This window comes from Fusibacillus kribbianus (genome assembly GCF_030053595.1).
GTDB classification, from domain to species: domain Bacteria; phylum Bacillota; class Clostridia; order Lachnospirales; family Lachnospiraceae; genus Lientehia; species Lientehia kribbiana.
On record NZ_JASGBQ010000009.1, the window covers coordinates 1 to 57,671 of the forward strand.

Here is a 57,671-nt window from a genome sequence, read left to right on the forward strand (position 1 = left end):
TGACGCATAGTATAATTAGTACTGGTATTGTTATTTAGTAGCATAATTAATTATACCAAAAAATCGCTCAGACCTCACGGTCTGGGCGATTTTTCTGTCAGGGGAGTTTTTTTACAGCCCCTTCTTTTCACCGTTTTCACGGTTTTCATACATCTATTATTTAATGATCGTAAGCTCCTTGGGAAGCTGGTGAAGCACTCTTGTCGTTCCATCCTCCTCAATCAGCACCTGATCCTCAATGCGGACACCGAACTCACCCGGCAGATAAATGCCAGGCTCACAGGAGAAGGCCATTCCTGGTCTGATCAGAGTTGTCTCGCCTGCTCCGGCCGAAGGACCCTCATGACAATCAATGCCGATGCCGTGTCCGGTTCTGTGGATGAAATAATCACCGTAACCGGCCTTCTCGATCACTTTTCTTGCTGCAATGTCCACATCCTGAAGCTGATTGCCAACCTTAGCTGCCTCTTCACCGGCCAGATTTGCTTCAAGAACTACATGATACACTTCTTTGAACTTGTCACTGGGCTCGCCGAAATGATACGTTCTTGTCATATCCGTACAGTAATTTTTATAGGATCCGCCGAAATCAATGAGCAGACATTTTCCCATTTCAATGACAGTGTCACCGGTATTGTGATGGGGAACTGCTGCATTGGCTCCAACAGCCACGCAGGCACCAGGAGCAGTCAGCCCAAGGCAGGTCATCTCGTAAGCCAGCTCGGCAAGGAAATCCGACTCAGTCTTTCCTACCCAGTAGGTTCCCTTATCCATGCAGCGTTTCAGAGCAATGTCTGCTTTTGCGGTGGATTCGATCATACGATCCATTTCCTGACGGTCCTTATAAACACGCAGAGGCTGTACCAGGGGACTTCCGTTCACAAAACGGGCATCCGGGTAAAGCGCATTCAGCTGCAGAGTAAACAGAGCCGGCATTGCTGCATCCACCGCAATGGTTTTCGGCCGGATCCCGCGTTTTTCAAGCTCTGTTTTTAAAAGAGAAAAGGGATCCTCTCCGTCAAACCAGTAAGTAAATTCTGTCACCGGTGTCTCCGTCACCTGGAGCTCATACAGAATATTGGCGATGATAAAAGGCTCATGGTCCGGTGCCAGCACCAGGGCAAGAAACCGCTCATCTCCTTTGATGGAATACCCGCACAGATATTTCATATCAGAAGAAGGAGTCACAAGAAAGCAGTCGATCCCTTCCTGTTTCAGAATTTCATTGATCTTTCCCACACGGGAAGCAAATGCAGAATCCTTCATGACTTTTACCTCTTTTTCATTTTATTTTGCTGAACCGCATTCATGGCAAGGGCAACAAAGATGATACCGTATGCCAGGAATACACGGAAATACTCTCCGATCTGGCTGTCAGCAAACAGTGCTGTACCGACCTGAGGAGATACTGCAAAAATAGCATGGAACAAAATTACACCGATGATCGCGTTCTTGTTGCCAGCCTTCACAACAGAAGCACCGCCCACCAGAAGAGCTGCTACGGCCAGCAGAGCGATCTGCTCATGGGCTGAATAGGTATTCATGGTGCCGATATCCTGAAGGCGGATGATCTGTCCCCAGGCAGCAAATACAGTAGAGAAGATCAGTGCAATGATACGTGTCCGGTCCACATTGATACCGGCTACAGTTGCCACCTGCTGATTCATGCCGACAGCCCGGAAGTCGTGTCCCAGCTTTGTCTTAAAGATCCAGCCGTTGAACAGACACAAAAGCAGTACGCACACAAGGGCAGACACCGGGAAGGTAACAAACCGAAGTGTAAACTGTGCTTTTTCATTGAACAGAGAAAGACAGATGAGTATAACACAAAGCACTGTCAGAATTCCGCTTCCCAAAAGGAGGGATGGTTTGATCGGAGTTCCCTTCTGTTTCTTTCTTACAACAGCAAGCACAAGGCGGACAACGACCAGCAGAATCACCACAACACCTGCGATCAATATAAAATTGGCCAGATTGGTATTCCAGACATTGGTCAGGGAATATTTAAAATTATCCGCAAAGCCCAGGGAACTCTTGATGCCCACACCGTTGTCGTTCATCATCGCTGCATCGGGGAACGGAATCACCGTACCGATCAGATACAGGTAGACAAACTGGTAAACACCGTTTGCCAGATAACCGAGGATCATGGAGGTGATCATCTCGTTTCCTTTTGTCTTGTTGAGGACCTTACCCACAAGAAATCCAAAGAGCACAGCCAGAGGCGTACTTAAAAGAATGCTCACGAGGAAGGAAGGGAATCCAGTGATTCCCCAGGAAACCGTATGAATGATCGCCATCTGTCCGGCCATTGCTCCGATTACGATACTGAAGTTCAGACCAAGTCCTGCAATGACAGGGATGATCAGTGCCAGCACCAGGAATGCGTTCCGACAGAACCGGGAAGCGATCTCCTGAAGAAATACGGTAGGTGCCACACCGGATACAAAGTAAGCAGCCACCGCAAGAATGATAAAGAAAATCACCACGTTGTATTGTTTCAGTCCGACTCCCATTGTTTTCAAACGGGATTTCATTGTTTTGTGCATACTTACACCTCCCGCTTGATTTTTGTCAGTGCGTAAACGATAATTCCGTTGCTGACAATGATGCGGACGATCTCAGCCAGGTTGCTGTCCGGAGCCAGTGCATTGGCTACCGGAGTCGAGGTGGCGAGAATTCCGTTGAACAAAAGGCTGCCGAGAATAACGTTGCCAATGGATGCCCGCCTTGTGGTGGCTCCGCCGATCAGCACTGCTGCCACTGCAAGGAAGCTCATCTTAAGAGGCGCTGTATAAAGCTGTAAGAATCCGTAGCTTTGTGCATAAAACAGGATACCAATCGCACTCAGCACGGTGGAAAGTACCGTTCCGAGGATCCGGTACCGGTTGACGCTGATGTCAAGAGCCTGTGCGAATTTTGGATTCTCACCGGCCACCTGCATCATTTTTCCGGTACGGCTGTTGAGGAACAGCTTAAGAACAACGCAGAAGGCCGCACATACAAGCATAAAGCCAACCGGAATCGTGATTCCACCCACTGTCACGGTCAGGAAATCATTGAGGAGATGTCCGAAGGTAGCAGACAGCTCCACATTGAGACGAACACCGCCGCCCATAGCCAGTCGCAGCGTATCATTGGTGATCGGAAGGAAGATCCAGACGATACACATCAAAGAGACGAATGCAAATCCCACATAGGTGGCAATCATCATCTCAGATCCCTTAATATAGTTCAAAAGCTTTCCGTAAATCATGCCGATCACGAGAGCAAAAGCACAGCCTAAAATACATGCCATAATCAGGCTTATCACTCCGGTAAAGCCAAACTCGATGGACAATACGCCGCCCAAAAGTCCGCAGGAAATACCGAGTGTTGAAGCAAAGTTCAATCCACAGCCGGAAAGCACACTGGGCACCATGGCAAGTACCAGAACAAAATTCATGCACCAGCGGATCATTACGTCAGAAACTGTCGTCGTAAAAGACAGATCCAGCACGAAGGTGACCACGAGAAGTGCCACAAAAAACAGGGAAATGATCAGCCTTGCAGAGCCGAAGCGCTTCAGACTGCCAACGATTTTATCCTTCATGCTCTTCCACGCTCCTTCCCTTTTCTCTTGAATAATATCCCATCATTTGAAGACCGTATTCCTTGTCGGAAGCATCCGGTGCAAGGATTCCCTCCACTTTTCCATCAAAAATAATGGCAATTCTGTCGCAGACAGACCGAAGCTCCGCCAGCTCTGAGGAGGTAATGATGATCGTCATGCCCTTCTCCTGATTGAGCTTCACCAGATATTCCATCAGAAGCCGCTTTGCACCGATGTCAATGCCTCTGGTAGGCTCTGAAACCAGCAGAATATCCGGCTCCAGGCTGAGAGCCCTGGCAACGCACACCTTCTGTTGATTTCCTCCGGACAGACGTCTTGTGTACTGGGACGGCCCGGTACAGCGGATATCCAGCGTCTTGATCATCTCAAGGGCATGTTTTCTGATCCTGCCTTTATCGGCCTGCGTAAAGAGACCGAAATTCTTCAAATACTTTTTCTGGACCTTCATGGCTGCCACAGAAATATTCTCCTCAATGGAATTATCCAGGAGAAGGCCGGTCCCCTTTCTGTCCTCGGACACAAAGGCACAGCCCTTTTCCAGAATCTTCTGGGGTGTGATATGCTCAATCTGAGTACCATTTATATAAAGCTCACCTTCGGAAGGATAAATCCCCATGATTCCGTTGGCGATTGAGATCTTTCCCTGTCCTGCCAGACCTGCCAGACCAAAGATTTCCCCTTTTTTAACCTGGATGTTCACATTCTTCGTCCGTTCACCTGGCATATCCACACGGAAATTCCTAAGCTCCAGAGCAAAAGGAGCCTGATCGTCCCCTCCGGACTTTTCCTTTGCAAAAGGTTCGCCCATTTTGCGGCCGATCATCATTTCCGCGATCTGTTCCGTACTCGTCTCTCCGATGGGCATGCTTCCCACCAGTTCCCCGTCACGGAACACGGTAACCTGGTCCGCCACCTTCATCACCTCATCAAGACGGTGGGTAATAAAGATGATCGCGATTCCCGAAGCTGCCAGCTTCTTCATGATATCCAAAAGAACCTGTGCTTCGCTTTCTGTAAGAACTGCCGTCGGCTCATCGAATACCAGCAGCTTTACATTCTTTTTATCAATTTCTCTGGAAATCTCCACAAACTGCATATGTCCTACCGGGAGACTGTCCATCAGAGTGTTTTCATCCAAATCCATGCCGACCTGACCAAGGGCTTCTCTTGCGTCCCGTCCCATCTGGTCAAAATCAATAACCGATAAATATTTGCCTCCCAGCTTTCCGCTCAGAGACTTTTTCAAAGGCTCACGGTTCAATTTAATATTTTCCGCAATGGTAAATCCGGGAATCATCATAAATTCCTGGTGCACCATACCGATTCCTGCTTCCATGGCCTTCATGGGAGTGTCCAGCTGAACCGGCTTTCCCTCCCAGAGAATCTCTCCCTCAAAACCGCCGCTGTCGTAGATCACCGGCATACCGAACAAAATGTTCATAAGCGTCGATTTTCCTGCTCCGTTCTCTCCCAACAGAGCATGAATTTCATGGGGCTTTACATGAAGCTCCATGTCCTTGAGAACCGTATTCTCACCATATTTTTTCGTGATGTGCTTCATTTCAAGCAAATAGGTGTCCATGCGTCTCTCCTCCCCTTTTTCCATAAAAGTCATGCAACACAATCTGCCCGCAGATTGTGCTGCATGACTGCTCAGGGCCGGCTTTTAATTCCGGCTCTCTCTATTCAGAGATCTGTAATTACAGCATTGCCCACGGCCCAAGTACCAGTGCGAAATTGTCGTACTTCACGCCATTGACATCGTAAATATTGAAGCTGATACCCTCTTCCGTTCCGGAAGCCTTGATGAGTGCAGCCTTGAATGCATCCATATCAACCTTGCCGTTGGTCTCGCCGTTCATATATGCCAGAGCATATTCTACAGCAGTGTTCATTTCCATAACAACAGTAGGAATCATACGGGTGGAGAAACGTCCATTGTCGTTGGTCTCCTTAAGCTTTGCCTGGATGGCTTCGATCATCCACATGTAATCATTTGTCTTGTCCTCCGGTACGGAAAGACCGAGAGCCTCTGCATAACCGCAGAAAGGAGAAGACTGGCTGGGATTCATGTAGATACCGGCGCCGGCATCGTATAATGCCTTGATCACTGCGGGAGTGGACATGGTATTGGTATCAAAGAAAGCGGTTTTCTCACCGTACTTTTCAATTTCCTTGGGCACATCCTCGATTACGAACTGCTGAGTTCCGGCAGTACCTGCGTCAGACTGAGGATCAGGCATGGTCACACGTACAAACTCGATTCCCAGCTCCTTGCAGCGTGCTTCACACTGATTGCCGCAGTATGCAACCTTCTCATAGCCCTGATGACGGGGGAAGGAATAGTAGATCAGAGTCTCTGCTCCCATTTCCTTTGCTCTGTCTGCCATCTGTGCGCCTGCGGAATAGTTGTCGTAGTCGATGCAGAGATCTGCAGCGGTACAAGCTACGTCAGGATCCTCATTGGGGCCGCCGTTGATGTAAAGAATGTCAGGACGAACTTCCTTTGCCTTTGCAATTGCTGCAGATGCTCCGGGAACACCCTGTACAAAGATAACGACCTTGATATCCGGATCGGAAACCAGATTCAGCATATTGGAGATCGTGGTCTCCTCCTCACTCATGAAGTTGTCAGGATAAGTCTGGATCACAACCTTATCCTCACCAAGCTTATTTTTCCAAGCTTCTGCACTTCTGTACTCTTCCTCGCTGATAGCAACTGTACCGACCATCAAGCCGATCTTGCCTTCGATCTTTTCACCGGAGGCTGCCTGGGTCTCACCACCCTCAGCCTTCTTGGTCTCAGTGGCTTCAGCCTTCTTGGTCTCGCCGGAATCTTCCTTCTTGCTGCCGCAGCCAGCCAGAGAAAGAACCATCACAAGCACCAGGACCAGGGAAAGTAACTGTCTCATTTTTTTCATACTATACACCTTCCTTTTTTTATTTGGTGTTTAAAACACCAGAAGCCGTTTAAACGGCGTTCTTTCCACACTTTTTATATCCATGTATATACTAACATAAATCATCCAATTGCACAAGCTGTGAATTCAATCATCACGGTACTATTTGACATACATACCTGTCTTTTGTCTGTCTTTTGTCTGACTCTTTTCTTCCATTTCCGGATGAGTTAGAGATCATTCTTGTCCTTTTCCGTAATTTCGGCTGGGTAAAAGTAATTAAGTGAATATGTGTCTTCAGCATTGTGCATTTTTTATATATAACTACTTGTTTTTGGCCTAAATTCAGTATATCATACAATTATTCATAACAAAAATGAATATTTATCATAGCATCAATCACAATTACGAATGGATGAACAATTATGGATATGAATTTACAAAAATACCTGTCTTTTGTAAAGACCGTGGAATGCGGAAGCTTTACAAAGGCAGCGGAAATGATCAATTATACCCAGTCAGGAATCAGCCGTATGATCGCTGACCTGAAGGGTCTGCAGTCCGGCCTGATCCGGATCGGTACGATTTCCAGTGTTGCTACCCATTGGCTTCCCAACATCATCAAAGAATTTCAAAAGGATTATCCGAATATTGACTACGAACTTTTGCTTGGAGATTATACGGAAATTGAAGACTGGATCCAGACAGGAAAGGTCGACTGCGGCTTTTTGATCCTTCCCACACGCCCGGAATTTGAAACGATTTTTTTGATGAAAGATCGATTGATGGCTGTTATTCCGGAACTGATCTTAAAACGGATTCCATATCGGATCAGGGCAAAAGAGCTTGACATTCCCGCTTATCGAAACATTGCCTTTGCTCTTAAAAATTACAAAACCGCTTCCCTCGCCGTCAAACAGTTCATGAAATACCTGCACTACCGCCAGTCCAACACTAAGTCAGACAGTCAAATTCAATAATCTCATTTTCAGTGATATAATTGAGCAGGGCAGTTCGCTCCGATATTCGGAATGACTGCCCTGTCTCTTCTATCAATTCACTTTTTCTCTTTCAGATTCTCAAGCTCATTCAATAGAAATAAGCCCATTACTGCAATCGCAAAAATCGCACCTGCGCACGGCCAGTTAAGCAGACTGCCCACCACAGCATCAGCCAGATATCCGACCAGGACCGTGACAAAAAGTGCTAAAACATATTTTCCCATATGACTCCTATTTCACAGTTCTCATGGCAGCTTCTACCACATGGCCAACGAGAACAGATGTGGTAACAGCGCCTACGCCGCCAGGAACGGGAGTGATTGCCTCAACAATAGGCTCAACCTCGCTGTAAACAGCATCACCGGCGATGGCACCCTTGCCGCCCTTGCTGTTGGGCTTCTCTGCATCCCAGTTGATGGATACGTCGATTACCACCTGTCCGGGTCTAACATAATCCTTGGTCAGGCTGTTGAGCACACCGGCTGCAGATACAAGAATGTCTGCATTTTTTGCGATCTCTGCCGTATTAACAGTCTTCGTGTGGCAGATGGTAACGGTAGCATTCTTTGCCATCAGCATCATGGCTGCAGGCTTTCCGACTACCAGGCTTCTGCCGATGACAACTGCATTTTTGCCCTTGCAGTCAATTCCGTAATAATCCAGGATCTCCATGCAAGCCTGAGGTGTACAGGGAGGGAATCCAAGAGGTTTTCCGGTGAAAACACCAGACATGGAACCGTCTGTCATGCAGTCCACATCCTTTGCAGGATCCAGTGCGTTTTCAATTTCGCTCTGGTCAGCCTTCAGGTGCTTCGGAAGAGGTCTGAACAGCAGAACGCCATGGATGGAGGTATCCTTATTCACCTTATCAATCACTGCAAGAAGCTCTTCTTTGGTAACTTCCTCAGGGAGCAGGATCTTCTCCACTGCAACACCAAGGGTCTCACATCTCTTTGTTGCACCCTTCTCATAGGAAATATCGCTGGAGTTTTCACCAACTCTGATGATACAGAGCTTCGGCTCAATTCCCTTTTCTTTCAGTTCTGCTACCTGCCCCATGATCTTTTCATTTAAAGCGGCGGTAACTTCTTTTCCAAGCAGCTGCTTTGCCATTGATTCATCCTCCTGTTATTTCAGTCTTCCAAGTACGCTCTCAAATACTTCGTCAGCGATCTTTGTGTATTTTTCAAGCATTGCATCAGCCTTCTGATTCAGCTCTTCTGCATACTCCCGGTTTTTCATGGACTTGGTGTTAATGTATACATTCAGGCTGGCACCCTGAAGAGCTGCTTTGCAGAATACAGCGCCTACACCGGCATCGCTGATGGCCAGAGCAGAACCCTTTGCCGCAAATTCCACGATCAGATCCAGTGCTTCACAGCATTTCTCCATGATCTCCATGGGAACAGAGCAAGCTTCTTTCAGCACGATCTCCATAACGCGTGCCTTCTCCGCCTTTTCCTCCTCTGTTTCTCTGGGCATACCATATGCCCTGGAAAGGGGCTCAAACACTTCCGCATCTCTCTCGATCAGAGTCAGAAGCTCTTTCTGGAGCACATCTGCCTTTCCTTTCAATTCCCACATTTCCGCCTCAACATCGGCATATTTCTTCTTGCCGACGGTCAGAGAGCCTACCATATTTCCAAGAGCGGTTCCCACTGCGCCTACCAGAGCACTGGCGCCGCCGCCGCCCGGTACAGGAGCCTTAGAAGCAAGCACTTCTACAAATTCATTGCACGGTACAGTTGAAAAGCCCATTGTTTCATACCTCCGATGTCTTATTAAATGGGGGACAGCCCGGACGACTGTCCCCGTATGAATCTCATTTGAAATTTAGAACAGACCTGTGATTCTGCCGTTTTCGTCTACGTCGATCTTTTCAGCAGCCGGTACCTTGGGAAGGCCGGGCATGGTCATGATTTCACCGGTCAGCGCTACGATGAAGCCTGCGCCTGCAGAGATCTTCAGGTTCCTTACGGTTACCTCGAAGTCAGTAGGAGCACCAAGCTTGGTCTGATCGTCGGTCAGGCTGTACTGGGTCTTTGCCACGCAGATCGGGCAGTTTCCATAACCCATTGCCTCCAGCTGTTTTGCCTGCTTCTGAGCGTTTGCAGTCAGGACAGCTCTCTTGCCGCCATATATCTTCTGTACGATCTGGTTTAACTTATCCTCAATGCTGGTTCCTTCCAGTTCATAGGAGAAGGTGAAGTCATTGGGCTGCTCGCAGAGTCTTACGACCTCTTCTGCCAGAGCCTTGCCGCCCTCGCCGCCCTTTGCCCATACCTGGGAAAGAACTACGTTTACGCCCAGCTCCTTGCACTTTGCCTCTACCAGAGCAAGCTCTGCCTCGGTATCGGTGGGGAACTCATTGATGGCAACTACGCAGGGCAGCTTGTATACGTTGGTGATGTTGCTTACATGCTTCAGCAGGTTGGGAAGGCCCTTCTCCAGAGCTTCCAGGTTCTCATTGTTCAGGTCCGCCTTTGCTACGCCGCCGTTGTACTTGAGAGCTCTTACCGTTGCTACGATCACAACTGCGTTGGGCTTAAGGCCTGCCATACGGCACTTGATATCCAGGAACTTCTCTGCACCAAGGTCAGCACCGAAGCCTGCCTCGGTTACGGTGTAGTCTGCCAGCTTCAGAGCCATCTTCGTTGCAGTTACAGAGTTGCAGCCGTGAGCGATGTTTGCGAAGGGGCCGCCGTGTACGATGGCAGGAGTTCCTTCAAGAGTCTGAACCAGGTTGGGCTTCAGAGCATCCTTGAGGAGTGCCGTCATTGCACCTTCTGCGTGCAGGTCATGCGCGGTAACGGGCTTCTGCTCTGCTACCTTTCCGTAGGTATAACCGATGATGATGCGGCCGAGTCTTGCCTTCAGGTCGTTGATGTCGCTTGCCAGACACAGAACTGCCATGATCTCGGAAGCCACGGTGATGTCATAGCCGTCCTCACGGGGCATACCGTTGGTCTTTCCGCCAAGGCCGTCCACCACGTTACGCAGCTGTCTGTCGTTCATATCCACGCAGCGTCTCCAGGTGATCTTTCTGGGGTCGATGTTCAGCTCATTGCCCTGGAAGATATGGTTGTCGATCATGGCTGCCAGCAGGTTGTTTGCTGCACCGATGGCATGGAAATCGCCGGTGAAGTGAAGGTTGATGTCCTCCATGGGAACAACCTGTGCATAGCCGCCGCCTGCTGCGCCGCCCTTTACACCGAATACCGGTCCGAGGGAGGGCTCACGGAGAGCTACCATTACGTTTTTGCCGATCTTGGAAAGTCCGTCTGCCAGACCTACGCTGGTGGTCGTCTTGCCCTCACCTGCAGGGGTGGGGTTGATAGCTGTCACCAGGATCAGCTTGCCGTTCTCTTTATCTGTTTCCTTTAATAAGTTGTAGTCAATCTTTGCTTTGTACTTTCCGTACTGCTCCAGGTATTTGTCATCGATACCTGCCTTTTCAGCGATCTCAGTGATCGGAGCCATTGTGCATTCCTGAGCAATTTCAATGTCGCTTTTGAATCCCATTTTTTTACCCTCCTGTTAGAAAATAATAGTTTTCCTGCCCTTTTTTGCCGCCTTATCCGGAACCTTCCCAAGACTCGCCGGTCTTATCCGGATGGTAACAAAAAAGGGCAACATTCAGTAACTAAATGTTGCCCAGACGGTCGGCTTTTTATATGGTTCTGATTCCACTGTGGTACTCCACATTTATCCGTCAGTAATCAGAACTTTTCTTTGATGGCTTAATCATAACTCGTTGTTAAGGATTTGTCAAGCCTGTTTTTGCAAAACTTTTTTAATATGCCTTGCCCCAGTAAACAAGCTTCTTGGCCGGTCTTCCGCAGACAGGACATACATCCCCGAGCTGCTCCTGCTCAAAGGGCATGCAGCGGGAGGTTGCCGTCGTATCCTCTTTGATCTTCATTTCGCAGGCCTCATCCCCGCACCACATCATTTTTACAAAGCCCGGCTTATTTGCCACGATATCCTTAAACTCCTCATACGTATGTGCCTCGTAGGTATGGCTTTCCAGATGTGCTTTGGCTCTGGCCAGCATATCCTGCTGAATGCTCTCGAGGATCTCATTCGCCTTCTCACCAAGCTCATCCAGAGACACCACGATTTTTTCCCGATTGTCACGGCGCACGATCACAGCCTGATTCTGCTCCATATCCTTGGGGCCGATTTCCACACGGATCGGAATACCACGCATTTCCTGCTCGCTGAATTTCCAGCCCGGGCTCTTGTCGGAGCCGTCCAGCTTCGCCCGAATTCCTGCTGCGCCCAGTACGTCACGAAGCTCAGCTGCTTTTTCCATGACGCCTTCCTTCCTCTGGGAGATCGGGATCACCATGGCCTGAACAGGCGCGATCCTCGGCGGCAGCTTCAGCCCGCTGTCGTCGCCGTGTACCATGATCAGAGCGCCGATGATGCGGGTGGACATGCCCCAGGAGGTCTGGTGAACATACTGCAGCTGATTCTGATTGTCGGAATACTGAATACCAAAAGCCTTTGCAAAACCGTCGCCGAAGTTATGGCTGGTTCCCGACTGGAGCGCCTTGCCGTCATGCATCAGTGCCTCAATGGTATAGGTGGACTGAGCGCCCGCAAATTTCTCCTTGTCGGTCTTCTTTCCTTTTACCACAGGAATAGCCAGAACCTCCTCGCAGAAATCTGCATAGATATTCAGCATCTGAATAGTTCTTGCCTCAGCCTCCTCCTCAGTGGCATGGGCAGTATGACCCTCCTGCCACAAAAATTCTGCGGAACGGAGGAAGGGACGGGTCGTTTTCTCCCAGCGGACAACGGAGCACCACTGATTGTAGAGCTTCGGCAGATCCCGGTGGGACTGGATGATCCTGGAATAAAAATCGCAGAACAGGGTCTCAGAGGTGGGCCGCACACACAGACGCTCCTGCAGGGTCTCCAGACCGCCCTGGGTCACCCATGCCACCTCAGGGGCAAAGCCCTCCACATGATCTTTTTCCTTCTGGAGCAGGCTTTCCGGAATAAACATGGGCATATATACATTCTCCACGCCTGTTTCCTTAAACCGTCTGTCCAGCTCCTTCTGGATATTCTCCCAGATCGCATAACCATTGGGACGGATGATCATACATCCTTTTACATTGGAATATTCCACCAGCTCTGCTTTTTTCACCACATCTGTGTACCACTGGGCAAAATCTTCGCTCATGGAGGTGATGGACTCTACCAGTTTCTTTTCCTTTGCCATTTCTTTTCTCCTTTTTTATTTCCTGTGAATTTCCTTTTCGTTGTACCTTTGGCCTGTCGGTCGCGGGCTGGCGCGTTTCGCCTTCTACAAGCCGTGCGTACCTCCAGGCTTTCAGCCTGTCGGTCGCGGGCTGGCGCGTTTCGCCTTCTACAAGCCGTGCGTACCTCCAGGCTTTCAGCCTGTCGGTCGCGGGCTGGCGCCCTATACCTGCTCGCATCCGATAGCAGCTGCGTGTAAACACGCGCTGCTATCGGTTGTGAGCAGGTGCACGGCTTGTAGCTTTCGCGAAAGAAAATCCCTTGTTCCGCATGGAACAAGGGACCGAAGTTTCGGCGGTACCACCCTTATTAACCGGATGATCCGGTTCTCTCTTTTCCCCGATATCGCCGGGGCTGCGCCATATTTTCATATGGGGCTCCAAGGCAGGTTCAGCAGGCTGTATCAGAAGGGCTTTCCAGCTTCCGCCCTCTCTCTGGACTGACCGTGACCGCTTACTAATCCTCTTCATCGCCACGTTTTGGCGTATCAAAACGCCTGAACAGATATGGTTATTCTAGGACACTTGCAGAATTTTGTCAAGCAGCTCTTTCCTTCTCGAAAATCAATACAACTCCGTCCAGATCCATTTGCAGCTTTCCTGAGGTATTGATCGTAACCGGCTGAGGATCACCGTCCACGATCAGGTTATATTGGGACCCGTCCTGTCCGATCTTCTCCCAGGTTCCGTCTCCAATTTCTCCCAAAAGTTCCACATGGAGAGCCCCAGACGCCTGACAATTAAGAATCATCGACATTCCGCTCATTCCCGCATACTCCAGGAATTCATCGATTCCCATCTCATAGCCGTCAACGGAAACAAGTGTTGCATGCCATACGCCCACAATTGCTGCCTGGGCATTCTCCCGCTCGCTCTTTTCCAGCTGTGCCTGCACATATTCCTCCCGTTTCTCACGGAACACCTGCTCCACATCCGCATATTCTCCATTGAGCGTGCGGATGGCACTGTCCAGCACCAGGATCGCAGCCTCATAATTCTCATCCGTTCCCAGCGCCGTCTGAGCCTTCTCCAGAACATCCGCCTTGTATTTCTCACTGTAATCCTTGAGGGCTGCTGTCAGCTTCTCATCATCCGGATTCTCATAGAGCCCTTCCTGGATCGCAGCCATGGCCTCAAAATAACTCTTCTGTGACGCATATCTCTGTGCCTCATCCAGGGTCTCCTGGACCGCATAAGAAACCTTTGCCGCCTCAAGAGCCTCCAGACGGCTGGTGAGTTCTCCGTCTCCCGGAAGAAGCTTCAGTGCCTCCTCCACCGTTTTGATCGCCGAATCATAATCCTTGATCTCTTCATATGCCGCCGCATCGCTCAAGGATTTTTCTCTGTATTTTGCCTTTGCCGTCTCCAGATTCTCCTGAGCTTTCTCATAATTGGAATCTGATTTTACAACCTCGCCGTACAGGCGGATCGCTGCGTCATATTCTTCCCGCTGCATGCACTGCTCTGCACTCTCAAAGGCATCCCTGGAATCCTTCAGTTCCCGGATGTCCTCCAGCGCCTTATCAACGCATTCGTCATCCCAGAACTCATCGATGGCTTTTAAATGCCTCTTTACCGTGGAATAATCCATGGCCCCGGAGGTAAACTCCGACTTGAGGGATTCCACCTCCTTTTGCAGGATCTCATCAGCCTTTGCTTCCTTCTTTTCATCCCCAAGAAAGCTTTTCTCATACAATGCCTCAACCGTCGTCCAATCCCGGTCTCCGATAGCCTTTTTCAGTTTATTCACCGGGCTGGAAATCACAAAGGCAAATACTGCAAGTGCAATGATAAGGGCCGCCGCTGCGCAGGACAGCGTAATAATCAGCACCTTTTTCTTCTTGTTTTTTGCCGGATTTTTGCCTTCCTTCGGATCCTGTTCCCCGCCTCCATAAGGCGGATGTGCCTGGCCATAAGGATGAGGAGCCTGGCCGCTCTGCCCATAAGGCGGCGGTGTCTGGCTGCCCTGACCGTAAGGCGCCTGCTCTCCGTGGCCGGAGGCCGCTCTCTGCCCTGCTCCGTATGTACCGGCATAAAACTGCCCTGTTCCGGCCGCTTCCGGCATTTCCAGGATCAGCTCATCCTCCATATTTTTCATGATTTTCTTTTCCAGATTGGGGATCGTATCTCCGGTAACGCTGTCTGTCCCTTCCGGCACGGTACCTGCCGGCTCAGAAGTATCACCGGCTGACGCTGCAGGTGCAGAAACCGGAACCGCACCGCTCTCAGAAAAATCGGAAGCTTCCGAGGCAGAAACATGTTCCCCGTCACCGGGAATTACCGCTGCCGGTTCATCCCAACACACCGGACTCCCGCAGTACTCACAAAATTTATCATTGTCATCAATTTTCTTTCCGCAGTTACAGCAATACATATGGGGCTCCTTTCCGCCAAACGCTGCGATTCATTTATTACTCTCAGTATACCTTAGATTCTTTCCTGCTGTCAAACAGATTACACGCCGTTTCCGGCATCCGTGTACAGATCCACAAGCTCCCGGATCACCAGAAAACCGAAGGGGCCGAGAATAAAACCCGCCACGCCGAAAAGAGTCAGGCCGAGATACATGCTGATCAGCATTTCCAGCGGACCGATTCCCATATGACCTCCCATCATGCGGGCCTCCAGGATTTCCCGGAGAAAATAGCACAGGACGTAAATCACCAAAAGCTCCGTTGCATAAAAAAGCCTTCCCGTAAGTACGGAAATGATTACCCAGGGGACAAAAACAGTTCCGGTTCCGAAGACCGGCAGCATATCAAGAAGTCCGATGAGGACTCCCAAGAGGACGGCATACGGGTTTCCCATCAGGGAAAGCCCCAGGCTGCAGATCAGGCAGGTGAGCGTCATGATCAAAAGCTGGGTCCGGAAAAAAGCCCTGCCGATCCTGCTTAAGCAGCCGGCGACAGCCGCGATCTCCTGCCGGAACACGGAAGTATTTCTGTACCGCCGGATCCGGTCCATGGATGTCACCATCAGTACACTTCCGATGGACACTATGGCAAAAACGGCGCCGCCCCTGACCAGAATCTTTAAAAGTCCCATGGAATGATCCATGACAAAGGCTCCCGTCTGGTTTCCCGCACTGTCCATCACTTTTTGGGACTGGGTATAAAGGAACTCCATGGACGTGCCTCTGGAAAGGCCAAAGGAATCGTCGCATCTGCAGCACATGTCGTCCAGCCACCTGCAGAAGTAACGGATGTAGACAGGAAAGCGTTTCACCGCAAGAGCGAGCTGTTCCAAAAACAACTTTCCCAGGTAATAGACGCTTAACAACAGCACCGCAGACAGCAGCGTCACCAGAAGAGACGCCCAGATCCCCTCCCTCAGTCTCAGTCTTTTGTGAAGCCATTTTGAGGCCGGATGAACCAGAAGAGCCACCCAGTAAGCCAGCAAAAAAGGAATCAAAAGCGGCAGTATATATTTCAATGAAACATAAACCGCCGCCGTGATTCCTGCGATCAACAGAGCACTTTTCTGTTTTTCCGTAAGTTTTGCTTTCATATGACCCCTGCTTTCCTGCCGTACAGGAAAAGTATGCGCAGGGTCCGGGAATCTATACCGGTGATTCCTGTTTTATGGTGATTCTTCATTTTATCAATCTGAACAGCCGGCCAGAAACACCCTCCCCGCCAAAAACAGCTCGTTTCCACAATTACACGGCAGCCAGTACATTCAATCAGTACTGCCTCTCACCCCTCTATATAAGCAAATATTGAATGATACACTGCTCCAGCAGCTTTGTATTCAGCGGTCTTGTCTTCGTCTCATAAGTCAGAATCAGCTTGTCCCCCGGAAATATACCATTTTTCTGATATTGTTCCAGCTTCTGCACTGCAGCCGCCGCATAATCAGGCTGTTCCATCATGCCCAGATGCTCCCAGTAATACACTTTTCTCTGTTTGGCATTCAGCACAACAAAATCCGGATAAACAATCCCAAAGCCTTTGAGCGGCAGCGGCACCTCATACTTGTATGGAATTTTCATCGCATACAGCTTATCCGCAATAATTTTTTCTGATTTTGACCGAACACGTTCTCCGCGTTCCGTATAGATCTCAATGTCCGCAGCAGAAAACCCCTTTCCTGTGTAGGACTCAGCCTCCCAATGTTTTACAAACAGCTCATCCGGCTCAACAAAAGGCTGAATCAATGCTTTCCTTCCGGGATGAAGCGACTCATAAAGATTTTTCAGCTCATCCGGATCATAATTCTCCGCCACTTTACAAATCATTCGGTACTGCCGTTCTGTTTCTTCTCTCAATTTCCGCTCGTATTCATACTGCGCCAGCTGGACCGCAAGATGGCGGTCCTCTTTTTTTATATATTTCCCAAGATACCCCGGTTCTCCTGGTCTTTCTGCTGTTCTGTGATAATATATGTCTTTTCCCCTCCTGCGGGAAACACGTAATTTACCAACCGGCTGCGGACAATCGCTGTTATTCAATATTGTAATTAATTCTTCCAGTTCCTTCTGTTTTCTGTAAAGAGCAGCTTTTAAATAACTCATGTTCTTCCTCCCATATCAATACATATCATGATTATGCGATTTCTTAATCTTCTTCTGACAGATCAGATACCCGGGTTCGTTATCTTGTATAACGTCGTACTCTGTTCGTGGCAGACCAAATCGCTTTGCGTGCTTGTCTGTATAATTCTACGCGGTTTTACGGCAGACTAGATTGACTAGAAAAGCTTGCCTGTGCAACTTCCCACGGAATTTTGGCAGACATGGGAAACTATCGGACTTTTTTGTGTAACTAACTCTTTTATTAAATGGGGAATCGGACCGAAAAACAGCCATAGATCAGCTTGGTCCACTGGATTTATTAAAATAGATGAAAACAGATCAAATAATTCTAGAGCCGGCTGCCGCATAGCGCCGGCTGCGCTGCCTCTGCCGCATGGTTATCCTGTCGCCGCACAATACGACGGCTGGCAGCAGCATGCGGCAGCGTGCCGCCCTCTTTTTCCCATTCCTACATCTTAAACCGGTATCCGACGCCCCAGATCGTCTCGATATACTGGGGTTTTGCCGTATTATACTCGATTTTCTCACGGATCTTCTTGATATGGACCGTGACGGTGGCGATATCTCCCACCGATTCCATATCCCAGATCTCCCGGAACAGCTCGTCCTTGGTGAATACATGGTTGGGATTCTGCGCAAGGAAGGTCAGAAGATCAAATTCCTTGGTGGTAAAATTCTTCTCCTCCCCATTGATATAGACCCGTCTTGCCGTCTTGTCGATCTTCAGGCCCCGGATCTCGATGATCTCATTTTCCGGCATACCGCTTCCGATGAGACGCTCATATCTGGCCAGGTGAGCCTTGACCCTGGCGACCAGCTCGCTGGGGCTGAAGGGCTTCGTAATGTAATCGTCCGCGCCCAGGCCAAGCCCCCGGATCTTGTCAATGTCGTCCTTCTTGGCCGAAACCATCAGGATCGGTGTGTTCCGGACGGCACGGACCTGACGGCAAATCTCAAAGCCATCAGTGCCGGGAAGCATCAGATCAAGAATGAACAGATCAAATTCATCCTTGAGTGCCCGCTCAAGCCCCTTTGTCCCGTCGGTCTCTATCTCCACCTCAAAACCGGAAAGCTCCAGATAATCCTTTTCCAGCTCCGCAATACTTTCTTCGTCCTCAACAATCAAAATTCTACTCATGAACTACCTCCTGGTACTTTCTAAGAACAATGTGCATAACCGTTCCGATGGATTCCTTGCTGGTTGCCCAGATTCTTCCGCCGTGATCCTCCACGATCTTTCTGACAATGGACAGGCCGATACCGCTGCCGCCCTTGGAGGAATTTCTGGAGGAATCCGTCCGGTAAAACCGGTCGAAAATATTGGGCAGGTCCCTGGCTGCGATCCCCTTTCCGTTATCCTCGATCTCGATCTGCACAAAATCTCCTTCATCCTTTAAACGGATGTTGATGATGCCCCGCTTTTTATCCAGATATTTCACCGAATTGCTGATAATATTATTGATGACCCGCTTAAGCTGCTCCACATCAGCAATGACAGTTACCGGCTCCTCCGTATAATCAAAGAATCCCAGATCGATATTTCTCGATTCCAGCTCCAGGGAAAGCTCCTCCACACAGTCCTCAAAATAGGAATTGATATTGATCTTTGCAAAGGTATATGGAATCTTGTTGGTGTCGATCTTGGAGTAAAAGGTCAGCTCATCAATGAGCTTGTCCATATCGTTTGCCTTGTTGTAAATGGTCCGGATATATTTGTCCAGCTTTTCCGGCGAAGATGCCACACCGTCCATGATTCCCTCCACATAGCCCTTGATGGCCGTGATGGGCGTTTTCAGATCATGGGAAATATTCCGGATCAGCTCCTTATTCTCCTGTTCATACTGAAGCTTCTCCTCCGCATTGTCCTTGAGCCGCTGACGCATTTCCTCAAAATCCATGCAGAGCTGGCCGATCTCGTCCTTCTCCCGGATCTTTAACTCATAATCCAGATTCCCCTCTTTGATCTCGTTGGTCGCCTTTTTTAACTCACCGATGGGCCTGAGAATCGTTCGGTATATCCAGAGAGCCAGCATCATGGCAATGAGAATCAAAAGCACCAGCATGGCCGTGGTCACGCCCTGGAACATCTGCTTCACCTGAGGGATCAGCCCGCCTATGGAGGTCACAATAAAAATACTGCCCGGCTCCCCGTCAGAAAAAATCAGATCCTGCTGCTTGATCAGCCGGCTGCTGTCACTCATGAACACGCCCCCGGCTCCTTCACTGCCGCCCACAAAATCCGGAAGCTCTTTTATGACCTCTTCGGAATTTCCATCGTCAGAGCCGTCAAAAATGATCTCCGTTCCCTTTCGGATCAGCAGAAACGAGGATTTTCCGCTGAGCTTCCGGTTCAGAGACTCCTGATAAGACGCATCCTGGAACCGGTCCGGATCCTCAGCTGCCATCTGAGAAATATCCTGCTGAACGACCATGGTCATGGAATTAAACGCCTTAACCGCCACGCCGGAATACATATCGCCAACACCACGGATATCATAGTCGGACTTGAGCGTCCGGACCTGAAAATTCCCCAGCACGGTCAGGCAAAGATACAGCATTGCCATAGGGACGAGAATAACCGTAAAGAAGGTAATCAAAATTTTTGTTTTTAACTTCACGTACCTTCATCTCCCTTTTGTCGTAAGGCGGCTGCAGACATTTCACGCCTTCAGCCGCCCTCGTATCTCATCATAGCATATTCTCAGCCGAAACCGCTAATAAACTACTATAAAAAATCTAAACTTTTCATAAAGCGCCCTATTCCCAGAGCTTTTCCGGGTAAAGTCCCGCTGCCTTCCGCTCCTTTATCGCCGCCATGACAAAAGGCTTATCCTCCTTGTAGGTCACGCCGAACCACCGGTCGTGGGAATGAAGCACCTGCACAGTCGCTCTTCCCTCCTCAATGAGATCGCTGACCACCGTGGGAATAAAAAATTCCCCCTTCATGGGATTTTCCCGGAGTGCCTTGTTTAAAAAGGCCGGGAACCGTTCCGAAAGCTCGGTGAGAATTCCGCGACTGAAGCCCCAGAAATTCATGGACACAAGGGTCCCCTCCGGAATCTCCACCGGCGAAGCGCCCTCCTCCTCATATACGATCCGGTCATCGCGCCGCTCGATACTGGTCCGCTCAATGATAGACGCAAGCTGCCCCTGATCATCGATGCCGCAGACGCCCCTGGCCACGGAGCCGTTCTCTGTCAGGGTATTTTCCACCTGATAGCCCACCATGGCAAAGCGGTATTTCTCATCATCCTCATTGCTCACCAGGTAATCGTACATGACCCGGAAGGCCTCTCTTCCGTAATAATCGTCGGCATTGATGACGACAAAGGGTCCATCGATCTCGTCGATGCAGCTCAGGATGGCATGGCCGGTTCCCCAGGGCTTCACCCGGCCCGCCGGGACCTCAAAACCGGCCGGAATATTGTGAATATCCTGAAACACATAGGCCGTTTCCATCTGACCGGCGATCCTGTCCCCGATGGCCGCCTTAAAATCCCCTTCGTTCTCCTTCTTGATGATAAAAACCACCTTCTCAAAGCCCGCCTGCTTTGCGTCATATATGGAAAAATCCATGATAATATTTCCATATTTATCCACCGGATCGATCTGCTTGAGTCCCCCGTAACGGCTTCCCATCCCCGCTGCCATAATTACAAGTACTGGTTTCTTCATCGCTTTTGTTCTCCCTTTTCTTTATTATTTAAGTTCAATTCCCCGCATTGCCTGTGGACCGATCTGAATATACCTGCTGTCGGACAGGCAGATCAGCTTGTCGATGGTGCCCTCAAGGCTTCCCTGATATTTCAGGTTTCCCGCCGCGCTGTAGATCCTGCATTCCGTTTCCCGGTAAAGAAGCACATGGGAGCCGGACAGCTCCACATGGTCGTATTCTGTATCAAGCTCCTGGCTGAAGGATTCGCTTCCGTTCTTCCCGTAAAGAGTCATGGTGCGGCTGCCGCTCTCGTCCCTGACAACAGCACCGGCATAGCTGCTGGAATAAAAAATACTGGAAATCTCTCCGCTTATGTCGATCTGCTTCACAAGCTCGGGCTTCACCGTATTTTCCAGGGAATAGAAGCAGATCCTGTCCTCGGCAAAGGCGCAGGCATACGTGTCATCCAGGAAGCGTACCCTTGCGACCATCGAGCTTCCGTATTCCTTGAAGCCGCCCACAAGACGATCCTTTATATTCTGCCCTTCCTCATCGAAATTGTAAAAGACCACCTGGTTCTGCATCAGTCCCTCATCCAGATAAACGTAGGAGACCATCAGCATCATACCGTCCGGTGAAATGCTCAGATCAATAGGATAACCGTTTCCGGCCAGGGTCGTCTGCACTTCGATCTGCAGCTTCTTGCCCGCCTTGTCATAAAAGGCGATGATGTTGCTCTTCGTATCCTCCAGAATCGCCACTGTGATTCCGGTAGACGAAATCGCCACCCGGGAAATGGGCAGTGTCGTCGTCACCACGCCCTGACAGCCGTTCTTATCACATATATAAATAGAATAACCGTTTCTGTCGGCAATAGCCGCAAAATCTCCACTCACCTCGGCAAAGGGGGATTTCATCTCAAAGGCCTGGCTCCACACTGCTTCCCCTTTTTTATTGATGTAGGAAGCACCGTCCCTCGTATATTTGATCACATTATCCCCATAGGCTTCATATCCGGAAAAGCTGCCCCCGGAGATCTCCTTCTCCCAGGTGACCGTCACCTCCGAATATTTGTGGTGGGCACGGTAATAACGATAGCCCAGGACACCCGCTGCCGCAAAGGCAATAACCAGCACAATGACGATAGCCCTGGCCTGTCTGTGCTTTCTTCTGTTTTCACGGTAACGGGCAAGCTCTTCTTCATCCGGTACAAAGGTCTCGCTGTCGATCATCCGCTCCCTGAGCCTCTGCTTTTTATGTTCTCTGTCTCTTCTGTTTTCCATGCTGTATTTCCTTATTTCCATAATTCGCCGTTCCAGTGGCGCTTACAAACAGTATACACCAACTCACTCAAATTGGCACTACTTATTCTTATGTTTCGCAGAGATTCCCTTATTCTGTTTCCGGCAGCTTTAATACCTGGCCCACATAAATAAAATCTGCATTGTCCATCCCGTTGATACTGCAGATCTCAGAAAGGAGCTCTTTGCTTCCGCTCCCGTAAAAGGCCTTGCAGATGGTGTACAGCGTGTCCCCCTTTCTGACGGTGTATTCTTTATAGGAAATGGAAGCTGCCGCCCCTTCGCTTTCCGAAGGCGCTTCCGTTTCCGGGGCCGACTCCCTTTCTTCTCCGGCGGAGGATACCGTCTCCTCCCGGGATGAAGCCTGGGAAGCTGTTTCCTTCTGCCTCGCGGTCGTAGGATATACATCACCCGCAACCTCCTGAATAACAGCCTGTCCCGTTTCACCGAAAGCTCCGCTTCCTCCCGTTCCGTTTCCTGCGCTGTCTTGTTCCACGACTGCCGCTGTCCCGTCCTCTCCGGACAGAACGGAGACCACCTCTTTCACTCCTCTCATCCCGTCATGTCTGTACCATGCGGCCATCCCAAATCCTGCACCGCATAAAAGGGCCGCCACACTGACCGTCCTTAACATTTTCGATATGGTGTTTTTCCCCGAAGACCGTTTCCCCTTTTCCTGCTTTTCCTCCATCACAGACCGGAACTGCCTCATCGCCTGATCGGAAATTCCCCGCATGGCCGGAGCGATTGCAAACTCCACTGTTCTTTCCGGTTCCCGGGAAATCATATATTCCTGCATCTGTTCATTACGCTCGTAATATATGTAATAGCCCTTAAGCCGGTGCGCTCCCTGAGCATCAAACCGATAGACCATTTCTTCGTCCCGGTTTCCGTCATACAGAAACAGCACCTGATTCTGGCTGCGGAAATTTTCGCTATGGGTCTTCTGCAGATTATAAAGATCCACCATATTGCTGTCTCCGCTGCACAGAAACCACCCGCAGATCTCCACATCCTTAAAACATTTCTCCGCCCGCTCGTAAACCTCATTCCAGGCTGAGGCCGTCATAAAAATCCGGCCGTCCTCCACCTCATAATTCTCGGCCAGAACGGCCCCTCGGACAAACAGACAGGGGCTGTCCTGCTCCTTTGTCTGTCTGCCCAGCAGGATTCCGACGCATTCCCGGTTTTTCCTCCTCATCTTTTCGATGAAGGTCACCACATAATCCTCCAAATACAGGCTCAAGTCCCTGTCAATATCCCCAATCTGCCTGATATTTCTGGGTATTTCCATAGTCCACATCCCTTTCTGCGTCTGAAGCACAGCCAATTCCCGCACAAATACAGTCTGCCAGCTCCATAACCACAGAAAGACGGGTGTTCTGCAGCATCGGCTCGAAATTCCCGCCATACCCCACGATTCCCGTAATAAAGATGTCGCCCACGGACATCAGGTTCTTGCTGACTCCCAGCCCCGGCCGAATGGCTCCGCGCCCCAGTGTAATATATCCCACATGCTCATATCTGCCCACCGAAGCATCTACGGCCACAATGATGTAATCCCGATAATACTGTTTGATGATTTCCATGGTTTCCCTGAGATTCACTGCGTGGATCGGCTGCATCAATGTCCCGAATACCCGGTATTCTTCCCCTTTTGTTTTTTGCAGCTTATACCCTACCAGAGGGCCAAGGCTATCCCCGGTAGAGCGGTCGCTCCCTATGCAAAGAAATAAAATTCTTTCTTTTTTCGTGTTTTTCTTTACTTCAGCAACTAATTTGTTTAACTGGCCTCCGAATAAATCCGGTGAAAACCATTTCCCGGCTTTATGGTAATAAATCTGTCTGTTCATATGCTCACCATACTGCCCCCCGGAGGGCAGTTCCTTTTATCCGGAGTATTTCCCACTTTTTTCATTTTTAACCATGAAATCACACCGGGCCGCAATTACATCTGCAGGCTGCCGCACCAGAAACCGAAGCCCTCCTCCCGGCTTCCTGCCGCCCGCTTAAATTCAGGGAAGCCAAACATGGATGCCATAAACTTCTCCTGCGCCTTAAAAATTCCCGGCACGCCCAGTATATACTGAAACTCCGACCGGAACCGTTCCGAATTTTCCCTCCGTCTTCTGGCCAGGATCAGATAACGATACTGATAATATCCGTGAAGCACAAAACTGTTATTTCCATAAGACCAGTTCTCTCTGGGCAGCCTTCCGATATCCTGGATGTGGATCTGCAGGACCTCCCAGCCCGCTTCCGTCAAAACCAGTTTTCTGGGGAAGATCTTCCTCAGACAATCCCACAGCGGAAGCTCCGTGAAGCCCTCCCGGTAATAGAATTCATCCGGCATCCTGCCCCTGACCGCCCCTTCGTCCACGGGCTCTCTCTGCTCCAAAGCTTCCTGATGCTCCAAAGGCGCTTCGTGATCGGAGGGCGCTTCGTGATCGGAGGGTTCTTCGTGATCGGAAGGCTCTTCGTGATCGGAAGGCTCTTCATAATTTAAAGGCGCTGTTTGATCTGCAGTGATTCTCTGTATTGTTTCCATCTCCTGAACCATCGCAGCCTCCTGGACAGCAATGCTTTCCGGCTCAGCCTCCGCCGCCTGTAAAACCCTTCCCTCGCTTCCGGATACACGTTCCGGCCGCTGCTCTTCACCGGCCACTCTGGCCCTGCGCAGTGCTGTGATATGTATAATAGTATCATCCCAGGTAGTCAGATACGCCTTTCGCGCAGATGCACGGCTCTGCAGATATAAGCCCTTCACAAAGTTCAGGCCATAGCCGCTGCCCCCCAGATTGTCCTCCTGTTTTCCAAAAATTGCTTCTCCCACTCCGTTTTTCACAGGAATCTTCCCCAACGGTATCAACAGATACTCTCCGTTCTGATATCCGTAACTGTACAGGGAAAGTTCCTGTCCGCTGCATTCATAGGCTCCTTTGATACAGATGCTGATCCGGCACTGGCCGTTTCGTGCTTCGACCTTGGCAAAGCCCACATTTTTTGTCCTCATATCGCCTTCATAGGCATATATATATGAGATAAAACGTCTGTATTCTGCCAACATTCACCACTCCTTCCTCTCTATTGTATGCGGGAGAAAAAGAGATTAGAACAAATTGGGAAAAATAGTTTAAAAAAATGCTCCCTTCCGGGAGCACTGCTGTCCTTCTTTTTATTTATTTTTTTCCGCCAAGCCGGTTGGAAAGCTCGGCATACTGTGAAAGAGTCAGAGTCTCGCCGCGGACTGTCGGTGACAGGCCCATGGCGGCGATCGCTCCGGCGATCTCCTCCTTTGTAAAGGAAAGCTCCGGTGCGTTTCCGAGACCGTTTACAAGAGTCTTTCTCCTCTGGTTAAAGGACGCCCGGATCAGCCGGAACATGAGGGCTTCATCGTCCACCTGAACCGGCGGCTCGCTGTGTCGGGTCAGACGGATCACCGCTGAACCGACCTTGGGCCGGGGCATAAAACAGTTGGGCGGCACATTGGCGACAATATAGGGGTCCGCGTAATACTGGACTGCCAGCGACAGCGCCCCGTAATCCTTGCTGCCCGGACCGGTCTGCATCCGGTCGGCCACTTCCTTCTGCACCATGATCGTGATATTATCGATGGGCACATGGCTCTCGAAAAGTCCCATGATGATGGGTGTGGTGATATAGTAGGGCAGATTGGCCACCACTTTAATGGGCCGTCCGCCATTTTCCTCCCGGGCAAGTCGCTCCACATCCACCTTCAGAATATCCTCATTGATGACTGTTACATTATCATAACCGGCCAGAGTTTCCGCCAAAATCGGGATCAGATTCCGGTCAATCTCCACGGCACACACCTTCCCCGCGGCCTCAGCCAGATACTGAGTCATGGTGCCGATGCCAGGGCCGATCTCCAGAACAAAATCCTCCTTCGTTACGCCCGCCGCCCGGATGATCTTATCCAGCACATGGGTGTCAATAAGAAAATTCTGTCCGAATTTTTTCTGGAAATTGAACTCGTACTTCTGAATGATCTCGATGGTATTCTTGGGATTCCCCAGATTTGCCATTTCAACTCTCCTCTCCGGATATTCCGTAAAACCGGCAGGCATTTTCAAAGGTGGCCTGCTCCACCGTTTCCTCCGAAACTCCCTTTAGCTCCGCCACCATCCTCACCACATGAGGAAGATTCAGAGAAGAGTTCCTCCGGCCCCGGTTGGGCACCGGTGCCAGATAAGGGCAGTCCGTCTCCAGAAGCATCCTGTCAAGAGGCATATACTGTACCACTTCCTTGAGCTTCCGTCCGTTGGAAAAGGTAACGACACCGCCCACCCCGATATAATGGCCCATGTTCAGATATTCTCTGGCCATTTCCACTCCGTAGGAAAAGCAGTGGATCACGGCGCTCATATCTGCCGCACCGCAGGCGCGCATAATCTCAAGGGTGTCCTGAGCCGCTTCCCGACTGTGAATGACCACCGGCATACGCTTTTCCCTCGCCAGCATAAGCTGCCGTTCAAACCATTTTTTCTGAACCGGCCGCTCCGGCTCATCCCAATGGTAATCCAGGCCGATCTCCCCCACAGCAACGATTTTCGGCCGCCCAAGAGCTTCCACGACCTGCCGGAAATTCTCATCATTCAACTCTCCGGTGTCGCTGGGATGGACCCCGGCGGTACCGTACACAAAATCATACTGTTCTGTCAGCGCCACAGTCCTTCTGGTCGTTTCCAGACTGGAACCGATGTTTACAACTCGGCTGATGCCGTTTGCCGGAAGGGACGCAAGAAGCGTCCCCCGGTCCTCATCAAATGCCCTGTCATCATAATGGGCATGGCTGTCAAAAATCATGATGTACCTCAAACTGCAATGCAGGTCCTGATCTTATACGGTGATAATATCTCCCTTTAATCCGGGCCAGAACGGTTCGCCGCTGTCGGGATGGGTGATAACCCATTTGTTCTTCATGCACAGCAGCTTGTCCTCCTCAGTCTTCTGGATATTTTCCTTCTCGCTGGGATAATTGGTTCCCTGGGGAAGAACGATCACGCACTGGAATACGCCGTCCCCTACGCTGCAGGGAGCATAGTGGAGGGTGTCGCTGTACAGCATGATTGCTGTGCCGGCCGGCACGAAAAATGCCTCTGCATTGGCCAGATCAAAGGAGGTCAGAGAATCCATATCCTTGCGGCTTCCCAGCACCACGATCAGATCCGTTGCTGCAATATCAAGCTCTTCGCCTCTGTGATACTCCAGAGTATCGCACCTGTGGTTCTTACCGTTGCAGTATCCGATCTGAATGGGCATCTCCCCGTAAACCTGACGGGTAATGTCCTCACAGATGGGAAGTGCCTCCGCCTCTGCGATGGAAGGCTCGTATACGACACTGTCCGGTGCGGGCGTCGTTTTTGCCCATGCAAGCAGCTCGGAAAAATCCATTCCTTCAATGACTGCACCGTACTTCTGAAATGCTTTGTCTGTTACTCTTTTAATTTCCATAATCCTTCTCCTTTCTATGACAAGCCGGGCGCGCTCCCCCTGCTGCCCGGCTTATTCGCTGTTTCCTTCTTCCTTCCGTCAGGGTCAGCAGATCTCGGCTCCCGCAGGCATATCCTTCTCCGGTGTCATCAGGGCCAGATTGCCGTCAGCGTCCTCCGCGCAGAGGATCATTCCCTCAGAAAGGATCCCGGCCAGCTTGGCAGGCTTTAAGTTGGTGACGACCATCACCTTCTTGCCGACCATCTCCTCCGGCGTGTAATGGGACTTGATACCGGACACGATCTGACGCACCCGGCTTCCCACCTTCACCTGGGAGCAGAGCAGCTTTTTGGATTTCTTCACCGCCTCGCAGGCAATGATCTCGCCCACCTGGAACTGAAGCTTTCCGAAATCATCAATAGTGATCTCCGGCTTTGCCTCGATGTCGATGCCGCCATCCTTCTTCTCCTCGTCAGCTGCCTTCTCCTCGGGCGCTTTCCCGAACCGGGACGCCACATCCTGCAGCACCTCGTTCACATCAAGGCGGGCGAAGAGGATCTCCGGTTTTTCCACCACCTTGTTTCCGGAAGGATAAAGACCGAAGTCTTTCATTTCCTCAAGGCTTCTCTTTGTTCCGTTGACCTGAGCCAGAATTTTCTTTGAGGTGGACGGCATAAAGGACTCCAGAAGGCTGGCTCCCATACAGATCCCCTCCACCAGATTGTAAAGCACCGTGGCCAGGCGGGGCTTCTTCGCCTCATCCTTCGCAAGGGCCCAGGGCATAGTCTCATCGATATATTTATTGCAGCGCTTAAACAGCGTAAAGATCTCGCTGATAGCATCGGCCACACGAAGCTCGTTCATCTTGGCGTCTACCTTCTTCACGGTCTCCAGGGCCACCGTCTTAAGCTCCTCATCCACGGGTTCGGTCACGCCTGTATTCTCCACAACGCCGCCGAAATACTTGTTGGACATGGAAATGGTCCTGTTGACCAGATTGCCCAGCGTATTGGCCAGATCCGAGTTGAGACGCTCCACCATAAGCTCCCAGGAGATCACGCCGTCGTTGTCGAAGGGCATCTCATGAAGCACAAAATAACGAACCGCGTCCACACCGAAATAATCCACCAGATCATCGGCGTAAAGCACATTTCCCTTGGACTTGCTCATCTTGCCGTCCCCCTGCAAAAGCCAGGGATGACCGAATACCTGCCTGGGAAGAGGCAGGCCCAGAGCCATCAGGAAAATGGGCCAGTAAATGGTATGGAACCGGATGATGTCCTTTCCGATCAGATGCAGATCGGCAGGCCACAGCTTATGAAACTGCTCGCTGCTTTCGCCGTCACAGTCATAGCCGATGCCGGTAATGTAGTTGGTCAGGGCATCCAGCCATACATAAGTCACATGCTTCGGATCAAAGGACACGGGAATGCCCCACTTGAAGGAGGTTCTGGATACACACAGATCCTGCAGTCCGGGGAGCAGGAAATTGTTCATCATCTCATTCTTCCTGGACACCGGCTGGATAAACTCCGGATGCTCATTGATGTAATCGATGAGCCTGGGAGCATATTTGCTCATTTTGAAGAAATACGCCTCCTCCTTCGCCGGCTGTACCTCCCGTCCGCAGTCGGGACATTTTCCATCCACCAGCTGGGACTCGGTGAAAAATGACTCGCAGGGCGTACAGTAAAGGCCCTCATAGTAGCCCTTATAAATGTCTCCCTGATCATAAAGCTTTTTGAAGATCTTCTGTACCTGGGCCTCATGATCAGCGTCGGTGGTACGGATAAACTTGTCATAGGAGGTGTCCATCAGATCCCAGATCCGCTTGATCTCTCCGGCCACCTGATCCACGAACTCCTTGGGAGTCACGCCTGCCTCCGCAGCCTTCAGCTCGATCTTCTGTCCATGCTCATCCGTTCCGGTCTGAAAAAACACATCATAGCCCTGCTCTCTTCTGTAGCGGGCAATGCTGTCTGCCAGAACGATCTCGTAGGTGTTGCCGATATGCGGCTTGCCAGAAGTATAGGCAATGGCCGTTGTCATATAATAAGGTTTTTTTGCCATCTTCGTCCCTCCGTATTTAAAGGATCCCTCTTTCGGGAATTCCGCTTCTAAACCTTGATTATAGTATATTTAATCCCCAAAGTAAAGGATAATTGGACATTTCAGGTGCCATCCTTTATAATGAAAATAACCGGACTATTCCGTCCGGCCGGCGAATATCTTTACAAAAGCACAATCACGAGGAGGACCTTATGAAAAAACGACTCACCCGCCTGCTGGCGCTTTTGATGGCAGTCATACTGTTCCCCGGCGGATGCGGGACGGCTCCAAAAAACCAGGAGGAAAGCGGAGGGCAGGATGAGCATGCCCGTTTCGAGGAATTTTCAGAGCAATTATTCCGGGATGAGCTTCTGACAAACACCCTCAACCAGCATTATACACTGGCCTATCCGGAAAATTACGGGATCACCGATTACGAAGTGGCTCTCCCGGCTGTCAGCCTTTCCAACGAACAGGAAAGCATCGAAGAAGCCCGCAGCGTTCTGGAAGAGCTTGCCTCCTTTGATTACGATGCCCTCACGGAGGACGACAGGCTCACCTACGACGTTTTAAAGGAATATCTGGAGACCGCCCAGGAGCGCGGGGATTTTTATTATCTCTACGAACCCTTCTCTCCTATCATGGGCTTTCAGAGCGACATGGCCTTCGCGCTGTCCGAATACACCTTCCGCCGGGAACGGGACGTGCAGGATTATCTGGAGCTCCTGGAGCTTCTTCCCACCTATATAGAGTCCCTCATTACCCTGGAGAAGGAACGGGCTGCAAGAGGACTGGCCATGCCGGATTCTGTCATTGACGAAGTCATTGACAGCGTTCAGGAGCTACTAAATTCGGGAACGGATAATATTTATTTCACTTCCTTTGAGGAACGTCTGGAAACACTCAGTGAGCTTTCCGACCAGCAGAAGCAGGAATATACCGCCCGCAACCGGAAGCTCATTGACGAACAGCTCCTTCCTGCCTACAAGAAGATCGTCCTCTGTCTTAAGGGCGTCCGCGGCACCTGCAAAAAGCCTCAGGGCCTCTGCTGCACAGAAAACGGAAATGAATATTACGCATACCTTTTGAAAAGCACGGTCGGCTCCGGTCATTCCCCCGAAGAACTTCTCTCTCTTCTGGAGGATCAGATCTCAAAGGAAATGACCGAATTGATGACCCTCCTGACACAAAATCCGGAGCTTCTGGACACCATCGACGACAGCATTCCCGAAGACCGTACTCCGGAGGAGATCCTGGATTATCTGAAGGAAGCCATTAAAGAGGATTATCCCGAGCTTCCTGTGGATGCCTCCTACCAGATCAAATACGTTCCGGAATATATGGAGGAGAGCACAAGCCCGGCCTTTTATATGACACCTCCCATGGATCTGCCCGGGGAAAACACGATCTACATCAACAAGCGCCAGACCGGCGAAAGTTCCCTGTTCTCGACTCTGGCCCACGAAAGCTATCCGGGACACCTGTATCAGACAGTTTATGCCTCCGCCACTCTGGAAAATCCTCTTCGGTTCCTGTTAAACTACCTGGGATACTCCGAGGGCTGGGGACTTTATGTGGAGCATGAAGCCTATGCCCTGAACACAAACCTGACAGATCAGTCGGAGGCCATGGCAGAGTTCTACCGGATCAATTCCTCTATTACCATCGCCATACACGCCCTTCTCGATCTGAAGATTCACTACGAGGGCTGTTCACTGGAAGAAGCAAGTGAGATCATCGCCATGTATTTCGGTGACCAGGGGGAGGAATTCTGCCAGACCCTTTATAACACGATCGTCAGCGAGCCCGCCTATTATCTCAAATATTATGTGGGTTACCTGGAATTTCTCCTGCTCCGGGAAAAGGCGGAGGCAAAGCTGGAAAGCGCCTTTGATCTGAAGGAATTCCACAAATTCCTGCTGGATATGGGCCCCTGCTCCTTCCCGATGCTTGACCGCTATATGGAAAAATGGATGGAAGTGCAGAAGTAAGCAGCGATCCGCCCGGGAACAAACGATCACACCTGTCGTGAAAAAGTCCTTAAACACCGACCTTTCTGATTTTCAGAAGAGACTGAACCGTTATGATAATAATGACAGCCAGTATTCCTGCGCTTGTCCACGCTGATAATGTTTGCATCCGATCATTCATCCCGCCATTTGCGGCAATCAAGGTGTTTTGTAATGTCAAAACTGCGGCCAGGGAATCTATCATGTTTATTGTCCTGAGTTCGGCTAATACATTTGCATTATGCCTTGATTTCCTATAATGGATGATGCTCATGGCAACGCGATACGTTGTATAAGCTGCCATTGCGATTGCCGGAATCAGTCCGTATGTGCAGCTTCGTCCGCCGGCGACCATTACCGCAGCAGGGACGACCAGCGATATGTTCATCAGTATCAATACCATGTGTGCAGCAAAGCAGGCCTTCCGGCGATGTGCCGCACCTCGTTCATGACGGCCGGCAGCTTCTTTTCTGTACAAAGAAACGATGATAACCCGGACCATCGCAAGGAGAAAGTAATACACACAGATCGAGCCATTCCATAACGAACGGTATACAATTCCGAGCACGCCGTTATATAACGAAAAGGCAAATCCTATCAGTATGGAAAAAACAGAAAACGTCACTTTTTCAAGCAGGCAGTCTTTCTTCTGTATTCCCATGAACTGCTTTAATTGTTCACGCATATGCTTATTCTCCGCATTGCAGATGCCACTGTTCCTTGTCGGGTCGTATGCATCGAATCATAACACCTTCAATTTTTTCAATCGGATCCTCGCAGTTTCGCTTTATCCATTCCTGAACGATCGCTTTGCATCCGTGAATATAAAAACTGATCCAGTATGATTGCTCCTCCTCCGGGATCTGAAAGCGCTTCATAATAGGCTTAAGCACATACTCGGAAATACCTTCAAGCTGTTTTTCCGCCTGCATACATACCGGATTCTTAAATGCCGCCCGATAAACCGATTTGTGCTCTTTTATAAAGGAGAGATACGGTCTGAGGTATTCTGGATTGATAAGGACAAGTTCGTTCAGAGGCGCGCTGTGAATACTCGGAATAAACTGATCCGGTGCAACAGAAAACTGCTTAAGAAACTGCTCGTTGTAGTATTCCATTGTTTCCGTTAACAAATCATCTACTGTCTCATAATGCAAATAAAAAGTGGATCTGTTTACACCTGCTTTTGCACATATTTCTTTTACCGTGATGTACTCAAAATCCTTAACTTCCAGAAGTTTCATCAGTGCCTCGTCCATGAGAAGGGCAGTATTGAAGTATTTGCTTTCTGACTTATTCATTTCCTGAATACCGCCTTTTTCGTTTTATTCTGTGGTTTCGCTGATATCTTTTGCCAGCTCCATGATTTCAAATGCGTATTTCTTCTTGCCGGATTCAAGCAATTTCCTGTAAATCGGATAATTGATGCTGACGCCAATGATTCCGATAATGCCCACGATAATACCGACGATCATCATCGAAGTGGAGCCGTTGCCGATAACCTTCATAGAAAGGCACATTCCTGTTCCCAACACCAGCGACATAATCACTCCAAAAGAATAGGCAAAAATATTCGCCGGGCTTTTCGCCTTCCTGTCCAATTTCTTCAATGCCACAACCTTTGACGCCTTTTTGGGTGCATACTCGTTTGCAATTGCTTCTGCAAAAATCTTATCTGTATTCATGGTCCGATCCTCCAAATAATTTGTCTTTTACCAGATAGGTCATTATGCAGCTGACTTACCTGACAGCTTCATTATAGCGGTCATCAGAAACAAACGGAACGACAGCTTTTTATTCTTGTGTCTATTTCAGGCTTCGATACACTAAGAGCAGTTTTTGAATTTATGCTGTATTGTTGAGATACCCCCATCACAATAATAAACATAAACCTCCAAACCGAGTAATTTTATCTTACATCAGTTCAGAGGTTTACGCATTCTGCAATTTGCAGATATCCATTCCCAAAGGCAAATGGGTCATGTTATTCAAAAATAAAGCTCCTGTACCATTACCTCCTGCGTTACTGCATCTTCTTTCCTGCTCCCGGAGCCCGCATACCTCCGGAGCCGCCCATTCCTCCGGCTGACGCTGCTCCCGTATCATCGACAACCGTGACCGTGTCCGTCACGTCAATATCGCAGAGCTTCTCCCGACCGCTGTACAGAGAATACATCTTTCCAGTCTCAATGCCTGCTGCAGAAAAACTGATGCTCTGATACTCCTTATCAGGTGCCCAGGAAATCACCACATTGCCGTCAGCATCCCGCAAAGAAGCCTCGGTCCCTGCCGCCTGAGTCTGGGAATACAGAACGGTCACGCTGTTCTGAGCCGATGAGGAATCCGGAGTCTGAAGCATTCCCTGGTTTCCCGCCAGTACAAGCGTTCCTCCGTCCACCCTGCAGCCGGTTCCATAATCAAGGCTGCCGTTCCCGCTGTCTGTCGGCCCGCTCACATAAACCTCACCGCCGGTCATCTCAATGTCTCCGTTGGAATCCAGACCGTCGCCCCGTGCATTGACGTGGAGCGTTCCGCCGGTTATCACAAGCCTGCATGCTGACATGGTTTCTCCGGCTGCATTGACGCCGTCATCGCTGGCCGTCACTGCTGCCTCGCCGCCGGAAAGCTCTACCACCTGGCCCTCCAGCCCCTCGTAGCTCTCTTCAATAACAAGGATTCCTCCGCTGATGGAAAGTGTTCCGTCCGCATGAATTCCGTCATCTCCCGTTTTTATGGTAAAGCTTCCGCCGCTGACGGAAATATCTCCGTTGGAATGGAAGCCGTCATCGGCACTGTCAATGGTTCCTGTACCGCCCTTCACCTCCAGAAGCAGGCCTGCCTTCATGGCCTTCTTGCTGTCACTTGCGTCCGTATCGGCCTCCACTTCATTTTCCTCTGTTTCCACCGCATCGGTGTCCGAAGAAATCTCCAATGCAGCCGGCTCCAAATCATCATCTGAAACTTCCGGCATTTCTCCATTTTCCGGCTTCATCAGTATTTCTCCGTTCTCCGGCATCTCAGGTACCTCTGCGCCATCCGGCATCGAGGGCACTTCTGCGCCATCCGGCATCGAAGGCATCTCTCCGCCCATCTGACCTCTTCCGCCGAAGTATCCTTTTCCTCCAAAGCCGTTCGGATCTCTGGCTCCGCTCTTTTCGCCGAAGCCTCCCGCATCTGTATGGGCTGCAGCATTCTCACTTCCTCCTCCGGCCGTGATCCGGAAAGTCCCGCTTTCTGCCGTCAATACGGTTTCTGCCTGAATGCCGTCTCCCTCCGCCTGAATATCGAAGTCACTCTCCTCCAGATAAATCCAGCCGCTGTCATTGTCCGTATCGTTGCTGGACTTGATTCCGTCTGAAGCAGCCGTTACCGTACAGCTGCTTCCCAGGATGATCACTGCGTCCTTGCCGCGTATGCCGTCATTGGCACTGTTCACCGTGCAGGAAGCGCCTGTGATCACAAGCATATCCTTCGCATTGATCCCGTGATTGAACGAAGCATTGACGGTCAGGCTTCCGGTCCCGTTGATCACCAGATCATTTTTGCAGAACAGCGCCGCATTGGGCTCTTCCTTTTCCGCATCATCATAGGTGTAGGCGCTTCCGTCAGTCAGAATATTTTCACTGCCCTCTGCCAGCGTCACCGTCAGCTTTCCGGCCAGACGTCCGTTTAAGGGTGCACTGTCACTGCAGGTAATCGTTACCCCGTTCAGTATCAGGCGGACCTCCGTATCCTTGTCGGTATCCACCACCAGTGTGCCGTCATCCAGACTTCCCTCCACCAGGTACGTTCCCCCCTGGGTAATGGTCACCGTAGTTTCGTCCACCTGGACGCCCTGACCGTTGACGGAGGCACTGTTTCCGGAAAGGGTGATGCTGGCCGTAAAGGTTTCCTCCGACCAGTCCTTTCCTGCCTCAAGCTCCACCCGTGCAGCCTCCACCGCTTCGGCGATCACTCCCTGATCGACGGCCTGAGCACTGCCGGCCGTGGTTACGACTCCGGTTCCTCCGCTGCTTTCGGAGGCTGTGCTGTCCGTTCCCGCTGAACTGCTGCCGCTTCCGGCTTCGGCTGAGCTTCCTCCCGCCGTCGGGCCGCTTCCTGCGCTGCCGCAGCCGACTGCGCCTGCAAGCATCAGAAGTATCATCAAATAAGCGGCAAAAACCGCTCCTTTTTTCCTTATCATAAACTCTCCTTTCCGCAGATATCTGCAGCTTTCTGATTCTGCTGAGAATTATAACAGGAAAACCTTAAATTTCCCTGAAACAGATGCGCAGCCGGCGAAAATATGCTATGATGAAGGCAGCATCGTTGAACAGAGGCAGCACGGTCACCTGGTTCACCGACGATAATATCCGTCTGAAAAGAAAGGAGATTCCCATGGAAAAACAGACCAACGAACTTTGGAAAGATCGCAAGCATTTTTTATGGTTTCCCTTCAGCTTTACCAAATACCGCATTGCAAATAACCGGCTGTACTGTCAGCACGGATTTTTCCGTCAGCAGGAGCATGAATGTCTTCTGTACCGTATTCTGGACATTTCTCTGACCCGCTCCTTCGGGAACCGGATCTGCGGCACCGGAACCATTACCCTGAGGACCACCGATTCTTCCGACCCTCTGCTGCTCTTAAAAAACATCAAGAACAGCCGGGCTGTCAAGGAAATGCTCAGCGATCTCATTGAAGAGGCCCGCACCCAGAAGGGCATTACCGGCCGTGAGATTCTCGCCAACAACTATGTGGCTGACACAGACGGCGACGGTGATGTGGATATTGATGATTATTTATGAGGGTATACTAATACAACTGAATCCGCCGCCGGGATCCTCTCCGAAAAAAGGTTCCCGACGGCGGATTTATGTTTCTGTCACATAAGTTTCTTTCCTGCACTTATGCCAGGCAGTCCTCCATGAGCACAGTCATCTCTTCCAGCAATGCAGCCTCACGCTCCTGCTTTGCAAGAAGCTCTTCTCTCTGCTTTTCCAGTTCCTCCGAAAGCTTTGCGACGACACATTCCGGAACAGGAGTGCCCTCCGCCCGTGCCTTCAGAAGCACCCGGCAGGTATCGTAAAGATCTGTGATGGTATTTACCTTGCCCACAGCCCAGGTATCCACCATGCTGTCGCCGATGACCTGATCCACGAAGAAATCATAGGTCTCGCGGTCGAAGTTATAGGCGTACCAGCAAAGGTCCACGCCTCTCAGATCCTCGTCGATGGCCTTATCAAGATCTCCTGCCTCAAGGTCGGCAAGCACTGCCTCCAGAAGCTTCACATTGTTTCTGTTGCGGGCATGGATGAAATCATAATTCTCATACCAGTCAAGGCCAAACAGATCGTTTACCACCTTGGCGCACACTCTGGAAAGCTTCGTGTTGAAGGTCCTGGTGTCTTCGCCCAGTCCCTTTAAGGAAGCAGCCTTCTCGTTGACCTTAACGGCAGCCGCACGGGCCTTTGCGACAGCAGCCTCCAGCTTCTCCGTATCCTTCATATATTCATGCTCAATGGATTCGGTCAGCTTATCGAGAAGCGCCGTAAAATCAACAGGTCTTGTATCCAGCTTATCAAACTCCTGAAGCAGGGAGCCGTAAAGTACATGGGAGGAGAAGAAGGCCTCGTCACTGTAATCGTTGGCCTCTCTTGTATCGGCAGTGGAATGATAGGAATCCCAGAAATAAACGCCTTCATATCCGGTCTCAACGGTGGGAATTCCCAGCATTGCATACATATAGCTCTCTGTCCAGGTCCATAAGGGGCTCATGGTGCCGAAGGGATAAATGCTTCCCTCGATCTGTTCGCCGATCTTCTGAACGCCGTCCACCATCTCATAAGAGGTGCGGACCACTGCCTTCGTGGCGGTGCCGCTGATCAGATTTCCATCCATATTGAGAAGCAGGAAGCCGTTTCTCGCCCATTCGGGATGCTTTCTGATCTCCATGGTGGCGCCTCTCGCCCAGTCATAACGGCTGCCCTCGATGCCCCATTCCTCAGCGCCGTGCATCACGACTCTTATGGTACGTCTGGGCTTGTAGCCGCTGGCCAGGAACGCCCTGCAGATGCCGAGGATACAGCCGATGCCGGAAGGGTTGTCGGAGAAGGCGGTAAAATACCCATCGTAATGGCCGATGAAATAGATCACCTCATCCACCTCTCCGGGAATCTCGCCGACTACATTGTGGGTGATACCATTATTGGTGACCCGCACGTCCGCGTTGAGCACCGCTTCGATCTCACCGCCGGCGGCCTCCAGCTCCGCTTTCAGACGTTTTGCCTCCCGGACCGACATGGAGAAGGTTGGAAGATCCGCCAGAGTGGAAACGTCCTGGACCCCCAGCGTATCCTCCGTATAGGTGGCGTAGCCTCCTACCTGTACCACAATGATACCGGCAGCCTTCTTCGTCCGAGCCTGGCCGACAGCCCAGTAAATGAACCAGTCCTCCATCATGTCGATGTCCACCAGCACAAATTTGCCGGCCACATCAACGCCTTCATAATCCACATCACGGCCCTTGCCCACGTAAACAATCTTAATGTGCTGATCCTCTGCAAGGCAGTTGGCCTGGAAGGCGGACAGAACCACCCGCTTTTTCAGACCGCTTCCCATGGTGTAAGTAAGGTCCGCATGCTTGAACTCGAAATTATCAACAGTAACCACGTCCTTGTGGACATTCTTCAGACCGATCCGTTTCATTTCCTGATACAGGTAATCAGCCGCCGCAAATTCCGCTGCGGAACCGGAGGTCCTGTAGCCCAGTTCCGGATTGCTCTGGAACGAGATCAGCTTTTCCATAACACCGAGTGCATAGTTCACATCTATATATTTTGTAAATTCAGCCGCCATTTTAACCCTCCAATCTTATTCACACTGATAAATCACAGCTCCGTCAAACACGGTGAGAAGCACCTTCGTCTCAGGGATCGCCTCCGCCTCCGTGTCAAAAAGATTTCTGTCGAGAACAATGACATCCGCCAGCTTTCCCGGCTCCAGCGTTCCCAGCTCGCCGTCCCTTCCGGACGCATACTGTCCCGCCCAGGTGTAGGCGCGAAGAGCCTCTGCCATGGTAACGGCCTGCTCCGGATTGACCCCGGTGGGCTTTCCGTCATAGCCGTTTCTTGTGATGGCATAATAAATGCTCTCAAAAGGATTATACTCCACCACGGGAAAATCCGTGCCGAAGGCCAGGATCCCGCCCGCATCCAGGATCGAGCGGTGGGGCCATTCCCATCTGCACCGCTCCGGTCCCACTCTGCTGATCTTCTCATTGGCGTCAAGGGGAAGATGCCTGGGCTGCATGGAAGCGACCACATGGAGCTCCTTAAAACGTGGAATGTCATCGGGATGGATGCTCTCGATGTGCTCAATGGTATTTCTTACATTGGTATTGTCATTGACCTTATTGGAGGCCTCAAACAGATCCAGCGCCATCCGCACTGCCGCGTCACCGATGCAGTGAAGTCTTGCGCCGAGGCCTTTTCTGTTGGCCGCAATAATGCATTTCTCAAAGTATTCTCTGGGCGCCGTAGGCGCCCCCGCAGTCTCCGGCCTGTCGGAATAGGGCTCCAGCAGATATCCGGTGAAGGTAGAGGTGACACCGTCCACCACGCCCTTCACTCCCGTCACCTGCAGAGTCGGGGAATGGTACTGCGCCTTCTGCCGGAGGATCTCCGTCTGCTCCTCATCCGGCTCCATGGCCGGATTCAGGTTGATCCGCACCGTCAGTCTTCCCGCCTGATCCATCCATTCCAGGGCATCATAATTCGTCCCCTCCAGAATTCCGGAGCAGTCACAGAAGGTGGTGATCCCCAGCCGGTTTAACCCTCGCATCAGGTCCGTTTCCACTTCCTCATCAATATCCGGTCCCGGCATCAGTACCTTTCCGGCCGCATAGGCAAACCAGGCCTTTTCCCGCAGAACACCGCTGGGCTCTCCGTTGGGCAGAAGCACCACATTGGGCCCCAGCTCCGGGTCATCCTTGTCGGCCCCGCATTCCTTCAGAGCTGCGCTGTTTAACCAGCCTGTATGGGCATCGGCCGCTGCCAGATAGACGGGCCGGTCGGGAACTGCCGCATCCAGGGATGCCTTTGTGGGAAGAGGTGCGTCATTCCAGTTGGCAGGAAACCAGCCCTGCCCCAGGATCTGCCGGTGGTCCGGATGGGCATCGGCAAATTCCTTCACCATGGCCACGCATTCCTCCTCCGATCCGGATTCCAGGATCTTATCGAGGAAATAGTCGCTGGCGTAAAGAGCCCCCCACGGAAAATGGCCGTGGGCCTCGCAGATCCCTGGCATGATCAGATTGTCTCCATAGGAAAACAGCTCCGTCTCACTGCCCATGTAAGCCTCAAGAGACTCTCTGCTTCCCACAGCCAGAATCTTATTATCTTTGATGGCAACGCCGCCGGGGAAGGGCGCTTCGCCCTCCCCGGTAAAAACTGCATTGCTCAGTAAAATCTTATCCGCCTTCATAACGGCCACCTTAAATGCCCAGGAAGCCGCACACCAGGAAGCAGATCACAGAACCAACGATACTGATGAGCGCGTAGGGCAGGATCGCCTTCATCAGATAGAAGGGCTTAACCTCCGTAGCCGCAGAGGTGAGCAGCATGGCGTCGCTGGCCACATACCAGGAGCTGCTGCAGGCCGATGCGGAAACGAGGGCTGCACATACAAGGATCGGATTTACGCCGATGGCATTGGCAATGGGAAGCACGATGGGAAGGAAGATCATGGAACCATCCCAGCAGCCGCCCACGAAGAAGCTGTAGATCGCGATGAATGCGAACACGATGGCAGGGAACAGGAACGCCGCGCCGGAAAGGAGCGGGGTAAGGAAACCCACTACGAAGTCGGGCATTCCGGTTGCCGTATTGATCTCAACCAGAGTCAGGGCTACCGCAATGATCATACAGATGGAGACCATGCTGCTGGCGCCCTCAAAGGCCGCGTCAAAAATTTCCGTGAGCTTCATTCTTGCGACCAGCATGATCACGATCATGACAGCGATCGCGCCCATGCAGGCAACCATAACATCCTTGGTGATAATGGTAAGGGCAATGATCACGATCATGGGAAGCAGGAACCGGAGCGGATTTGCCTTTTTGGAGGCTTCGTCGCCGTCAGCGCCGCCGTCCCTGATATCAGCATCGGTCAGACTGCATTCTGCACGGCAGACAACGCCGCTTTCCAGAGCCAGCTGATTATCCTTCTTCACTGCGCCGATCAGCGGGAATATGCCGATGGCAACCAGGAAGAGGATCAGAAGCATAATGATCGCGTAAAACAGATGGGGCATTACCTGAAGATACGCACTGAGTCCGCTTCCGTTGACGGTCACGCCGTTGTCAGCGAAGAAGCCGCTGTAGAACACGCCCCAGGTGGAGATCGGGATCATGACGCAGACCGTTGCCGCCGAACCGTTTACAAGGAGGCCCAGCAGAGTACGGGGGATCTTGTGCTGATCACAGATCCGTCTCATGGCCGTGCCGAGGGCCATGTTGTGAAGATAATCGTCTACAAAAAGGAGCCAGCCGATGATATAAGCCAGAACAAGCGCCTTTCTTCTTGTGTTGGCATACTTGCTCACCCAGTTGGCAAACTCCAGGGCTGCGCCTGATTTGTCAATAAGGGCGATGAGAATACCGAACAGAGCCAGCAGTAAAAACAGATAGCCCAGGGTACCGGCCATGAAAGCCGCCTGTACCTTTTCGAGCCATACGGAAGCAAAATTAACGCCGCCGATCAGAACAGAACCCACCAGTGTTGCTGCGGTAATGGAGAGCAGTGTTCTTTTTGTTGTAAAGATCAAAACAAACATGACAATTACGGGCAATAATGATATAGCACCTAAATTCATACTCCTTCTCCTTTCTTTTTAACCTTCAGATCTCAAGCAACTTCTTCTGTTCTATATTTTTTATAGAGTAATAACCCTACTTAAAACCCCCTTATCATTCCCCGCCTTCCTTCCGAACAAGGATTTCTGCACCGAAGGAACGGCTGCCGTGAAGGGCCGTAATTGCTAGCACATTACAAAGCCCGTGATCAAAAATGCAACGATAGTAAGCGCGTAGCTGATCAGCGCATAGGGAAACGTCCCCATCATCTGATAGTACGGCTTTATATCCACAGCCCGGGAAGTGATCATAATGGCGTCGCCCGCCACATATGCGCTACTTCCTGCTGTTGCTGCGCACACAAGGGCCATACAGGGAATCAACGGGTTCATGCCGAGGACATGGGCAATGGGAACGACGATGGGCATAAAGATCATGGAGCCGTCCCAGAAGCCGCCGGCAAAAAAGGTGTACAGGGCACAGAATGCAAATACAAGAGCCGGAAATACCGCACCGGTAAGATACGGGGACACAGCTTCCACCAGATACTCTGCCATTCCTGTGGCATTGTTGATGCCAACCAGACTGATGGCCACGGCAATGACACAGCAGATCTGGACCATGCTTCCAACGCCCTCAAACATCGCATCAAAGAGTTCGGTCAGCTTCATCTGTTTTCCGATCAGAATGATGATGATCGTGACAAGGATGGCGCCCATACAGCCAACCATTACATCATTGGTAATAATCGTAAGGGCGATGATAACCGCCATGGGAATCAGGAATTTAAAAGGATTTTTCTTATGGGAAGCCTCCTCCTCTGCGTCATCGCAGCGGATTTCCTTCCCGTCCAGGCTGCGCTCCTCCGTACAGACGATCCCTTCCTCAAGGGCCAGCTTATTGTCCTTCCGGGTAACACCGATGAGAGGAAAAACACCAAGGATCACCAGCAGACAGATGATAAGAAGGATCCATGCATAAAACAGGAACGGAATTCCGGCATAATAGGCATTCATTCCGGAGCCGCCGACTGTCACGCCGTGCTGCTCAAACAGGCCTCCGTAAAAGACTGCCCAGGTGGAAACCGGGATCAGCACGCAGACCGGAGCTGCCGTACAGTTGACGAGAAAGCCAAACAGGGTACGGGGAATCCTGTGCCTGTCACAGACCCGCTTCATGGCCGTGGACACTGCCATATTGTTGAGATAATCATCCACGAAAATGATCCAGCCAAGGAAGAAGGTGAGCAGCATGGCTTTTCTTCTTGTGTTGGCATATCTGCTCAGCCAGTTGGCAAATTCAATGGCTGCACCGGATTTATCCAGCAGACGGATCAGGATTCCGAACAGGGCCAGTAAGAGGAAGAGATACCCTACAGTCCCTCCCATGAAAGCTGCCTGGATCTGCTCCAGCCATACAGAGGCAAAATTCCATCCGCCCAGCAGGATGGATCCGGCCAGGGATGCGACCGTCAGAGACAAGAGCATCCGCTTGGTGGTAAAAATCAGGACAAACAACACAACAACCGGTATCAATGACAGAATCCCATAATTCATTTCCGTTCCTCCCAGCAATTACTCCACTCAACATATTCTATTGCCGATAACGAAAAAAATTGCCAGTGAGTTTTCACCCACCGGCAATTCGTTAATAAGAATCCTATTTTGTTGTCCTGTAATAGTTGATCAGGCAGCCGTCCAGGATGATCTGCCGCTCATCGTCGGTCAGCTCTCCCAGCTTAAGCTCAAACTCCCGCATACCGTCCCCGGCCACAAATGCCGGAATGGAAGTCTTTTTCTCCTCCACTGCCTTTCGGATCCCCGGAACGAAGATCCAGTCACCGTTTTTAAAAGGAAGCTCTCCCTCGTCCACCAGGAAAGGAAGCATGCCCCAGTTGATCAGGTTGGAACGGTAACGCTTGGTGGCATAGCCGTTGGCAATGTTGGCCCAGCCGCCCAGCACCTTCTGGCAGGAAGCCGCCTGCTCTCTGGCAGAGCCGTCGCCGGGCTTCACCGCAAAGATCGTGCTGCCGATTCCCGTATTGGTCCTGTCAGCCTCCGGATATTTTGTATGTACTGCATCCATCGCCTCATGGACCTCGGGAAGCACCTGACAGGGCTTCTCTCCGCTCACCCTTGCCTTCTCTGCAGCCTGAACCGCCTTGGCCCGTCCCACATAGGCCGGATCCTTCCTTGACAGAGTAAACTCTGCCAGCCCCAGAGGATTGGACCGATAGGAGGAGGTCTCACCGGAAGGGATCAGCTCATCGGTAGTCGTCACCGGATCATGGATCTCGGATACCACCTTGAGAAGCAGATGGTCCGTCAGAGACGACATGGCCGGCCAGTCCTTGATGTTTGGACCAAAGTGGATCTCCACGGAGGGATCTGCCACGCCCTTGCTGTCAAAAACACGGTTTTCGTAAATAGTCTTATCAAAATAATACTTTGGTTTCGTGTAATTCACATCCAGATCCGTTGCCGGCGTCAAACGGCCCTTGTTGACTGCTGTAGCCGCAATGGAACGGGCGTCCATGAGCGCCACCGAAGCGATCTGTCCGCTCTGGAGTTTGGAGCCTTCTCTGTTGGGGAAATTCCTGGTGGAATGACGGATGCTGAAGGCATTGTTGGCCGGCGTATCACCTGCGCCGAAGCAGGGACCGCAGAAGGCCGTCTTCATCACGGCGCCGGTCTGCAGGATCTTTGCCGCCGCCCCGTTCTTAATAAGCTCCATATAAACCGGCATGCTGGCTGGGTATACACTTAAGGTAAAGGCGCCGTTTCCGATGCTGGCACCGTCCAGAATATCAGCCGCGTCACAGATATTTTCAAATCCGCCGCCTGCGCAGCCTGCGATGATTCCCTGCTCCACATAGAAGCTTCCGTCACGGACCTTATCCGCCAGAGAGAAATTCACCGCGCCGCCGAGGCTTACCTTCGCCCGCTTCTCCACATCGGCAAGCACGTCGCCCAGGTTTGCGTTGACCTCCTCGATGGTATACGTATTGCTGGGGTGGAACGGCATGGCGATCATGGGCTTCACTTTTCCAAGATCCACCTCCACGATGCCGTCGTAATATGCCACGGCACCGGGCTTAAGCTCCCTGTACTCCTCCAGGCGGCCGTGAGTCTCATAGAATTCCCGGATTTTTTCATCAGTGGTCCAGATGGAGGAGAGGCAGGTGGTCTCCGTTGTCATTACGTCCACACCGATCCGGAAATCTGCGCTTAAGTTTGCCACGCCGGGGCCCACAAACTCCATCACCTTATTGTTCACATAGCCGTTTTTGAACACCGCTCCGATGATGGCCAGCGCCACATCCTGAGGCCCTACGCCCTTCTCCGGCTTTCCGGTCAGATAAATGCCGATCACTCCCGGCATATTGATGTCATAGGTCTTGTTTAACAGCTGCTTCACCAGCTCGGGACCGCCCTCGCCCATGGCCATGGTACCCAGGGCACCGTAGCGGGTGTGGCTGTCGGAGCCCAGGATCATTTTCCCGCAGCCGGCCAGCATCTCTCTGGCATACTGATGGATCACTGCCTGATGAGGAGGCACATACACACCGCCGTACTTTTTTGCACAGGTCAGTCCAAACATGTGATCATCCTCATTGATGGTGCCGCCCACCGCACAAAGACTGTTGTGACAGTTGGTCAGCACATAGGGAATCGGAAACTTATCCAGTCCACTGGCCCTGGCTGTCTGGATAATTCCCACAAAGGTAATGTCATGGGAAGTCAGTTTATCAAATTTGATCTTCAGCCGGTCCATGGTGCCCGAGGTATTGTGAGCCGCCAGAATCCCATACGCCATGGTATTTTTCGCCGCTTCCGCCTGATCCGGACATGCTCCCAGCTTTGCCGCAAGCTTCGCTGCACAATCCTTGTCATCCTCAACAAGCTCCGTGCCGTTTAACAGGTAAGCGCCATGCTTCCATAATGTAACCATTGTTTGTCCTCCTTGGTGCTGTCAGTTTCGATCATGGTTCTGTCTGTTTCTTTCCCCATTATGGTGTAATTTTCCCGGTTAGTCAAGCAGAATGTTACTGCGGCTTTTTCTTTAAAAGACCGCTGCTCAGAAGCTCCTCAATGGCCTCCTGCAGGAATTTTTCCTCCCGGTCCGCCTCGCTCTCATCCATGTCAAAAAACTCCAGATCGTCGTCGGTCTCCACATCTCTTCCGTCACTCTCTTTTTCTCCGGTGCCTTCAGGCTCGCCGTCTTCCAAAGCCTCCGTCTCCGGCCCGGTGTCGGCCCCGCTGCCATCCTCAATGACAGCCCCGGTGTTGGCCCCGGTGTCCTCCGGTTCATCCTCCGCCACCTCAAACTGCACCGTCACCTGGAACAGATCCCCGTTCAGATAGATCTCAAAAATACCGTCCTGAAGCTCTGTCAGACTCTTGGCGATGGAAAGCCCGAGGCCGCTTCCCTCAGTGGTTCGTGAGGCGTCTCCTCTCGTAAAACGCTCCGTCAGTTCCTCCGGCGTTATGTTGAGCTCTGACTCGGAAATATTTTTCATGGTAAAGGTGGCATAACCGTCGTATTCTCCCACGCTGATATAAACTCTGGTTCCGGGCATCGCATATTTCTTTGTATTCTGGAACAAATTTTCCAGGATTCTCCATACCCGCCGCCCGTCGGCGATCACATGAAGAGAATAATCGGGGAAGGAGGTCACGGGAATCAGCCCCCGCTCCTCAAACTTCTCGGAGAACTCTCCGCAGGCCTGCTTTACCAGCTCAACGAAATTGATCCGTTCCAGCTGCAGGCTGATATTGCCGGAGCTGGCCCTCGATGCCTCCACCAGATCCTCCGTCAGATTTTTCAGGCGCTGAGATTTCTGGTCCAGGATCTCCAGATACCGCTTCAGCGTCTCATCCTCAATGTTCTCCCTCTTCATCAGATCCACATAATTGATGATGGAAGTCAGCGGGGTCTTAATATCATGGGACACATTGGTGATCAGATCCGCCTTCATCCGTTCGCTCCTGACTGCCGTATCCACGGCGTCCTGAAGTCCTGCTCCAATGTTGTTGATCGCATCCGCCAGCCGTCTGTCGTCAGCCAGAAGCCCCTGGTCATTGATCACATAATCAAGGTCGCCGCCGGAGATCCGCTCCACACCGTCCAGGATCCGCTTCCGTCCCAGGACCGCCCACAGAATGATTCCCGCCGCCGTCAGCTGCGCTGCCACAAAGGCAATGATCCCCGTAACATACAAGAAAAACGATCCCCAGAACCGGTTAATGGTAATAAACATGCAAAGGGGAATGGTAACGATCCAGTAAAGGACGATGACCCCTGCCACCTTCCCGGTGGCGGGCCAGCCCTTCACAAGCTGCCGGAACCCGTGTCCTGTTTTGATCAGTATTTTTCTCAGAATACTGTTTTTCCAGAGAGTACCGGCCTTCAGCCGTTTCACCAGACTGAAAAATCCCATGAGGCCGATGATCGCCGATACCACAAAGGACAAAATCTGCATGACCGTGTAGATCATATTGGAGGTAAAGAAATTCCGGGCAAAGATCTTGGCCAGAATTCCGCACACATAGACAAAGCCCAGGATCCCGCCCACGATCAGAAGCGCCGCCGGCTCTGTCGGCCACCGGTCAAATTTATCCAGCCAGATCTCGTCATAATCCTCCCGGTGTCCCACCGATGCAATAAGATAGACAAAGGTAAAGATGCCGCCCAGTCCGCCGACGATTATGGCCAGCAGAGACAGCCACAGGATCGGCCTGCACTGGCTGAAACTTTCCGACATCCACCGGTATTCATCCTCCACCGGATACCGGGTGTCCAGTCCCACAGAAAAGGAGGCCCCGGAATCCACGCCGATCAGGGAGGTGGCCAGATATTCCAGGTTCCAGTTCTCCACCGATGCTTTCTGAAAGTTCGTTGTGATCCTGTGGGTGTTATTGTCGTAGGAAACATATTTTTCCAGCTTATTGATATCTCCTGCCGTGATGGACTCACTGTTGCTGGAATAAAGCCCGGAGCTTTCCTCATAGATCACATAGCGCAGATTCGTTTCCGCCTCATCCAGCCGGTTACTCAGCGTGTAATACGTATCCAGGTAGCTCTGTCCCCTTTCACACAGTCTCGGAAGCTCCGCATCCTCCCGCACTGCCTTCTGCTGGAGATAATCATAGGTGACCCGGCAGATCTGCCCCGGATAGATCAGGATCTCCGCCGTATTGTTGAGCGTAAACCGCTTCGGCCATTCTGCACTTACTACCTTGTCCCACTGGTATTCCTTGATGACCCATTCTTTTTCGGCGGCAGACATGGAATCCCACCGAAGCTCCGAGTAATAGGTCCCCACCGCCAATTCCTTAAACGGCTCCAGGTACGCATTTTCCCTGTGTTTTTTCCCTGCCTCCTCCGTACTCCCGGCAGCAGGCTCCTCGACCACTTCCACCTGTACGGAGTCATACGGTTCCAGAATTTCCTCTTCCGCCCCATCATATAACTGGCTCTGCTGCAGTTCTTCTTCATAGACGCCGTTCTGGGCTTCCCACAGGATCTCATAGATCCCCGAAAGATCCTTCAGACAGATATCATACTCCGTATTATTGATATTCACCCGATAAAGGGGCGTTTTCTGGTTTTCCTCATCCGACCAGCCAAACACCTGAGACAGGGCTGTATACTCGAAAATGCTCTGCGCATCGTTGAGAATTTTCCTCTCCAGCGTTTCCGTATCTTCAAACTTTGTGGTTTGAAGAAGCTCTGTCTTGCTGAACAGAAAGTTGCTGAAATTATTGATATAATAGAGGCCCAGGCCGCCGGACACCGCAATCCCCATGAACAGAATGAATAAAAATAACGCTCCTGCTTTCTTTTTCCGCGTATATTTCCGTTTCTTCACGGCCCACCTCCCGGTTTACAGCTTTTCAACTTTATACCCTACACCCCAGACAACCTTCAGATAAGTAGGATTCTTGGGGTTGATCTCAATTTTTTCCCGAATATGACGGATATGGACCGCCACCGTATTGTCCACACCGATGGCCTCCTCATTCCAGATATTCTCATAGATCTGCTCAATGGAAAATACCTTTCCCGCATTCATCACCAGGAACCGGAGAATGTTGTATTCCATGGGCGTCAGCTTCACCGGCTCCCCGTCCAGGGTGACCTCCTTGGTATCATCATTGATACAGAGGCCGCCGGTCTTGTGGATCGTATCGCTGTTTTCCATGGCCATGGTTCCCAGCTTGGTATACCGACGGATGTGGGATTTCACCCGCGCCACCAGCTCCAGAGGATTGAACGGCTTCGTTATATAATCATCCGCCCCGATATTGAGCCCCAGGATCTTATCCACATCTTCCGATTTGGCCGACAGGATGATGATGGGCACGCTGCTCGTCTCCCGGATCCTGAGCGTTGCCCGGATCCCGTCCAGCTTCGGCATCATCACATCAATGAGCAGAAGCTCCACCTTGTTCTCCGAAAGCAGGCGGATCGCCTCCTCGCCGTCGTAGGCCTTCAGCACCCGGTACCCCTCCTGCCGCAGATATATCTCTATCGCCTCGACAATTTCCCTGTCGTCGTCACATACCAATACCGTAATTTCATCCATTTTGTCGAAATCCCTCCCACTCTTTCACATTTTCTGTCATTTTTCGTATCAAAATCCCACTTCTATCATAACAGGATAATCCTAAAATCCCTGGGAGATTTTCTTAATTTTTCCTAAATAATCCTTCCGCATACCGGTTATCTGCATTCATTTTCCCCGCATATAATCTTCAGGATATCCTCCGCTTTCTCTGCCAGATAAACCGCACCGTTCTCTCTGAGCTCTCCGAAGCCGCGGAAGCCCCAGCCCACACCGATGGTGTCCATTCCGGCATTCTTTCCCGTTTTCATGTCGGTGCCGGAATCCCCCACATAGAGAACCTCCTCCGGCTTAAAGCCCATCATCCGGCAAAGCTCCAGCGCCCCTGCGGGATCGGGCTTCTTGGGCACGCCCTGCCGCTCTCCGAACACGCCCACAAAGGGAATTCGGGAAAACAGCTTGTCTATGAGCTTTTCCGTATAATCCGTCCTCTTATTGGAATTGACGGCAACCTTGATTCCCCGTGCCGTCAGCTCATCAAGCAGCCAATCGATGCCGTCATAGGGCACACTCTTATTCTTATATCTTCTGTCATACGCCTCCACAAAATGCACCAGCATTTCATCGATGACAGCCCCGTCCTGCCGTAGCGGCTCCGGCACACTGTTTTCCATCAGATTACGGAAGCCTCTGCCTACCTTCATTCGGTAATCATCCACCGGCCAGGTGGGATATCCCATTTTTTCCAGTGCCTCATTGACGCTGTCCGCCAGATCCTCCAATGTATTGATCAGAGTTCCATCCAGATCAAAGATGACTCCCCTGTATGTTTTTTTTGCCTGTTCCACAGTCTATCCTTCCTTTCATCCATTCTTCCCCGTAAGTATATCACAGTCTGTTCCATACCGCCACGGCTTCCGTGGATTTTTGCCTTGGGTTTTGGTGCGTGCCTGCGAAGCTTCTTCCGCGTCAGCTCTCAAAACCAGCAGCATTTACCCAAAAACCGCTGTAAGCAAACATGCTCACAGCGGTTTTCTCAGAAATTCTTCCTGTTCTTTTATCAGTCCAGATAAACCGGCGGTTCATAATCCTTGCCAAGCATCGCCCGCTTTCGGATCTGGAAATTGGTAAAGGCACGCTCTGCCTGTTCCACCCACATATGCTCCTCCTGATCATAAACCAGCAGCATATCCGGTTTTGTGGGGTGGTGCTTCACCGTATTGGTCTCGTATTCCTTTCCGGTACGGGGATCAATGTCCGGTACCGGCTTCTTTTTCTCTTCCTCCGCACCGGCCCTGGCTGCCGCTTCCTTTGCGGCTCTTTTTACTCTGCGTTCCTCCGGTGACATAAGGATCGGCCGTCCCAGCCGCCTCTTCACGGCAGCATCCCAGGAAGCAATCTTCTCTTCCATATCAGGCTCCTTCGGCACATCGTATTCCTGTACCGTATCTTCCGCATCATCCATCGGACGCTGCGGAAGCTCGTCCAGAGGAATATCCACAAAGAAGCCCTCTTCTTTCTTTTCTTCCTGTTCCGGCGCCCGCGGGATCACATAGGGAGCCGATGCAAAGGACTCTCCAAAAGGAAGCTCTTCCGCAGAAATTTCCCCGGACTCCTGCTCTGCTTCGCCCCCCCGGCTTTCCGGCTGTGTCTCCCGGCTCAGAGTATAAGGCCTGGAAACGCCGGAAATATCGCCGCCCTCCAGTTCGTCCAGATCAAAAAATTCCAGATCATCCGGTTCCTCCGGAGTATACAAAGCATCCTCCTCTTCGATCGTTTCCAGATCAAGGCGTTCCGGATTGGCCGTTTCCGGATCAACAGTTTCCAGATCGGCATCCTCCGAAACCACAGGTTTTGCAGCTTCTTCCGAGCCGGTCTTCCGTTCTGTCCCGGAACCTCCTCTCCGCCCGGGATCCGCTTCCTCACCCGGCACGGTCAGCATCGGCCATACGGAAGGCTTCTGCCGTGCCCAGGAAAGGGAATCCACAGCTTCGTATTCCTCCGATTCCACAGGCTCCGGCTCCACAAACTCCGGCTCCACGGACTCCGGCTCCGAAATTTCGTCCTCGACAGCAGCCGGCTCCAACAGCCGCTCGGCGTCCTCTCTTCGTTCCAGCTCATCCTGCTCCTGACTCCAGCGCGCCAGGGCCTCCTCCTGCCATTTCGCATTCACGCGGACAGGCTCCTCCACAGGTGCTTTCCCCGAAGGCGCTTCCTTCGGGGCTGCCTTCTGTGCCGGTGCTTCTTCCGACGGCACTTCTTCCGCAGGTACTGCCTCTGCCGGTGCTGTCTCTGAAGCTCTGCCGGCACCGCCGTACATCTCGTTCTGGATGGATTCCATCAGCGCCAGTTCAATCTCCCTCAGCACATCAGAATCCACGTCATTCTCATCCGCCAGAAAAGCAGCTCCACTGACAGGTCCCTTTACAAACGCCGCCGCATTTGCAGGAACCGGCCCATCGGCAGCAGGCACATCTGCAGCGGCTGTTCTTGCGTTAGCTCTCGTCGATGCAGGCCGCTCTGATAGAAGGCGTCCTGCCCCGCGGCTTCCGGATCCGGCCCTGCCGGCGGCAGTTTTTCCGGATGCTGTCAGCCTCGATGCCTGCCCGGAGGACAGTCCGGGTACCGTCTGCGCTGCCGCAGCCTTGGATGCTGTCTCCTCTCCTTCCATTCCCTGGGGCATCAGCGCCTGGAGGGATGCAACCGTCGCTTCCATGGGATCAATGACGGAAATCTGCACAAAGCATCCCAGAGCCTGCGCGATCTCCTTCATATCCTGCTCCTGAAAATTGTCCCGGTTCAGCTTCTGGGTAAGGTTCTGCCTGGACATAGGCTTTCCGGTCTGTACCTCGATCATCTCCGCCAGCTGCCGGATGGTCATATTTTTTCTTTTCAGTATAATTTTTATCTGTTCACCAAAGGTTAATTCCATATTGCGGGCCTTTCCTTAAAATCTCTGCTTCTACAGTTCGATTTTAAGGCATTTTCAATAGGTTGTAAACTTAAAAATTTCTGAATAAATTATTATCGATCTGTGTATCAGCGGCTGTGCTTACAGGCCAAACTCCTTCTTCAGCGTGTCCACCATCACGTCCACCGGCGCCTCCACTCCTGTCCAGAGGGTAAAGTTGAGGGCGCCCTGGTTCACCAGCATTCCCAGTCCGTTGATGGTATGGGCGCCTCTCTTAGCCGCCTCCTGCAAAAACAGCGTATTGGGATCATTGAACACCACATCGCTGACTGCCATTCCCGGCTTCACCGTATCATAATCCACATCCGGCTTGCTGTTTACATCGGGATAAAGCCCAATGCAGGTGGCATTGATGAAAATATCCGTTCCGTCCGCCACCTGATAAGAGGAATTCCATTCCACATACTCGCAGGCTGCTGCCGTTTTATCAGAGATCAGTCCGGCAAGCTCCTCTCCTCTCTCCCGGTTCCGGTTGACAATGATGATCTTCTTTGCGCCGGCCAGTGCACATTCCACGCCGATGGCTCTTGCCGCACCGCCTGCTCCCAGGATCACCACCTGTTTTCCTTCCACAGACACGCCTTCATTCTTCAGAGAAATCAGGAAACCCTTACCGTCAGTGTTTTCGCCCCAAAGCTTTCCGTCCTTATTGACAACCATATTGACTGCACCGATAATGGAGGCCGCCTCCGAAAGCTCATCCAGGTATTTTAAGACATTGACTTTATGGGGGATCGTCAGATTGATTCCTTTCATGTTGAAGGCCTTTACCCCGTTCATCGCCGCCTCCAGATCATCCTTTTCCACCTTGACGGTCAGATACCGGAAATTCAGGCCTTTTGCTGCAAAAGCAGCCTCCTCCATGACTCCCGTAGGATTCTCATCAATGGGATTTCCAAAGGCTCCAACCAGTTCTGCACGATAATTTTTACTCATTGCGCATTCCTCCTCTTCATGTCCATTTGATTCATTATAGCATGGCGGACCTGAGATATCCAGTGAGAATATCCCATTGAAAACCACTCAAAAATATGTTATGGTTTGCAGTGATACAAGCTTTTTCACACCGCTTATTTTTCTTTTATCATATTCCGAAACTTGGAGGTTGTTATGCATTCCTATCAGGCTGTTTTCTGTGATATAGACGGTACGCTTCTGACCAGCGATCACCGGATCACTGCAGATACAAAAGAGAAAATCCGGCAGCTTCACCACTCCGGCATTCCGTTTATCCTGGTTTCCGCCAGGATCCCTGCGGCCATTTATCCCATTCAGGACGAGCTTGGGATCCGGGCACCCATGATCAGCTACGGGGGCGCCCTCGTTCTCGATGAAAACCGGCAGCCAGTCCTTGACCTGGGGCTTTCCCAGTCCCTTCTGCCTGCTCTGCAGAAAGCTCTGCCGCCGGAAAGCCCTGAGTGCTGCTTCTGCACCTATTCCTACGACACCTGGATCGCAGCCGACAAATGCCACCCCCTGGTCCGGCAGGAAGCGGAAATCACCGGTGTACCCGCCGCAGGCGGCTCTGTCTTCGAGCTTTTAGCTCCCGACGCGCCGATCCATAAGCTTCTCGGCTTTGGTCCCTGCAGCCTTCTGGATGACACTGCCGTCCGGCTGAAAAAACAGTTTCCCCAGTGTGCCGTTTACAAATCCGCGCCTCATCTTCTGGAGATCATGGACGGCCGAGCCTCCAAATCCGGAGCTATCCACAGTCTCTGTGAAAAACTGGGGATTTCTCCACAGGATACAGTCTCCTTTGGGGATAACTACAACGATATGGACATGCTGCGGGCCACCGGTCACAGCGTAGCCATGGGAAATGCACCCGCTGAGGTAAAAGCCTCCGCCCGGGAGATCACCGCCGACAATGACCACGAAGGCCTGCTTCAGGCTTTAAACCGTCTGTTTTCCTGAAAGGAGATCGCATTTTGAACGAAGAAATCGTAATCGTTCCCGCTGTCATGCGGGCTCTCAATATAATAGAAGCCCTTTTTTCCGACTCTGAGCCCAAATCCCTGAGCGATCTTTCCAGGGAACTGAACATCCCGACCGCCTCCCTGTTCCGGATCATGAAAAATCTGGCCAGCAGGGAATATGTGACTGTCCTGGAAGGCAGCCCTCTCCGTTATACCATCGGCCATAAGCCCTTTCAGCTGGTGACCGATTACCGGAACCGGGTGGATAAAAAAAGCATCATCAAACCGATCATGCAGGAATTGACCACCAGGACAAATCAGACAGCCCAGTATGCCGTTTTCCAGAACGGTCAGTTCCTCTATATCGAACAGGCACTGTCTGCCGCCGAGCTGAATGTCCTGGCCCAGCTTTACACGCCCCTGGAGATCAATACAAGTGCCGGGGCAAAGATCCTTTTGGCCAACCTGCCAAAGGACATCAGAGAACAATATCTTTCCGGTGTGACCCTCCGAAAGCGTACCGTCCACACCATTGACAGCATGGAGGAACTGAAGGCAGAGCTGGAGCTCTCCAGAAAACGCGGCTACGGCTTTGACAATGAAGAGTTTACCATCGGCATCGGCTGTATGGCGGTACCCGTATTTGACAGCGACGGCCAGTGCTGCGGCGCCATCGGTGTCACCGGTTACATTGAAGATTACCGAACCCCCGAAAATTTTGAATATATCCGGCGATGCCTTTTGGAGGCGTCCACAGAGATCCACAGAAAGCTGACTCTGTAGCCGATTGAAAAATACAACCAATCAGGGGCTGTTATCTCCCGTCGGCTGTCTTTGCGCTCACCCATACCTTGAAGCTGGTTTCACTCAAATCATGGTTCTCCGCAGATACAACACCGTACAGTTCGCCGTTTTCGGTGATCAGTGTAAGGTCCGAGGCGCCCATTTGTTCAAACTCATAACCGTAAAGGGCATCGGTTGCGCCCTCAGGCAAAGTAATGCTGAATTTGTCAAGCACAATACCGTCTGAACTCAAATATGTTACATTCCCTGCTTTATCGGTAAGTTTTGCATAAATGATCCATTCGTTATATGGAAGATTCCCCCTTCTCTGGCAATAGTAGAATGGTCATTTATAATATCCTGTTTTCACTTTGCAATGTCAACAGGATATTGTTCTGATAAGCAGAAAAACAGAAATTGTAGCCATGTATTATAAATAACAATGCCCCGTTTGCTGAACTGTGCTTCGCGCAGAACAGCAGACAGGGCATCGGTTTTTTCAGACAGCAGCTTCTCTGTTTTTATTTTCTTAGCTCTCTACAACCTCAAGAACATCTGCAGGACATGCCTTTGCACAGATACCGCAGGCGATGCACTTGGTAGGGTTGGAAGCACCGGCAGGCATTACCATCACGTGCATAGGACATGCCTCCACACATTTGCCGCAGCCTACGCAGGCCTTCTTATCGATCACATATGTACCCTTTGCGTTCTGCTTGATGGCTCCGTGCTCACAGGTTCTCGCGCACTTCCCGCACTGGATGCAGGTAGCAGGCTTTACAACGCCATTCTTCTCACCGATCCTGATGCAGGATTTGTCCGGATCAAACTCCTTGTAGAATGCCTCAGAACATGCAATTACACAGCCAAGACAAGCCATGCACTCTGCGCCCTTTTTCACTGTCAGCTTTTTCATGAAATTTCCTCCTATCACATTTTCATTTGTTTCATATTCTTTTTTCATTACACTTCCGTACCTGCCCGCAGGACATAGATCGAGAACCGCCCCGGGCATAGTTGTAAATACACTATACCATATTGTTTAAAAGATAACAAGGAATATTTTCTCTTCTGCCTCTATCCTTAAAACTCTCTCTGTTCCACCAACACTCTATAGCAGTCCATCCAAAATAATGTGAGTCGCTACCGCCGCAATCTCACTTTTCCGCCTTGCGGCGGTATTCCGCAGTCTATCCTGCGGATCCATGCCTTTTACTAATTTATTCTCATCGCCACTCCAAAATCCACTGCATCCGACGGCAGGCTTCTCACAGCAGCCCCTGATACACATCCCGCTTTGAAATCCCTCTGTCCTTGGCAACCATCCGCATGGCCTCTTTTTTGTCAATACCCTGCCTCAGATAATGGTTCATATGCTCGGAAAGGGTCATGGCCTCCCAGGCCTTAAAGCCCTCCTCCTTAAGCTCCTGCCTGCTTTTTCCCTCAATGACAAGCACCTGCTCTCCCCGGGGCACCTCTGCCTGGAACCGGCTCACAGCCTCAGAAAGAGTCATCTGAAACACCTGCTCATAAGTCTTCGTCAGCTCCTTACAGATGGAGATCCTGCGGTTTCCCAGAGCCCCGTATAACTCCTCCAGGGTCTTTAACAGGTGATGGGGCGCTTCGTAGACGATTATAGTCCGCGTCTCATTTTTAAGCTCCTCCAGGATCTCCCTCCGTTCCTTTTTATCTGCCGGGAGGAATGCCTCAAAGCAGAATCTCCTGGTGGGAAGCCCGGAAATCGTCAGAGCCGTCACACAGGCCGCCGGCCCCGGAAGGGAGGTCAGAGGGATCCCCGCCTCATAACACTGGCGCACCAGCTCCTCCCCGGGATCTGAGATCGCCGGAGTCCCCGCGTCGGTCACCAGTGCCACGGATACTCCCGCCTCCATCTGCTCCACCAGATACCTGGCCTTATCCACCTTGTTGTATTCGTGATAGCTGGTCATAGGCGTCCTGATATCAAAATGATTCAACAGCTTAATGGTGTTTCTCGTATCCTCCGCTGCGATCAGATCCACCTCTTTTAAGGTGCGCAGCACCCGCAGCGTAATATCCTCCAGATTCCCGATGGGCGTCGCACAAATGTAAAGCTGACCTGCCATGGTCCCATGACCTTCCTTTCTCAGATTTCCCACTTAAAATCGTACCGCTCAATACCCGTATATCTCATAAATTTCCTTTGTATAAACGCCCGGATGCTCGTAGACGATGACAGGAGCCTCCACCCGCATCTGGGGACGCCCGCCCCGAAAAGCCTCCACAAGCACCATGTTCGCCTCCTCATGGACGAAAGGATGGACAAATTTCATCCGTTTGGGCTCCAGCTTATACTTTCGCATGGTCTCAAAAAGCTCCGTCAGACGGTGGGGTCGGTGGACCAGATAAAACCGTCCTCCGGGCACCAGAAGCGCCGCCGCCTCCCTGGCCACGTCGTCAAAGGTACACAGAAGCTCATGGCGGGCAATGGCCTTGGGCTCCTCCGGATTTTTGAGTCCGTGATTCTGATTCATATAAGGCGGATTGCAGGTAACCACATCAAAAGAAGCCTTTCCGAAAATCTTCGAGGCCTCCTTTAAATCTCCCGCCACAATGGTAATTTTGTCTTCCAGACCATTGAGCGCCACACTGCGCCCGGCCATGTCCGCCATATCCTCCTGGATCTCCAGTCCGGTAAAATGCTCCCCCTCCGTTTTGGCTTCCATGAGAATGGGAATGATGCCGGTGCCGGTCCCAAGATCCAGCACCCTCTCTCCCTTTCCGGCCCTTGCAAAGCCGGACAGAAGCACCGCGTCCATGCCGAAGCAGAATTTTTTC

The 57,671-nt window shown here is 51.3% G+C and carries 47 protein-coding genes, 1 riboswitch and 1 other annotated feature (1 of these 49 running past the window's edge); of the genes, 5 read left to right on the forward strand and 42 right to left on the reverse strand.

The annotated features are described in order from the left end of the window. Nucleotides 1–156: 156 nt before the first annotated feature. From QJ036_RS06760 to QJ036_RS06780, 5 genes are all read right to left on the reverse strand, one after another. Entirely contained in the window at nt 157–1,266 is a 1,110-nt protein-coding gene (locus QJ036_RS06760; RefSeq protein ID WP_283230633.1) for a M24 family metallopeptidase, read from the reverse strand. 5 nt (nt 1,267–1,271) lie between these two features. Next, nucleotides 1,272–2,549 carry an ABC transporter permease subunit gene (locus QJ036_RS06765; protein ID WP_283230634.1) on the reverse strand — a complete coding sequence of 426 codons (1,278 nt, stop codon included), beginning with the start codon at nt 2,547–2,549 and terminating at the stop codon, nt 1,272–1,274. Nucleotides 2,550–2,551: 2 nt separating this feature from the next. Beyond that, the gene (locus QJ036_RS06770; RefSeq protein WP_283230635.1) at nt 2,552–3,592 is read right to left on the reverse strand and encodes an ABC transporter permease subunit; all 1,041 of its coding nucleotides are present in this window, start codon (nt 3,590–3,592) and stop codon (nt 2,552–2,554) included. Continuing rightward, nucleotides 3,582–5,195 (reverse strand): sugar ABC transporter ATP-binding protein, encoded by a 1,614-nt coding sequence (locus QJ036_RS06775; RefSeq protein ID WP_283230636.1) that lies wholly within the window; start codon nt 5,193–5,195, stop codon nt 3,582–3,584. Before QJ036_RS06775 ends, QJ036_RS06770 begins: the two co-directional genes overlap by 11 nt. A gap of 118 nt (nt 5,196–5,313) precedes the next feature. Continuing rightward, nucleotides 5,314–6,534 carry a DUF3798 domain-containing protein gene (locus QJ036_RS06780; RefSeq protein WP_283230637.1) on the reverse strand — a complete coding sequence of 407 codons (1,221 nt, stop codon included), beginning with the start codon at nt 6,532–6,534 and terminating at the stop codon, nt 5,314–5,316. Between the two features lie 404 nt (nt 6,535–6,938). Between QJ036_RS06780 and QJ036_RS06785 the strand changes: the two genes are divergently transcribed. Next, nucleotides 6,939–7,493: a LysR family transcriptional regulator gene (locus tag QJ036_RS06785; protein WP_283230638.1), complete on the forward strand. Its 555-nt coding sequence runs from the start codon at nt 6,939–6,941 to the stop codon at nt 7,491–7,493. Nucleotides 7,494–7,570: 77 nt separating this feature from the next. On the opposite strand, the gene QJ036_RS06790 is transcribed toward QJ036_RS06785, so the two are convergent. From QJ036_RS06790 to metG, 19 genes are all read right to left on the reverse strand, one after another. Next, a complete protein-coding gene (locus QJ036_RS06790) occupies nt 7,571–7,738 on the reverse strand; it encodes a binding-protein-dependent transport permease (RefSeq protein WP_283230639.1) in 168 nt (55 codons plus the stop codon). Between the two features lie 7 nt (nt 7,739–7,745). Continuing rightward, nucleotides 7,746–8,627, reverse strand: a complete 882-nt coding sequence (locus tag QJ036_RS06795) for a bifunctional 5,10-methylenetetrahydrofolate dehydrogenase/5,10-methenyltetrahydrofolate cyclohydrolase (RefSeq protein ID WP_283230640.1) — start codon at nt 8,625–8,627, stop codon at nt 7,746–7,748. A 15-nt stretch (nt 8,628–8,642) separates the two neighbouring features. After that, entirely contained in the window at nt 8,643–9,272 is a 630-nt protein-coding gene (locus QJ036_RS06800; RefSeq protein WP_283230641.1) for a cyclodeaminase/cyclohydrolase family protein, read from the reverse strand. A gap of 75 nt (nt 9,273–9,347) precedes the next feature. Further along, nucleotides 9,348–11,036: a formate--tetrahydrofolate ligase gene (locus QJ036_RS06805; protein ID WP_283230642.1), complete on the reverse strand. Its 1,689-nt coding sequence runs from the start codon at nt 11,034–11,036 to the stop codon at nt 9,348–9,350. Between the two features lie 123 nt (nt 11,037–11,159). Continuing rightward, a riboswitch (ZMP/ZTP riboswitch) is annotated at nt 11,160–11,244 on the reverse strand. 63 nt (nt 11,245–11,307) lie between these two features. Continuing rightward, nucleotides 11,308–12,747, reverse strand: coding sequence for a proline--tRNA ligase (proS, locus tag QJ036_RS06810; RefSeq protein WP_283230643.1), 1,440 nt, complete (start codon nt 12,745–12,747; stop codon nt 11,308–11,310). 313 nt (nt 12,748–13,060) lie between these two features. Beyond that, nucleotides 13,061–13,264, reverse strand: a binding site (T-box leader). A 58-nt stretch (nt 13,265–13,322) separates the two neighbouring features. Continuing rightward, a complete protein-coding gene (locus QJ036_RS06815) occupies nt 13,323–15,158 on the reverse strand; it encodes a zinc-ribbon domain-containing protein (protein WP_283230644.1) in 1,836 nt (611 codons plus the stop codon). Nucleotides 15,159–15,238: 80 nt separating this feature from the next. Further along, nucleotides 15,239–16,291, reverse strand: a complete 1,053-nt coding sequence (locus QJ036_RS06820; RefSeq protein WP_283230645.1) for an AI-2E family transporter — start codon at nt 16,289–16,291, stop codon at nt 15,239–15,241. Between the two features lie 196 nt (nt 16,292–16,487). Further along, entirely contained in the window at nt 16,488–17,297 is an 810-nt protein-coding gene (locus tag QJ036_RS06825; protein ID WP_283230646.1) for a hypothetical protein, read from the reverse strand. Between the two features lie 469 nt (nt 17,298–17,766). After that, a complete protein-coding gene (locus tag QJ036_RS06830) occupies nt 17,767–18,456 on the reverse strand; it encodes a response regulator transcription factor (RefSeq protein WP_283230647.1) in 690 nt (229 codons plus the stop codon). Then, nucleotides 18,449–19,936 carry a sensor histidine kinase gene (locus QJ036_RS06835; RefSeq protein ID WP_283230648.1) on the reverse strand — a complete coding sequence of 496 codons (1,488 nt, stop codon included), beginning with the start codon at nt 19,934–19,936 and terminating at the stop codon, nt 18,449–18,451. Before QJ036_RS06835 ends, QJ036_RS06830 begins: the two co-directional genes overlap by 8 nt. A 139-nt stretch (nt 19,937–20,075) precedes the next feature. Beyond that, nucleotides 20,076–20,993 (reverse strand): nucleotidyltransferase family protein, encoded by a 918-nt coding sequence (locus QJ036_RS06840; RefSeq protein ID WP_283230649.1) that lies wholly within the window; start codon nt 20,991–20,993, stop codon nt 20,076–20,078. 24 nt (nt 20,994–21,017) lie between these two features. Next, on the reverse strand, nt 21,018–22,256 hold the full coding sequence (locus QJ036_RS06845) for a DUF5711 family protein (protein ID WP_283230650.1): 1,239 nt from the start codon (nt 22,254–22,256) through the stop codon (nt 21,018–21,020). Nucleotides 22,257–22,365: 109 nt separating this feature from the next. Next, complete coding sequence (locus QJ036_RS06850; protein WP_283230651.1) at nt 22,366–23,568, reverse strand: LysM peptidoglycan-binding domain-containing protein; 1,203 nt, start codon at nt 23,566–23,568, stop codon at nt 22,366–22,368. Then, nucleotides 23,528–24,127 (reverse strand): spore protease YyaC, encoded by a 600-nt coding sequence (gene yyaC, locus QJ036_RS06855; RefSeq protein ID WP_283230652.1) that lies wholly within the window; start codon nt 24,125–24,127, stop codon nt 23,528–23,530. Before yyaC ends, QJ036_RS06850 begins: the two co-directional genes overlap by 41 nt. Before the next feature lie 95 nt (nt 24,128–24,222). Beyond that, nucleotides 24,223–25,341 carry a hypothetical protein gene (locus QJ036_RS06860; RefSeq protein WP_283230653.1) on the reverse strand — a complete coding sequence of 373 codons (1,119 nt, stop codon included), beginning with the start codon at nt 25,339–25,341 and terminating at the stop codon, nt 24,223–24,225. Nucleotides 25,342–25,453: 112 nt separating this feature from the next. After that, nucleotides 25,454–26,320: a 16S rRNA (adenine(1518)-N(6)/adenine(1519)-N(6))-dimethyltransferase RsmA gene (rsmA, locus tag QJ036_RS06865; protein ID WP_283230654.1), complete on the reverse strand. Its 867-nt coding sequence runs from the start codon at nt 26,318–26,320 to the stop codon at nt 25,454–25,456. 1 nt (nt 26,321) lies between these two features. Beyond that, on the reverse strand, nt 26,322–27,101 hold the full coding sequence (locus tag QJ036_RS06870; protein WP_283230655.1) for a TatD family hydrolase: 780 nt from the start codon (nt 27,099–27,101) through the stop codon (nt 26,322–26,324). Between the two features lie 33 nt (nt 27,102–27,134). Then, nucleotides 27,135–27,749, reverse strand: a complete 615-nt coding sequence (locus QJ036_RS06875) for a DUF4867 family protein (protein WP_283230656.1) — start codon at nt 27,747–27,749, stop codon at nt 27,135–27,137. Between the two features lie 84 nt (nt 27,750–27,833). Next, nucleotides 27,834–29,798 carry a methionine--tRNA ligase gene (gene metG / locus QJ036_RS06880; protein ID WP_416388543.1) on the reverse strand — a complete coding sequence of 655 codons (1,965 nt, stop codon included), beginning with the start codon at nt 29,796–29,798 and terminating at the stop codon, nt 27,834–27,836. A gap of 191 nt (nt 29,799–29,989) precedes the next feature. Between metG and QJ036_RS06885 the strand changes: the two genes are divergently transcribed. Then, on the forward strand, nt 29,990–31,768 hold the full coding sequence (locus tag QJ036_RS06885) for a DUF885 domain-containing protein (protein ID WP_283230657.1): 1,779 nt from the start codon (nt 29,990–29,992) through the stop codon (nt 31,766–31,768). Nucleotides 31,769–31,817: 49 nt separating this feature from the next. Here the strand turns inward: QJ036_RS06885 and QJ036_RS06890 are convergent, their stop codons facing one another. The 4 genes from QJ036_RS06890 to QJ036_RS06905 form a co-directional block, all read right to left on the reverse strand. Next, nucleotides 31,818–32,471: a hypothetical protein gene (locus tag QJ036_RS06890; protein WP_283230658.1), complete on the reverse strand. Its 654-nt coding sequence runs from the start codon at nt 32,469–32,471 to the stop codon at nt 31,818–31,820. A gap of 4 nt (nt 32,472–32,475) precedes the next feature. Next, a complete protein-coding gene (locus QJ036_RS06895) occupies nt 32,476–33,087 on the reverse strand; it encodes a TetR/AcrR family transcriptional regulator (RefSeq protein ID WP_283230659.1) in 612 nt (203 codons plus the stop codon). Nucleotides 33,088–33,111: 24 nt separating this feature from the next. Next, entirely contained in the window at nt 33,112–33,471 is a 360-nt protein-coding gene (locus QJ036_RS06900; protein WP_283230660.1) for a dihydropteridine reductase, read from the reverse strand. A 338-nt stretch (nt 33,472–33,809) separates the two neighbouring features. After that, nucleotides 33,810–35,969 (reverse strand): carbohydrate-binding domain-containing protein, encoded by a 2,160-nt coding sequence (locus QJ036_RS06905; protein WP_283230661.1) that lies wholly within the window; start codon nt 35,967–35,969, stop codon nt 33,810–33,812. A 107-nt stretch (nt 35,970–36,076) separates the two neighbouring features. Between QJ036_RS06905 and QJ036_RS06910 the strand changes: the two genes are divergently transcribed. Continuing rightward, complete coding sequence (locus QJ036_RS06910) at nt 36,077–36,574, forward strand: PH domain-containing protein (RefSeq protein WP_283230662.1); 498 nt, start codon at nt 36,077–36,079, stop codon at nt 36,572–36,574. 100 nt (nt 36,575–36,674) lie between these two features. Here the strand turns inward: QJ036_RS06910 and QJ036_RS06915 are convergent, their stop codons facing one another. The 10 genes from QJ036_RS06915 to aroE all read right to left on the reverse strand — a co-directional run bounded on the left by QJ036_RS06915 (nt 36,675) and on the right by aroE (nt 53,091). Then, nucleotides 36,675–38,624: a M28 family peptidase gene (locus QJ036_RS06915; RefSeq protein ID WP_283230663.1), complete on the reverse strand. Its 1,950-nt coding sequence runs from the start codon at nt 38,622–38,624 to the stop codon at nt 36,675–36,677. Between the two features lie 15 nt (nt 38,625–38,639). Then, nucleotides 38,640–40,250, reverse strand: a complete 1,611-nt coding sequence (locus tag QJ036_RS06920) for an amidohydrolase (RefSeq protein WP_283230664.1) — start codon at nt 40,248–40,250, stop codon at nt 38,640–38,642. 10 nt (nt 40,251–40,260) lie between these two features. Continuing rightward, entirely contained in the window at nt 40,261–41,637 is a 1,377-nt protein-coding gene (locus QJ036_RS06925; protein WP_283230665.1) for a Na+/H+ antiporter NhaC family protein, read from the reverse strand. Between the two features lie 165 nt (nt 41,638–41,802). Continuing rightward, nucleotides 41,803–43,173 carry an SLC13 family permease gene (locus tag QJ036_RS06930; RefSeq protein WP_283230666.1) on the reverse strand — a complete coding sequence of 457 codons (1,371 nt, stop codon included), beginning with the start codon at nt 43,171–43,173 and terminating at the stop codon, nt 41,803–41,805. 103 nt (nt 43,174–43,276) lie between these two features. Beyond that, nucleotides 43,277–45,568 (reverse strand): hydratase, encoded by a 2,292-nt coding sequence (locus QJ036_RS06935; protein WP_283230667.1) that lies wholly within the window; start codon nt 45,566–45,568, stop codon nt 43,277–43,279. A gap of 94 nt (nt 45,569–45,662) precedes the next feature. Then, the gene (locus QJ036_RS06940) at nt 45,663–48,488 is read right to left on the reverse strand and encodes a sensor histidine kinase (protein WP_283230668.1); all 2,826 of its coding nucleotides are present in this window, start codon (nt 48,486–48,488) and stop codon (nt 45,663–45,665) included. Nucleotides 48,489–48,503: 15 nt separating this feature from the next. Beyond that, nucleotides 48,504–49,205, reverse strand: coding sequence for a response regulator transcription factor (locus tag QJ036_RS06945; RefSeq protein ID WP_283230669.1), 702 nt, complete (start codon nt 49,203–49,205; stop codon nt 48,504–48,506). A 137-nt stretch (nt 49,206–49,342) separates the two neighbouring features. Then, a complete protein-coding gene (locus QJ036_RS06950; RefSeq protein WP_283230670.1) occupies nt 49,343–50,032 on the reverse strand; it encodes an HAD family hydrolase in 690 nt (229 codons plus the stop codon). 212 nt (nt 50,033–50,244) lie between these two features. Further along, nucleotides 50,245–52,116 carry a hypothetical protein gene (locus QJ036_RS06955; RefSeq protein ID WP_283230671.1) on the reverse strand — a complete coding sequence of 624 codons (1,872 nt, stop codon included), beginning with the start codon at nt 52,114–52,116 and terminating at the stop codon, nt 50,245–50,247. Nucleotides 52,117–52,236: 120 nt separating this feature from the next. After that, nucleotides 52,237–53,091, reverse strand: coding sequence for a shikimate dehydrogenase (gene aroE / locus QJ036_RS06960; protein WP_283230672.1), 855 nt, complete (start codon nt 53,089–53,091; stop codon nt 52,237–52,239). A 174-nt stretch (nt 53,092–53,265) separates the two neighbouring features. Here aroE and QJ036_RS06965 point away from each other — a divergent pair, with 174 nt between their 5' ends. Together QJ036_RS06965 and QJ036_RS06970 are read left to right on the forward strand one after the other, a co-directional pair. Next, nucleotides 53,266–54,069, forward strand: a complete 804-nt coding sequence (locus QJ036_RS06965; protein ID WP_283230673.1) for a Cof-type HAD-IIB family hydrolase — start codon at nt 53,266–53,268, stop codon at nt 54,067–54,069. A gap of 14 nt (nt 54,070–54,083) precedes the next feature. After that, nucleotides 54,084–54,854, forward strand: coding sequence for an IclR family transcriptional regulator (locus QJ036_RS06970; RefSeq protein ID WP_283230674.1), 771 nt, complete (start codon nt 54,084–54,086; stop codon nt 54,852–54,854). 31 nt (nt 54,855–54,885) lie between these two features. On the opposite strand, the gene QJ036_RS06975 is transcribed toward QJ036_RS06970, so the two are convergent. The 4 genes from QJ036_RS06975 to QJ036_RS06990 form a co-directional block, all read right to left on the reverse strand. After that, nucleotides 54,886–55,107 (reverse strand): hypothetical protein, encoded by a 222-nt coding sequence (locus QJ036_RS06975; protein WP_283230675.1) that lies wholly within the window; start codon nt 55,105–55,107, stop codon nt 54,886–54,888. A 276-nt stretch (nt 55,108–55,383) separates the two neighbouring features. Further along, nucleotides 55,384–55,770 carry a 4Fe-4S dicluster domain-containing protein gene (locus tag QJ036_RS06980; protein ID WP_283230676.1) on the reverse strand — a complete coding sequence of 129 codons (387 nt, stop codon included), beginning with the start codon at nt 55,768–55,770 and terminating at the stop codon, nt 55,384–55,386. 352 nt (nt 55,771–56,122) lie between these two features. Further along, a complete protein-coding gene (gene rsmI, locus QJ036_RS06985) occupies nt 56,123–56,959 on the reverse strand; it encodes a 16S rRNA (cytidine(1402)-2'-O)-methyltransferase (RefSeq protein ID WP_283230677.1) in 837 nt (278 codons plus the stop codon). A gap of 48 nt (nt 56,960–57,007) precedes the next feature. Beyond that, nucleotides 57,008–57,671, reverse strand: partial view of a tRNA1(Val) (adenine(37)-N6)-methyltransferase gene (locus QJ036_RS06990; protein ID WP_283230678.1) — the 3' portion only. The gene runs 77 nt beyond the window's last position; 664 of the gene's 741 nt are visible here — the last part of the coding sequence; the start codon falls outside the window, past its right edge; its stop codon occupies nt 57,008–57,010.

Bases quoted from the DNA above. Each gene is read 5' to 3' on its own strand.
- QJ036_RS06875 (WP_283230656.1), bottom strand. From the start codon at position 27,749: ATGGAAATTAAAAGAGTAACAGACAAAGCATTTCAGAAGTACGGTGCA.
- QJ036_RS06775 (WP_283230636.1), bottom strand. From the start codon at position 5,195: ATGGACACCTATTTGCTTGAAATGAAGCACATCACGAAAAAATATGGT.
- QJ036_RS06935 (WP_283230667.1), bottom strand. From the start codon at position 45,568: ATGGTTACATTATGGAAGCATGGCGCTTACCTGTTAAACGGCACGGAG.
- QJ036_RS06770 (WP_283230635.1), bottom strand. From the start codon at position 3,592: ATGAAGGATAAAATCGTTGGCAGTCTGAAGCGCTTCGGCTCTGCAAGG.
- QJ036_RS06885 (WP_283230657.1), top strand. From the start codon at position 29,990: ATGAAAAAACGACTCACCCGCCTGCTGGCGCTTTTGATGGCAGTCATA.
- QJ036_RS06815 (WP_283230644.1), bottom strand. From the start codon at position 15,158: ATGTATTGCTGTAACTGCGGAAAGAAAATTGATGACAATGATAAATTT.
- rsmI (WP_283230677.1), bottom strand. From the start codon at position 56,959: ATGGCAGGTCAGCTTTACATTTGTGCGACGCCCATCGGGAATCTGGAG.
- QJ036_RS06980 (WP_283230676.1), bottom strand. From the start codon at position 55,770: ATGAAAAAGCTGACAGTGAAAAAGGGCGCAGAGTGCATGGCTTGTCTT.
- metG (WP_416388543.1), bottom strand. From the start codon at position 29,798: ATGGCAAAAAAACCTTATTATATGACAACGGCCATTGCCTATACTTCT.
- QJ036_RS06915 (WP_283230663.1), bottom strand. From the start codon at position 38,624: ATGGCGGCTGAATTTACAAAATATATAGATGTGAACTATGCACTCGGT.
- yyaC (WP_283230652.1), bottom strand. From the start codon at position 24,127: ATGAACAGACAGATTTATTACCATAAAGCCGGGAAATGGTTTTCACCG.
- QJ036_RS06900 (WP_283230660.1), bottom strand. From the start codon at position 33,471: ATGAATACAGATAAGATTTTTGCAGAAGCAATTGCAAACGAGTATGCA.
- QJ036_RS06765 (WP_283230634.1), bottom strand. From the start codon at position 2,549: ATGCACAAAACAATGAAATCCCGTTTGAAAACAATGGGAGTCGGACTG.
- QJ036_RS06845 (WP_283230650.1), bottom strand. From the start codon at position 22,256: ATGGAAAACAGAAGAGACAGAGAACATAAAAAGCAGAGGCTCAGGGAG.
- QJ036_RS06860 (WP_283230653.1), bottom strand. From the start codon at position 25,341: ATGTTGGCAGAATACAGACGTTTTATCTCATATATATATGCCTATGAA.
- QJ036_RS06895 (WP_283230659.1), bottom strand. From the start codon at position 33,087: ATGAATAAGTCAGAAAGCAAATACTTCAATACTGCCCTTCTCATGGAC.
- QJ036_RS06830 (WP_283230647.1), bottom strand. From the start codon at position 18,456: ATGAGTAGAATTTTGATTGTTGAGGACGAAGAAAGTATTGCGGAGCTG.
- aroE (WP_283230672.1), bottom strand. From the start codon at position 53,091: ATGAGTAAAAATTATCGTGCAGAACTGGTTGGAGCCTTTGGAAATCCC.
- QJ036_RS06930 (WP_283230666.1), bottom strand. From the start codon at position 43,173: ATGAATTATGGGATTCTGTCATTGATACCGGTTGTTGTGTTGTTTGTC.
- QJ036_RS06800 (WP_283230641.1), bottom strand. From the start codon at position 9,272: ATGGGCTTTTCAACTGTACCGTGCAATGAATTTGTAGAAGTGCTTGCT.
- QJ036_RS06780 (WP_283230637.1), bottom strand. From the start codon at position 6,534: ATGAAAAAAATGAGACAGTTACTTTCCCTGGTCCTGGTGCTTGTGATG.
- QJ036_RS06965 (WP_283230673.1), top strand. From the start codon at position 53,266: ATGCATTCCTATCAGGCTGTTTTCTGTGATATAGACGGTACGCTTCTG.
- QJ036_RS06840 (WP_283230649.1), bottom strand. From the start codon at position 20,993: ATGAAGAAACCAGTACTTGTAATTATGGCAGCGGGGATGGGAAGCCGT.
- QJ036_RS06795 (WP_283230640.1), bottom strand. From the start codon at position 8,627: ATGGCAAAGCAGCTGCTTGGAAAAGAAGTTACCGCCGCTTTAAATGAA.
- QJ036_RS06910 (WP_283230662.1), top strand. From the start codon at position 36,077: ATGATGAAGGCAGCATCGTTGAACAGAGGCAGCACGGTCACCTGGTTC.
- QJ036_RS06945 (WP_283230669.1), bottom strand. From the start codon at position 49,205: ATGGATGAAATTACGGTATTGGTATGTGACGACGACAGGGAAATTGTC.
- QJ036_RS06905 (WP_283230661.1), bottom strand. From the start codon at position 35,969: ATGATAAGGAAAAAAGGAGCGGTTTTTGCCGCTTATTTGATGATACTT.
- QJ036_RS06790 (WP_283230639.1), bottom strand. From the start codon at position 7,738: ATGGGAAAATATGTTTTAGCACTTTTTGTCACGGTCCTGGTCGGATAT.
- proS (WP_283230643.1), bottom strand. From the start codon at position 12,747: ATGGCAAAGGAAAAGAAACTGGTAGAGTCCATCACCTCCATGAGCGAA.
- QJ036_RS06925 (WP_283230665.1), bottom strand. From the start codon at position 41,637: ATGAATTTAGGTGCTATATCATTATTGCCCGTAATTGTCATGTTTGTT.
- QJ036_RS06850 (WP_283230651.1), bottom strand. From the start codon at position 23,568: ATGGAAATACCCAGAAATATCAGGCAGATTGGGGATATTGACAGGGAC.
- QJ036_RS06920 (WP_283230664.1), bottom strand. From the start codon at position 40,250: ATGAAGGCGGATAAGATTTTACTGAGCAATGCAGTTTTTACCGGGGAG.
- QJ036_RS06760 (WP_283230633.1), bottom strand. From the start codon at position 1,266: ATGAAGGATTCTGCATTTGCTTCCCGTGTGGGAAAGATCAATGAAATT.
- QJ036_RS06955 (WP_283230671.1), bottom strand. From the start codon at position 52,116: ATGGAATTAACCTTTGGTGAACAGATAAAAATTATACTGAAAAGAAAA.
- QJ036_RS06785 (WP_283230638.1), top strand. From the start codon at position 6,939: ATGGATATGAATTTACAAAAATACCTGTCTTTTGTAAAGACCGTGGAA.
- rsmA (WP_283230654.1), bottom strand. From the start codon at position 26,320: ATGGCAAATCTGGGGAATCCCAAGAATACCATCGAGATCATTCAGAAG.
- QJ036_RS06805 (WP_283230642.1), bottom strand. From the start codon at position 11,036: ATGGGATTCAAAAGCGACATTGAAATTGCTCAGGAATGCACAATGGCT.
- QJ036_RS06825 (WP_283230646.1), bottom strand. From the start codon at position 17,297: ATGAGTTATTTAAAAGCTGCTCTTTACAGAAAACAGAAGGAACTGGAA.
- QJ036_RS06890 (WP_283230658.1), bottom strand. From the start codon at position 32,471: ATGCGTGAACAATTAAAGCAGTTCATGGGAATACAGAAGAAAGACTGC.
- QJ036_RS06870 (WP_283230655.1), bottom strand. From the start codon at position 27,101: ATGATTTTTGACAGCCATGCCCATTATGATGACAGGGCATTTGATGAG.
- QJ036_RS06820 (WP_283230645.1), bottom strand. From the start codon at position 16,291: ATGAAAGCAAAACTTACGGAAAAACAGAAAAGTGCTCTGTTGATCGCA.